The organism is Cobetia sp. cqz5-12 (assembly GCF_016495405.1).
In the GTDB taxonomy this organism is placed as follows: domain Bacteria; phylum Pseudomonadota; class Gammaproteobacteria; order Pseudomonadales; family Halomonadaceae; genus Cobetia.
In genome coordinates this window covers 2,762,829-2,820,499 of record NZ_CP044522.1, presented here as the reverse complement: position 1 = coordinate 2,820,499, position 57,671 = coordinate 2,762,829, and the positions used below count along the sequence as shown (strand labels likewise).

The following is a 57,671-nucleotide window of genomic DNA, read 5'->3' as shown; positions in this document are numbered from 1 at the left end:
GCTTTGCTATTATACGGAATTTTGGTGGCTTTATTTTCCTTGTAAAACCTGAAAGTGAGTCTGCTTGTGATATTGTTTTAGGCTTATTTGAACAAGCGGATAATGATATAGTGATAAAGTGGCTTGATAGTCAAAGCGAAAACTTGTTTGATGGGAACGATAGTTATAGTAAAAATCTGCTTGCAGGATTAGGAGCACATGAAGAAATAGCGAAATTTGTAAATATTAAAGCAATGCTTGAAAAAACAGAATTTATCCCGTTAAGGTCTTAAGAAAAATAGTAGTCGATTTCATATAAGTTAATTAGTATAAAACACCATTGTGTTTTTGGTTGGAGGTGGCAAGACTAATTTAGTGTTATGTGATTAGCCAAGCTCTTGGAATGTGTTTAACGCTAGAAGTTTAATGATAGATATAAAAGGCTAGCCAAAGAAGGCTGGTTTTCTATTCTCCACTCAGTGTCAGACACAGCCTGCGGCTGCCACCGTGGACGCGATGTTCGCCAAGCCAGATGCCTTGCCAGGTGCCGAGGGCGAGACGATTGACGCCGCGACGGGCTTCGACAGGCAGCGTGAGTTGGGTGCCGAGCAGGCTGGCGAGCACGTGGGCGGGCATGTCGTCATCGCCTTCCAGTGTGTGGCGGAAGTAGGGCAGGTTGCCAGGTACCAGGCGGCGCAGGAAGGCGTCCATGTCGTGACGCACGTCGGGGTCGGCGTTCTCGTTGAGGGTCAGCGAGGCGGAGGTATGTAGCAGCTGCACATGCAGCAGGCCGACACTGACCGGCGGCATTTCGGCCAACGCCTGCTCCACCTCGTCACTGATGAGGTGAAAACCGCGCTTGCGGGCGGAGAGGGTGAGCGTGTCGCGTTGCCACATGAGAAGCCCTGCCTGTCGTTGATTCAGTACATGCTAAACATGACAAGCCAGAACGCAAAAGGCCAGCCCCTGAGGGCTGGCCTTTTTGCGGCGTGCCGCGCTGATTCATGTCACCGCGAGGGTGAGAGTCAGCGTAGCAATACTGCCATCAACCGGTGGTGGTGGCGGCTTCGCTGACGGTGCGGCGGGCGGCCTTGGCGGTGACGCGTTCCGGCTCGGTCTTGCCGATCTCGCGGGCGAGCCAGTCGGCGAGCATGCGCACGCGGGTCGGAATCGGGCCACGCGGCAGCAGCATGCCGATCTCGACCGGCGGGATCTCGTCGCATTCCAGACGCTTGAAGGACTGGCCGTTGCGCTCGCTGAGCGTGTTGACCCAGTCAGTCGGCAGCACGGCGCGAATCAGGCCATCGGCCACGTAGTCGGTGAGGACTTCGAGGTCATCTGACTGGATGTGATTCGGGCGCGGGTCTTCCGGGTGACGCGAGAGAGAGGTGCCTGACACCAGCGGTTCCAGCTCGCCCCACGGCAGTTCTTCCGGGTTCTCGACGTGAGAGGCCGCGTAGGCCGCTTGATGCCAGTGGGTCAGCGGGCGGAAGACGTGGGTGCTGCCGGCCAGATGCGGGAAGCCGATGACTAGGTGTGGCTGGTTCTCGAGAATCTCGCGGCCGTTGTGCCACAGCTTCAGCTTGATATCGACGCCTTCGTGTTCCGACAGGAAGCTGGTCAGCGCGTGACCCAGGAAGTGACGACCCAGTGACGGCGTGGCGTGGATACGGATGGTACCGGTGAGGTCTGACTGGCGGTCTTCGATGGCGCGGTGCGCTTCATCATCGAGATTGGCCATCGAGCGTGCGTAACGGTAAAGGGTCTCGCCGGCTTCTGACAGGCGAATGCCACGATGACCACGCTCGACCAGGCGAGTGCCGAAACGGCCCTCAAGGGCGTCGAGGCGACGGCTGACGGTGGACTTGGGCAGGCGCAGACGTTCTGCTGCGCGGGAGAGGCTGCCGAGGTCTGCGACCATCAGGAAGGTGTTATAGGCGTCGATATCGCTCATCGAATAGGTCCGGTTGTTCAGAGGGTCGGGGTGTGCCGTCAGGGAAACACCCACCTTGTACGGGCCAAACGGGCCCGTTGCAGCGCCAGTCGCTGCACAACGGATTGCCTGTCGATGACCGTGCCCCTCAGGCCGCAGGGGGATGCCCCCGGGCAAAGACGCGCTCATCGATCAACAACCGTCACTGCCAGCCGAGCACCTCAGCGCGCGGCGACAGGTCTTGCATCTGCTGCAGATATCTTCAGGGCCGAGGCCATGAAGGGGCACTGTCCTGGCGTGACAGCAAGCGCCCTTAATCTGAGCACGCTAACTATATCACTCTGCCCGTAGTGTTGCATCCAAAGTCGCACACATTGCGCAAATCCGATCTCCGCAGGACGAAACCCTGCCGTGAAGCGAGAAATTTGCGTGGGCCAGCACTTGTCGAGGCATGTCGGCTAAGACGTCAGTGGCTGGCGATGGTTCCGTATCTGATGACAGACAGGTGATAAAAAAGCGAATCTGGTGGCTGCACGGGTGAAAAAATGTGCAAATCGGGCCGTTTTTGGCAGCTCAGGCACCATCTGGCGCTGCAGAAGGCGAGAAGTGACGCGCATTGATTGCAGAAATTGCAGAGCGGCGTTGCAGGGAGTGTTGATGACGCAAATGTGCAAACGCGTGCATTATCTCGTTCGCAAAAAGAATCATTATTATTATTACTCTTGGGAACTCTCCGCTCATGACCGATCGCCTCTCTCCGCGCGTGGCAGCCAGCGCTTCCCGCGCCACTGCTTTCACTCCGCGTCCGCTGGTGGCAGCCATTGCGCTGCTGTGTGCCAGTACTGCCCATGCAGAGACGCTGCAGATGGACACGTTGCAGATCGAGGACGATCGCCTCAATGCCACGGCGGTCATCGATAGTGACGAGATCGCGCTGCATCAGGCGCATGATCTCAAGGATGTGTTCCGTGATACGCCGTCCGTCACCGTCGGGGGCACTACCGCCTCTTCCGAGAAGATCTACGTGCGTGGTCTGGAAGACACCAACCTCAACATCAGCGTCGATGGTGCCAGCCAGAACGGCTACCTGTTCCACCACAGCTCCAGCTTCAATATCGAGCCGGAGCTGCTCAAGCGTGCCGAAGTCCAGGCCGGACCGGGCGCCGCCGACAATGGCCCCAACGCCCTGGGCGGCAGCATCAAGTTCGTCACCAAGGATGCCCAGGACCTGCTCAAGCCGGGCCAGACCTTCGGCGGCATGGTCAAGGGCAGCACCGAGTCCACGGCCGACGCCGTCAAGGGCACGCTCTCTGTCTACGGTGAAGTCGCGCCGAACGCGGGCCTGCTGTTCTCGACCAGCGCACGCAACAGCGATGACTACCGCACTGGTGGCGGTGATGAAGAAGAGGGCACCGGCGGCCATCAGCGCAGTTACTTCGGCAAGTTCAGCCTGCTGGATCAGGGGGCTCACAGCCTGCGCATCAGCGCCGAGCACAACGAGGACACCGGCATCTATTGCGTGCGCCCCAACATGGAGTGTCAGGAGTTCAACAATGCCAAGGTCGATACCGACCTGAGCCGTGACACCTATACCGCCAACTATGACTTTGATCCGGGCTCGCGCCTGGTCGACGTGCACACCAACGTCTTCCATACCAAGACCGAGCTGGAACGCACCACTGTCTCCACCGGCGCCGAGCTGAACGCCGATGTCGAGAGCTATGGCGGCGATCTGAACAACACCTTCCGTTTCGGCCCCGAGGACATGGACAACCGTCTGACGCTGGGTAGTGATTATGTCTACGACGAATCCAGCACCGGTGGCTTCGACGAGAAGGCGCGCAACCTCGCGCTCTACGCCCAGCACCGCATGACACTTGGCGCGGTGGACCTGTCCTTCGGCGCACGTGTCGATGACTACAAGACCGAATACGCCAATGGCGAGACGCTGGATGACACCGATGTCAGCCCGAACGCGAGCCTCAACTGGCGTGTCGGCGGCGGTGTCGAGCTGTTCACCGGCTACTCCACTGCGGTACGCGGCAACAAGGGCCGTGAAGCCATCCTGGTCGATGGTGGTGTCGGTCCCGGCGAGAGCCTGGTGGTTGAGCCGGGGCTTGAGGCCGAGACCTCACGCAGCACGGAAGTCGGCGCGCGCTGGAAGGGCAATGACCTCCTCACCCAGCGTGACCGCGCTGGCCTGGAAGTCACCTACTTCGATACCCACTTCGACAACTACATCACCGAAGAGAGTTCGGGCGGTGTGACCACTATCACCAACATGGAAGGTATCGTCACCAGCAAGGGTGTCGAGGCGCGTGCCACCTACGGCATCGGCGGCTGGGACATGACGCTGGGCTACCTGACCATGGACCTGGAAGACAATCAGGGCGAGACCGTGGTCGATGACATGGGCCTGGGCAACCAGACCGGTGATCGCTGGAGCCTGGACAACCGCTATACCTTCGCTGACCCGCAGATGACGATCGGCTGGACCGTGACCGCCTACGAGCGCCTCACCGACCTGCCGGATGATCAGAGCGAGCGCGCCGGTTACGCCACGCATGATGTCTACGCCAGCTGGGTGCCGCGTGACATGCAGGACCTGACCCTGACTGCCGGTATCTACAATCTGTTCGACAAGGAATACAGCGACCAGAACACCTACTTCCTGGAAACCAACAGCGCACGCGGCATCACGCCGGGCGCCATCACCAGTCCGGGGCGTGACGTGCGTCTGTCAGTGGCGTATCGCTTCTGATCAGAAGGCTCTGAGCCAGCAAGTTCGCAGTTGACAGGGTTTCATCGCCAGCGGTCGTGAACCAGGCTCGCAACGCAGGATGCTTCACTGGCAAGACCCTCGCAGCGCCATCGTGTTCTTCACGGTGGCGCTGTTTCGTTTTCGGGGCGCACAGAAGGGCTCTGCCAGCTCCTGCTGCCTGCGTCTCGCAGGCGCGCTGTGCTACCATCGCGACCAAATGTCGGAGAGCGTCTGCGCGACTCTTCGCACTGCACTCACGTTCCCGCCACTGGCGGGTGATCGTTCGAATAAGGAAGGATGCATGGCGCTTCTGAAGATTTTTGTCGGCACGATGTATGGCGGTTCACTGGATGTGGCCGAGCAGGTGCAACCGTTGTTCGAGCAGGCCGGCTACACGGTCGAGGTGCTCGACCAGCCGACACTGGCCGACCTGACTGACGCGCGCCCTGATCTGGCGCTGTTCGTCACTTCCACCACCGGCAGTGGCGATGTGCCGGGCAATCTGACCGGCTTCCTCAATGCGCTGTCTACCGAGTCTCCGGCGCTTGATTGGTTGCGTTATGGGCTGATTGCCCTGGGCGACAGCTCCTACGGCGAGACCTACTGCGGCGCTGGGCGTCATCTGGATGAGCGTCTGGCCGACCTGGGCGCGACGCGCCACGGCGAGCGTCTCGAGATCGACGCCATGGAAACCTTCATGGCCGATGACGCGGCACTGCCGTGGGTCGAGAGCTGGATTCCGACCCTGCCGGCCACGGCCTGATCCTGCGGCGGTGGGCTGGCCCGCCGCCTGCTTCTTCTGTTGTCCGTTCTTTCATCGAGACTGCTTCACATGCCGAAACTGAATCCTGATCATCCGCGTGCCCGCAACCTGACGCCGCAGCGCGTCTCCGTGCTGGCGGGTCTGGCGGTGGTAATGGTCGCCAATATTCCGCGTTTCCTGATCAGCGGCGAGAATACGCGGCTGATGCTGATCGTCGGCTTTGCCGTCGCCGTCAGCGCGCTGGGCATCTATATCTATCGCCAGCTGTCAGACACCGCCAAGGCCAAGGTGCCGACGATGATGCGTCGTCTGCTGGTCTGGCTGGTGGTGGGGCTGGCGGCGATGGCGGCCTTCAACTTCGCCGCGCCGATGCTCAACCGCCCTCAGGAGGGTGCGCTTGAGGTGTTGGTCGATGGTCTGACGCTGGGGCTGCTGGCGCATGTGATCAGCATGTGGATGCAGCGCCGTCGTGGTGAGGAAAGCTGAGCCTCGATTCTTGATGCCCTTGAGATTCTGTCAGCAAGATCATCCTTACCAACAAGAACGCCCCGATCAGCGATGATCGGGGCGTTCTTGTGATGGCTTGTGAAGTGACGGCACGCCTGGGCGTGCCATCAGCCGGCCATTACTTGCACAGGGTGTAGCAGGGCACGTAATCGCTGCCCGGCAGCTTCATGCGGCCCTGGGCGACGAAGGAGGTGAGCAGGGCGTCGAGACGCTCCATTAGCTCGGCCTCGGCGGTCAGGCGGAAGGGCCCGTCGCGCTCGATCTCCTCGATGCCTTCCTGCTTGACGTTGCCGGCGACGATGCCCGAGAAGGCGCGACGCAGGTTGGCCGCCAGTTCATGTACCGGCTGGTTGCGATGCAGCGCCAGGCCCGACATGTTGGCGTGGGTCGGCGCGAAGGGCTGCTGGAAGTGCGGGGCGATATGCAGGCGCCAGTTGTAGTAGAAGGCATCCTGATGCTGGCGACGGAATTCCGCCACCTCGTCGATGCCACCGCGCATGGTGCGTGCCACCTCGACCGGATTGTCGATGATGATGGTGTAGCGCGAGCGCGCTTCCTCGCCCAGGGTGTAGGCGATGAACTCGTCGATCTGCCTGAAGTACTCGGCGCTGGACGCCGGGCCGGTGAAGATGACCGGGAACGGCAGCTCGCTGTTTTCCGGGTGCAGCAGAATACCGAGCAGATAGAGAATCTCTTCGGCGGTGCCCACGCCGCCCGGGAAGACGATGATGCCATGTGCAGTGCGCACGAAGGCTTCAAGGCGCTTCTCGATGTCCGGCATGATGATCAGTTCATTGACGATCGGGTTGGGCGATTCGGCGGCGATGATGCCCGGTTCCGAGATGCCCAGATAACGGCCCTGCTTGCGACGCTGCTTGGCGTGCGCGACGTTGGCCCCCTTCATCGGGCCCTTCATGGCGCCCGGGCCACACCCGGTGCAGATGTCGAGATCACGCAGGCCGAGGTGATAACCCACGTCCTTGGTGTACTCGTATTCCTCGCGGTTGATGGAGTGACCGCCCCAGCAGGTGACCAGACTCGGCTCACGCGAGGACTTCAGCGCCCCGGCGTTGCGCAGGATATGGAACACCGCATTGGTGGTGCCTTCGGTGGTCGTGAGATCGAAACGCGGAGTGTTCTGGATCTCGTTGGCCACGTAGACGATGTCACGCAACACGCTGGAGAGATGCTCGCGAATGCCGCGAATCATCTTGCCGTCGACGAAGGCATCGCCGGGCGCATTGTCGAGCTTGAGGCGAATGCCGCGGTCCTGCTGCAGCACCTCGATCTCGAAATTCTTGTGTGCGTTGAGCACCGCGACGCTGTCATCGGTCTGGCTGCCGCAATTGAGCACGGCCAGCGCACAGCGGCGCAGGATGTCATGCAAGCCGTTGGAAGAGGTATCGCGCAGGCGATTGACCTCATCCTGGGAGAGCACTTCCAGGCTGCCTTCCGGCGAGATGATGGTCGAGACCAGCATGGAGCTGGCATCACGTGAATAGGTCGTCGCTTCGCTGGTGACAGAATTCATGACTGTCTTCCTTGTGTCAGGCGCCCACGGTGGTCTGGGCGCGTTTCCGGGCTTCTGCCCAGAGTTCAGCAATGCGCTCGCGGTCGTCCACGCTCATGCTGTCCTGGGCAAAGGCGTGCTGCATCCACTCTTCAAAGGTGGCGTCAAAGTCTTCCGCGACCACATCCTCGGGATCGTAATCGGCGTTTTCCAGCACCAGTTCCACCTGGGGAATCATGTACCCCAGCGGGAACAGGTCATTTTCGGCACACTCGCTTTCCATGGCGAGCAGCGCCTTGTGAATGGCTTCGCCGCGTGCAGCCAGAGCATCAGACATCTAGAGCATCTCGTGTTTCGGGCCAGTGCTGAGACCGGCCAGGACAGGGGTAAAGCGCCGGGCCCTGACGCGTCGCCGTGGCGTTGAACACGGCAGACGCAGCCAGGGTGGCAGCTGGCATTGTCCCTGATGCTAACACGCGAGAGTGGCGGGGCGCAGCGCTGCGCATGGCGGCCAGCTCTGGTAGAATCATGTGCTTTGCGGGTCGGTGGCACCTGTGCAGACATGGCAGTTGCGTCATGCAGGTCGTCGCCGGCAACACGATGCGCCGAGTCGCGTCCCCCGTTCGTGAGTGGTCAGTGCCTTCATGTTCAACGCCCAGTATTTTCGTACCTTCATCACACTGGTGGAGACCGGCAGCTTTACCCATACCGCGCGCAAGCTGGAGATGACCCAGCCCGGCGTCAGCCAGCATATTCGCAAGCTGGAGCAGTATCTGGGCCGCTCGCTGCTCAATCGCCAGGGACGCAAGTTCTCGCTGACCGCAGCGGGGCGTCGCTGCTATGACTACTCCATCAAGCTGTTCGCCGAGCACACCCAGTTCATGCACTCGCTGGATGATGATTCCCCGGACAGCGGCGAATGCCGCGTGGCCAGTCCCTCAAGCGTCGGGCTGATGTTCTATCCGTTCACCCTGGGCTATCAGCAGCAGCATCCGGGACTGACGGTCAGCTACAGCTTCGCCTTCAATTCCGAGATCGTGCAGGACGTGCTGGCGGGTCGCTTCGACCTGGGCATCGTCACCGAGCCGGTCAAGCATCCGGATCTCAACTTCGAGCTGTGGCATCAGGAGCCGCTGTGCCTGGTGGTGCCCGCCGACTTCGCCGGCAACAGCCTCAACGAGCTGATGGCGCTGGGCTTCATGAATTACGCCGATGGCGTCAACAATGCCAGTGCCTTGTTGCGTGAGAACTTCGCCGGTGAATTCCGCTCCATGAGCCACTTCCCGCAGCAGGGCTTCACCAACGATATCGGCATGGTGCTGGACGCCGTGGCACGTGGTCTGGGCTTTACCGTCGTCTCTCGTACGGTGCTCGAGACCTCGCCGTGGCAGCGTCAGGTGCGCGAGATGCCGCTGACCGAAGCCGTCTATGAGAATCTTTACATCGTCACGCGTGACAATGCCGAGGTGCCGCGCCGCTACGAGCAGCTGCTGGGCGAATTCCGCCTGCAGCGTCGCAACACGCTTTACGGCTACGCTGATGCGCCGGAAAGCTTCGACAACATGGACTTCGACAGCATGGTGTAACGCCTCGCGTCATCATCTGCACTTCCCGAAAGCCCGCTCCTCATGAGCGGGCTTTTTCGTGTCTCACCGTCGCCATTGGCGCCACGCGCAGCGTCGCCCTTTATGCACCGTCTGGTTCCAGCCGCTGCCGCTGCCTTGCGACCAAGGCCTGATGCGGGGGCGGCGTACTGCGTGGGATGCTGAAAGCCAACGCCTGGTTCTTGAAGACCTGGCTATTGCAAGCTTGGCTATGCTTGGTCTGGTAAGCGTCTTGCCAGTGCCTTGCTTGCTCATTTCGTGGTGTCTTGCCCTTCAGGAGGTTCTGCCGTCGTGTCTTCATCCGGTTCTCGCTCCAGTGTCACGCCTCATGCCCAGGCGGTCTTTGCAGAGCATGTGCCAGCCTCCGCAGCTGCCGAGGCATCAGCCACGCCTGCCGCAACAGCTGCATCCAGTGAGGTGTTCTCGCTGCTGGCGCGCATGGAGGTCGGCGAGCTGACCCCGGAGCAGCACGCCGAGATCGCGCGTCGCTGTCGCTGGACTGACTGGCAGTCTCGCCAGATGAGTGCCAGCCAGGCCGCCGAATTGATTCACGATGGCATGACGGTGGGCATGAGCGGCTTCACGCGGGCGGGGGAGGCCAAGGCCCTGCCGCTGGCGCTGGTCGAGAAGGCGCGTCGCGAGCCGTTCTCCATCACGCTGATGACCGGTGCCTCGCTGGGCAATGACCTCGATGGCCAGATGGCGGATGCCCACATGCTGGCGCGGCGCATGCCGTTTCAGGTCGACCCGGTGCTGCGGCGTGCCATCAACGCCGGCGAAGTGATGTTCATGGACCAGCACCTGTCCGAGACGGTGGAGCTGTTGCGCAACCACCAGCTGAGCGACATGGACATCGCGGTGATCGAGGCCAGCGCCATCACCGCCGATGGCGGTATCGTGCCGACCACCTCGGTGGGCAACTCGGCCAGCTACGCGATTCTCGCCGACAAGGTGATCATCGAGCTCAACCTCGAATCGCCGGCAGCGCTTGAAGGGCTGCACGACATCTACATTCCGCAGATGCGCCCCAGCCGGCAGCCGATTCCGGTGGTCGCGCCGGATTCGCGCATCGGCACGCCCTATATCCCGATTGACCCTGCCAGGATTGCCGCCATCGTGCTGACGCGTGGCAGTGATAGTCCCTCGACCTGTACGCCCCCCGATGACGATACCCGTCGGATGGCGGATCACCTGGTCGAGCTGCTCAAGCAGGAAGTCGCGCTGGGGCGTCTGACACCGGCATTGCTGCCGCTGCAGGCGGGCATCGGCAGCATGGCCAACGCGGTGATGAGTGGCTTGAAGGAAGGGCCCTTCGAGCACCTGACCATGTACTCGGAGGTACTGCAGGATTCCACCTTCGATCTGCTGGATGCCGGCAAGCTCGATTTCGCCTCCGGCTCCTCCATCACCGTCACCGAGGAGCGTGGCCGCACGCTGTGGAAGGACCTCGAACGCTATCGTGACCGCCTGATCCTGCGCCCGCAGGAGCTGTCCAATCATCCGGGCATCGTGCGACGGCTCGGCGTGATCGCGGTCAATACCGCGCTTGAGTTCGACATCTATGGCAACGTCAATTCCACCCACGTCTGCGGCACGCGGATGATGAACGGCATCGGCGGTTCCGGCGATTTCGCGCGCAATGCCCAGCTCTCGGTGTTCATCACCAAGTCATTGGCCAAGGGGGGGGATATCTCGAGCGTGGTGCCCTTCGCCAGCCACGTGGACCACACCGAGCACGATGTCGATATCCTGGTCACCGAGCATGGGCTGGCGGATCTGCGCGGTCTGGCGCCGCGCGAGCGGGCGGTGCAGGTGATCGAGAACTGCTCGGACCCGAGCTATCGCCCTGCGCTGCGCGCCTATTTCGAGGAGGCGTGTCAGCGTGGTGGCCACACGCCACATTGTCTGGAGCAGGCGCTGAGCTGGCATCGCGAGGTAGAGGTGAAGGGGCACATGCGCGCCATGCGCACGGCAGCCGAGCCAAGCCCAGGTCTTGCAGCAGCGGCCCCGTCGCTGCCGAACGCCACTGCCTGATAGCACATCAGCCAGGACACTCTCAATAAGGACACTCTCAATAAGAACACTTGGGAGAGACAACCCTTAGCGACAACCAGGACGAGCGCTGGCAGGCGGCCTACTGATCGAGGCCGTTTTCCAGGCGCTCGTCTTCGCATTCCGGGCTGCCCATCTCGTAATCGCGGCACAGCTGCGGGCGCCGGTCGTAGATGGTGCACATCAGCGTCTCGCGGTCGACGGCGGCACACCAGCCATCGTCGAGGCGGCGCATGACTTCGCCGCCCCATTCATCCTCGTCGATCAGGTAGTCCGGCACGCCGGTATCGGTGAGCAGGATGACCTCTAGCCGGCAGCAGCAGGCCTGGCAGTTGCTGCAGGTGATCTCGGGGTTCACAGGTATCGTATCGCCGCCATGGAACGGCGATACGTCGGTAATCGGAATATTCATCAGGTCAGGGTCAGCCACAGTGAGTCAGGCGCCAACATCGGCACGCTTCAGCCGGAAGTGAAACACACTCACGCACGGATTACTTGTAGACCTTGTCGATGCCATCCCAGTACGCCTCGGGGTCCCGATCACTGGTCATGTCATACAGCTGATAGCGGCGGTTGAGGCGTGCGCCACCATCACGGGTCAGCGGTGCCCAGGCAAAGCCGGTGCTGCCCTTGCTGGAGGTGGTGAAGAAGGCATCCAGCGGGATGCTGACGTAGAGCCCCTTGTCGAAACTACCCTCGCCGTAGTCATCGCCGGCATCGGTCATGGTCGCCCAGGCGCCGACACTGACCCCGTTGGAGAAGCTGCGCGACAGGTCCAGCGTCGCGCCGACATCGCCGGCCAGATAGCGCCCCACCGAGCCCTTGACCAGCACATCGTGCCAGCCGGACTGCCAGTAGGCAGTGGCGTGACCGGTGGTGACCGAGTAGTCACGCAGGCCGAATTGCTGGTCGAACTCGCGCTGGCGGACGCGGTTGATGTCCAGCCCCAGCGCCAGCGAGCTGTTCATCGGGCGATAGAGCAGCTCGGCGCCGACCCCGGCATACATCATCTCGAGAATGCCGCCGTAGGCCTGGGCGTACCAGTCGCGCCCGAACTGGTGGGTGCGATTGTACTGCAGGCTGGTGATGCCCAGGTCGGTTTCCTTGATGTATTCCCCGACATAGGTGCGCACGCGCGGCAGCTCGGAATCGGCGATGTACTCGTAGCTGTCGAAGTTGTCGGCGAGCTGATAGGTCGCCACGCCGGTGAACCAGCCATTGCGGTCTGTACGCCACAGGGCGTCCAGCTGCAGGTTGAGCTGATAGAGGTAGCCATCGGGGCCGCCGAAGTTCTGCTTGAGGCTCGGCGAGAAGCCCCAACTGAAGCCGAACGGCTCACGTGCCAGCTTGACGCCATCCCCTGACGCCCGGCGTGCCGCATCATCGGCACCATTGGGCGAGCTGGCATGGGGCGAAGCGGCATGGGCGGTGATGGAGTGCTCGTATTCGGCGCCGAAGCGACGGTCATTGGCGGCGGCCACGAAGGGCTGACGCGGATGCTCATCTTCGCGCAGCGCCAGTCCATTGCTGCTCAGGCGATAGCGGAAGGTGGTGATCTCGGCGGGCAGGCGGTTGTGCAGTACGCGGTTGGCGCGGCCTTCGGCCTGCAGGTCATCACGGAAGCGCGTCGCTTCTGCCTCGACGATCAAGGTGTCGCCCTCGACCCGCAACTGTGACACCTCAAGGCCGCTCTGGGCACGCAGGGTATCGGCCAGCGCGTCCCAGTCGACCTCGGCAAGACGCGGGAGCTTTTCTGCCTGGGGGCCATCAGTCGTACCCGGCTCGAGCGGGGGATCCGCGGGCGCGCCGCCGAACGAGTCGAGTGTCAGCAGACGGCCTTGTTGTTCAGTGGAGGGCTCTTGACCTACTGACGGCTCTTCATGGGCCGACGGCTCTGCCGCCACGCCTGGCGCTCTGGCAGCGCTGGCGGTGTAGGCGGAGGATGCCGTACCCGAGGAGGCGTCCGCATTGAGCGAGTGCACGCGGAAGGCCTCGGGTGTCTGGTCGTTGCGATAACGGCTGTGGGTGCTGGGGGCGACCGCTTCCGGTGTGCCGTCGTCCTTGGCCTGGGCGAGCCCGGCCAGATTGGTCGACAGCGATAGCCCCAGCATGGCGGTGTTGCCCCGCTCCCAGCCGCCATGCAGAGACAGGTTGTCATTGACCTTGACGGTCGCGCCCAGATTGACCGGCGAGTCCTGTTCGATCTCCACCGTCAGTGGCTCGTCGGAATAGTCGTTGCCTTCGTATTCCAGCATCAGGGTCAGCGGGTCCCAGGGCGTCTGGTATTCGATGCCGCCGAAGACGGCCGGGCTGCCGCTGAACATGCTGCCGAGCTGGAAGTCACCGCCGTCATCGCTGGTCGAGTCGCTGCGCGTCTCGAGGCTGCTTCTCACCACTGCCAGCGGATTGCTGAAGTCGCCGCGCGTGCCCAGATAGCCCCAGCCGAGGCCCAGACTGAAATCGAAGTCGCCGTAGCGTTTGCTGGCGACCAGATACTCGGAGCTGAACAGGCCCGTACCGCCGAGATCTCGCAGGCCCACCGCGACTTCGGGCTGATAGCGGCCTTCCTGCATCAGGCGGAACTTGGTGTCGAAGGATTTATCCAGATAGTCGCGGTCCGGGGCGGCCGCGCCATAGCTGACGGTTTCCACCGAGACATAGCGAAAGCCCAGCTCCATCCAGTCGAAGGGTGCCGCGTTGACGCTGAACCGCTTGTAGGGCTGGGTGCGGCTGTAGGTGAAGCTCAATTCGCCCTGGGGTGCAAAGCGCGCCGTGGGCGTCTGCATCAGACCCACACCACCGAAGTCGCTCTGGGATTCGCCGGTCGCCGCATGGGCGATCTGCGCGCCCAGCAATCCACCCGCCATGCCGAGTGCCAGCCAGCCATTGCGTGCCAGGGCAGGGCGCTGCTCGGGGCTTGAGTGCGTAACGTGATTGGCAGGGCGAAAAGGACTCGACATGGGCGTCTCGCATGCACGCAAGCCAGGGGCTCACGTACGTGAATAAGGGATTGGGTTCGCGGGGCAGGCGCAGTGTGCTGCGCCGGGGCATCCTCGACGGCTAGCGCGGCGGTGTCGAAAGCTTCGCGGCGTCCAGCTGCCAGCTCTGGCAGGCATGGCCCGGCAGGCGGCTGGCAAGCCAGGCCGGTAGCGCCTCGTTCACCCACTGCTGCGCGGTGTCGATGCCCGGTGTGCTGATCACCACGCTGGCGCCGGGGGCGACGGGGAGGTCGGCATCGCCGCTGGTCAGACGATTCCAGCTCGCCACCGGGCGGGTCAGTACCTGGCCCTGCGGCGTCACCAGGCTGACCTCGACGGCTGGCCCGATACCGCCGGCAGCGGCGCGCTCGTCGATCAGCGCGTCCAGACTGAGATTCGGCGTCCACTTGCGCTCGTGAACGCCGGTGGCGTCCAGAATCACCACGCTGCGCGGTGCCTGACAGGCACCGACCACCATGCCCGGAGCGATGCGGATCGCCTGCGGGCCATCGCGCATGTCGCGGCGCGGGTCGAGCTGACCCGGCAGGCGCGCCAGCACGGCGTCAGCATCAGGTGAGTGGGTGCCTGGCGCGCGGCCCTGCTCGACATAGGCCTGCCAGGCCTGCAATGCCTCGGCGTAACGCGCCTGAGAGCTATCTTCCTTCGTGCCGACGGCGTAGCGCGCCGCGATCAGTTCGAGCTCGGCGCTGACGCGGTTGGCCCGCGCGGCCATCTGCTGGCGGACCAGCGGCGTGCTGACGAAGCTGTAGCGCCAATCCAGCGCTTGGGATGGCGCGAGGCTATCCCATTGCGCCTGCAGCACCTGACTGGCCAGCGGCGTACTCGCGGCGCTGAACGGCAGCGGGGTGTCATCAGCGCTCGACAGGGGCGCGGCCAGCAGTGTGCTCAGCCCGAGTGGCAGCAGGATGGCGGCCCTGTTCAGGCGGACCAGCGATGTCAGACGGGCCAGCGATGAGAAGACGGGAATCACCATGCCTTGGCGACCTCCCAACCGAACCGCGGGCCATCGGGCCAGGCCGTCATGTCGGCCGCCCAGACGCGATTCTCGTCGCGCCACAGGTCATTGCGTGTGGTGCTGCCGTCGTCCCAGTTCAGAATCTCGCGGCAGTGCTGCAGCGGCAGTTCTGCCAGCGGCAGCGAATAGGGGGCGGCGGCCTCGCATTCGAGTCGCGCCGTGGCCTCGTGTACCTGCATCACGGCGACGTCGTCCTGGCGCTGGCTGCCGGTGGAGGCGGCATCCTGACGCTCCAGCCGGCGCGGGTAGGGGGACAGCGCACTGACACTGACCTGATAGGTCGTGCCACTGGCCATCAACCAGGCCGGACGCGCCAGAGCGCGCCCGGTAGTACTTTGCTCACGCCTGTCTGCCACATCACGCGCAAAGCCTGAAGTGGCGGACAGGACGCCATCACGCAATTCGAGGATGCCGCGGTCGCGACTCTCGAAACGCGCGATGCGCCCATTGCCTTCAAGCGTCGCCAGCACGACCAGCGCGGTGCTGTTGGCATGCTTCAGCTTGAGAGAGGCATAGGGCAGCTCGCTGGCACGTGTGGCGTCAAACTCGTCCTTGCCCATCACGTCACCGAGCGAACTCGAGACGATCTGGGCACAGCCGGAAAGCGACACCAGACACGCAAGGGTGCCGAATGCCGCCAACGACCTGCTGCGCAGGACACGAGAGACCACCGAGGTGGCCGCCGTGCCCCGCGCAGGGCTTGAGAACGTGAAGCGTTGCGTCGCACGTGCCGTCTTCATCAGCGAGTCCCGGTTGAACCAGTGGTGCCGGTTGTTCCGGTGGTACCGGTCGTGCCGGTACCGCCGCCGACGGTGCCGGTGGCCGCACCGGCAGCGACGCTGCCGCTGCTGGCGCTCGGCGTCACGCTGCCGGTGGCATTCTGGCTGGCAGTGCCGGTGCCGGCTGCGCTACCTGTCGGCACAGTACCGGTGGTGCCGGTGGTGCCAGTCGTACCAGTGGTGCCGGTAGTCCCAGTCGTGCCGGTAGTCCCAGTCGTACCGGTAGTCCCAGTCGTGCCGGTAGTCCCAGTCGTGCCGGTGGTACCAGTCGTGCCGGTGGTGCCGGTCGCACCCTGAGGTGCTTCTTCTTCCGCGATGGCATTGCCAGCGAGAAGCAGGGCACCTGTCAGGCCGATGATGGCTCCGAGATGTGTCTTGCGCATGGATAACTCTCCTTGATGAGCATTGTCGGCGGTCAGCCGACCAGGAAGGGATGTCAGACCACGACGTGATGACTCAAGGACTGAGGCATCGGCGTCGAGGCTGCCAGCAGATGCTGGCGATCATCCAACCTGCTGCTGAAGATATCGATAGAGGAGAAGAGCGCCGTCCCTGACGCCATCCCTGGCATCCTCCGTGGCGCGACCTCGTCCTGAGGTGTTCCTGTCATGACCGTATTCCCTGGTCATGTGCTTGCCGACATTCATCGTTGCGCCTTGCTGTCTGCGCCTGACAGTCCTGTCAGGTGTCAGCCACTGAGTGGTTGATGCAGGAAGTCCTTCTCCGCACAGACATGAAGCCGATGAGTCACGGCAAAGCGAGGCTCATGTTAACGAGAATATGTGAACTGTCTAGCGGGAAGCCTTGCGTATTATTCGCGTTGATCGCTTGGGGATTATTTATGTAAAAAAGAGTAATTGGGGTGTGGATGATTGGCGACGTGACTGTCGATGATCCACCGAGCGCTACGCCAGACGGGTTCCGCATGGCGACTGGAATCTTGCGCTTGAGTGTGTCGCATTGCCGACGAAATGGGGGTTGGGGTGTCTGTCATCGGCAACGCGTCTTTCGTGGAAGTGGCGACATCGAGCGTACTTGAGGCGCTACAAACCAATGTTTTTATTGGATTTTTGTAACAGAGCGCTGATTGGCGGGAGGCGTGTATCAGGTAAAATGCACGGCAGACAGGGTTTGGTCACCTTGTCAAAAACGCCACGAATGGCGTGAACCAATGCTCGGCGATACCACGGCATTGGTGTTACCGATTCATCGGCAAATCCTCTGGCAGCTCCATGGGTCGTGGGGTGTGGTCGAAAGAGGTGTGCCGAATTTCGGTAAAAAAACTACAGAAAGTTCGCTCTGCAATGGCGTTGAAGATGTCGCTCAAATGACACCAAGAGTGGCATTAAGGCCGCCATGCAGAGAGTGATGTCAGAGCCGCAAGTGGAAAGCGCATTGAATGCACACGTTCTCTGAGAATCGTGGGTTGTGGTTCAGGGGCGTACTGCGTGCCTCTGCTTCGTACGTCATGAGCAGTACGTCTATATCCTTACTGGGGATGACGGCGGGATACGACAAGCCATGTGCATGATTCATATGGTGGAAATATCGCTGTAAGCGTTGCGGATCACACTGGTGCAGCGTGGATGAGATCGCAGCAGTCAGTCGCAAATCGCCAGTCGCAAGACGCCGAGACCGCCAGGGTCCGGTATCCAAATGCACGAGGGTCCACCCTCGGCAGCCGCGTGAACGCCAGGCAAGGCCGGCGACACGCATGACGCAGCAGGAACTGAAGACGTTATCGAATCCATCCCGGCGGCCATGTGCGGCGGGGGAAGGCGCGATGATCATGGCACTGGGGTGCCGGGTCGTCGGGCCTGTCGACTCAACGGACTTCAGATGAAAAATGCACTGATAGCACGACTTCTGGGCGCCAGCTTGAGCATCGGCGCCCTCACCGGGCTCGCCGGGTGCGTCTTCGCCCCCGGTGGCAACATCGACTACGACACCAGCGCTGCGCCGGTGGACGACATCGTCGATGTGGAGCCCATCACCTTTGGCCTGATCAAGGCCCAGGCGCGCGCAGACGCCGAATCACGCCAGTCCAATGGCGATGACAGGCAGCGTCGTGAGCTTGAAAAGGCGCTGACCCAGGAGCTCAACAGCAGCACGCGCGCCAGCCTGGCACCGGACTATCAGTACCGTGTCGGCCCCGGCGACATCCTGACCATCATCGTCTATGACCATCCCGAGCTGACCTTGCCGACGGGTTCCGAGCGCAGTGCGCAGGAAGCCGGCAACGTCGTGCACGCCGATGGCACGCTGTTCTATCCCTATGTCGGTCGCGTCAAGGTCAGTGGCATGACGCTGGACCAGATTCGCCGTGATCTCGGCGAGAAGTTGCAGCCCTACCTCAATGCGCCGCAGATCGACGTCAAGGTCGCCGCCTTCCGCAGTCAGAAGGTGCGGATCACCGGCGAGGTCCAGTCTCCCGGCGTGCAACCGATCAGCGATGTGCCGCTGAGCCTGCTGGATGCCATCGCGGCGGCGGGCGGTCTGTCCGAAGACGCCGATTGGCACAACGTGGTGCTCAAGCGCAATGGCGAAGAGACCACCATCTCCCTCTATGAGCTGCTGGCCGAGCGCAATGGCGCCACCGATGAGGCGGGCAATGACCGCCTGCTCAAGGATGGCGACACCCTCTACGTGCCGGATGTCGGTACCCAGAAGGTGTTCGTGATGGGCGAGGTGGACAAGTCCATCAGCCTGCCGCTGGGCAGAAGCCCGATCTCGCTGACCGATGCCATCGCGCGTGCCGGCGGCATCAAGGAAAACTCCGCCGATGCGTCGGGCATCTTCGTCATCCGTCGTGATCGTGAAGACCCCGAGAAGCTGGCCACCGTCTATCAGCTGGATGCGCGCAATTCCACGGCGCTGATTCTGGGCGCGGACTTCGGTCTCAAGCCGCAGGACGTCGTCTATGTCACCGCCGCACCGGTCTCGCGCTGGAATCGTGTGATCACCCAGCTGCTGCCGACGGTGAGTTCCATCTACTACAGCACCGAAATCCAGGACAACCTCGATACCCTCGGCCAGTAAGGCGAGGGGTCGTCAAGGCGTCCCTGCCCGGCACCGCCGTGGCCGGGCAGGACACCAGGAGAGTGACCCAACGATGTCGAACCGCAATTCCCACACCACGCGTCAGGCCTCGGCCAGCGAGTCGTCAAGCGTGCCCGCGCGCACCAGTCTTGATCTCGGCCGCATGCTGGGCCAGCTGTATGACAGCCGTCTGACGCTGGCGCTGATCACCGGCACCTTCACCGTGCTGGCGGTGCTCTACGCGCTGCTGGCCACTCCGATCTACAAGGCCGATGCGCTGGTGCAGGTCGAGGAGGGCGGCGGCAACATGAACCCGCTGCGTGATGTCTCCAGCCTGCTGCGTGGCGAGGCGCCACCGTCCGAGTCCGAGATCCAGATCATCACCTCTCGTCTGGTGCTGGGCGAGACGGTCAAGAAGGAACAGCTGGATCTGGTGGTCAAGCCCTATCAGTACCCGCTGATCGGCACCTTCCTGCGCACCCACGAATTCGTGCGTCCGAGCTGGCTTGCCGGTTCCAGCATGGTCTGGGCTGGCGAGTCGATCGACGTGGACAGTCTCGAAGTGCCGGCGGCCTGGGACGATGTGCCGCTGACGCTCGTGTCGCTGGGAGAGGGCGGTGAGTACGAATTGCAGTACGACGGCGATGCGCTGGGCACCGGTGTGGTCGGTGAAGCCTCACGCTTTGATGGCCCGCTGGGCGAGGTGACGCTCAAGGTCAGCGCATTGGACGCGGCCAGGGGCGCTGAATTCACGCTGATGCATCAGTCGACTCTGGAAGCGACCAACGCGCTGCGTTCGCGCTTCGCGGTGGCCGAGATGGGCAAGGAAACCGGTGTGCTGGGCCTGGCGCTGGTCGGCGAAGACCCGCTGCGCACCCAGCAGACCCTGCAGCGCATCACCGATACCTACAAGCAGCAGAACATCGAGCGTCAGTCCGCCGAAGCCGAGAAGTCGCTCGAGTTTCTCAAGAAGCAGGTGCCGACGGTGCGTGAGCGCCTCGAAGTGGCCGAGAACCGTCTCAATGCCTATCGCGGCAAGAGCGATAGCGTGAATCTGGATCTCGAGACCAAGTCGGTGCTCGAGCAGCTGGTCAATATCGACAATCAGATCAACGAGACCCAGCTGGAAGAAGCGGAGCTGTCCGGCAAGTTCAATCCCAGTCACCCCAATTACGTGGCGCTGCGCAAGAAGCGTGCGGACCTGCAGCAGACCCGCAAGGAGCTGGAGAAGCAGGTCGGTGATCTGCCGGACACCCAGCAGGAAATCCTGCGTCTGGAGCGTGAAGTCGAGGTCAATCAGCAGATCTACGTGCAGCTGCTCAACAAGACCCAGGAAATGAACATCGCCCAGGCCAGCACCATCGGCAATATCCGCATTCTGGACGAGGCTGTCGCACAGCCGCATCCGATCAGCCCGCGCAAGGCGATGATCGTGGTGATCGCGACCCTGCTGGGCGGCATGCTCGGGGTGGTCTTCGTGCTGCTGCGCTCCCTGCTGCATCGCGGTATCGAGACGCCCTCGGAGCTGTCTGATCTGGGCCTCAATGTCCATGCGACCCTGCCGCTCTCCGAAGAGCAGGCACGCCTCAATCGTCGTCTGGCGCGTGGCTTCAAGCGCTTCACCGGTCGTGGTGTCGCCACAGCGTCCAATGACAATGTCGCGCCGGGGCTGCTGGCGATTCGCAATCCGGCGGATCTCTCCATCGAGGGCCTGCGCGGTCTGCGCACCAGCCTGCACTTCGCGATGATGGAAGCCCCCGACAATCGCCTGATGATCTGTGGCCCCAGCCCGGGCATCGGCAAGAGCTTCGTGTCCGCCAACCTGGCCGCCGTCTGCGCCCAGGCCGGCAATCGGGTACTGGTCATCGATGCCGACATGCGCCGTGGCCATGTCCACCAGAGCATGGCTGGCGTCCAGCACAGTGACGCCGCGCCGGGCCTGAGCGACTTCCTGCTCGGCAAGGCCGACCGTGACAGCATCGTGCGTGGCATCACCGATCCGAGTCTGGCGATGTCCGAGCCCGCCTCTGCGGCGCTTGGCGAAGGTGTGGCCGCCAATGGTGCGCCGAGCAACCTGTGCTACGTGGCGCGTGGTACCTCGCCCTCCAATCCGTCGGAGCTGCTGCTGCAGTCACGCTTCAGCGACCTGCTGTCGTGGGCCAGCGCCAACTTCGACATGGTCATCGTCGATACGCCGCCGATCCTGGCCGTCACCGATGCCGCCATCGTCGGCAAGCAGTGTGGTGTCAGCGTGATGGTGACGCGCTTCATGCATAACTCGCCCAAGGAAATCGAAGCGGCGCTGGAGCGTTTCGCCTCCAGTGGTGTGCAGGTCGATGGCGCGATTCTCAATGCGGTCGAGCGCAAGGCCACCACGACCTACAGCTATGGCTACAGCTATCACGATTATCAGTACCAGGGTGGCGCCAAGGGTTAGCAGCCACTTGCAAAAGAGCCCGCGAACCCGATGTCTGAGACTGCGTGCCTCGTTGGCAGTGGGGATCGGCAGTCGAGGCGAGAGCCGAGGCACTACGGGTGAAGCATCGGGTAGCACGCCGTCGAGCGACGGCGCCAGCGGCTCCGAGCGTGATGAACGGAACCACAACACGAACGCAAGCCAAGGGGGTAACGGCATATGAATACTACGACGAACCATGCAAGCTCCGGGCTGGAAGGGCGTCAGCGCCACTCCCGCATGTACGAGCGACTGATGTTCAACTCACTGTGTCAGGCCATCGTCGGTCTGATTCTGGCAGTGGGTGTCCCGCTGCTGCTGATCAATGGCCTGCGCCCGTGGGTCAGCGAGATGCGCATGCACAGTGTCATCGCCGCCAGCGGCGGTTTCCTGCTCGCATTGCAGGCGATTCGTCACATGTCGCGCTACCCCGGTGCCAAGGCCTTCGCCTACGTGCTGCCGGCCATCACCATCAGCTATCTGCTGGCGATGAGCGTGCTGATCGCGCTGGATCTCCGCTTCAGCCGTATCGTGCTGGGCAGCTCGTGGCTTGCCGCGATGTTGATCTGCTCCGTCGGTTTCTGGGCCGAGCAGCGCACCCGCATCCGCAAGCTGGCCGTGGTGCCCTTCGGTGACTATCGCAGCCTGTTCACCACCCGTGGGGCACGCTGGAACCTGATGCGCGCGCCGGACCTGGGCGAAGAGCGCTACAACGGCGTGGTCGCTGACCTGGAAGCCGACATGCCGGCAGAATGGCAGCGTTTCCTGGCCAACTGCGTGCTGCATCGCATTCCGGTCTATGACGCCAGCGAAGTCCGCGAGTCGCTGACCGGGCGTGTCGAGCTCGATCAGGTGCGTGAGAACAGCTTCGGTCAGCTGGCCCCCAACAGTGAATATGAGCTGTTCAAGCGTCTGTTCGACATGCTGGCCGTGCTCGCCGTGGCACCGTTCGTGCTGCCGATCTGCCTGGTGACCGCCGTGCTGATCCGTCTCGATTCGCCGGGTGGCGTGTTCTTCGTGCAGGAGCGTGTCGGCCAGGGCGGTCGTCCGTATCGCATGTTCAAGTTCCGCAGCATGTGCCACGACAGCGAGAAGACCGGCGCCCAGTTCGCCCAGGCCAATGACATGCGTGTCACGCGCATCGGTCGTGTGATCCGCAAGACCCGCATCGATGAGCTGCCGCAGTTCATCAACGTGCTCAAGGGTGAGATGAGCCTGATCGGCCCGCGTCCGGAGCAGGTCAAGTTCGTGAATGAATTCGCCGAACAGATTCCGTTCTACAACTACCGTCACGTGGTCCGTCCGGGCATCACCGGCTGGGCGCAGGTCACTCAGGGCTATGCCTCTGACGCCGATGAGACCCGCGAGAAGCTCGAGCACGACTTCTACTACATCAAGCGCTTCTCCGTGTGGCTCGACCTGCTGATCGTCGGCCGTACCATCAAGACCATGCTGACCGGCTTCGGGGCACGCTGAGCATGCTGACCGTCAGTGGCTATTACGTCGGCTTCATGGCCCTGCTGGTGGCAATCCTGCCGCTGGCCGCCAACGAGCGCACCCGCCTGGTGGGTGCCTGGTTGGCCGGTGGGCTGTGTCTGGCGTTCATGGCATTGCGTTACGACGCAGGGTACGACTACTTCTCGTACCGCCAGATGGCCACCTGGCAGGTCGACCTGAGCTTTCTCGAGCCCGCACCTGCTGCCCTGGCACGCATGGCGCGGGCCTGGGGCGAGCCGCAGCTGTTCTTCATCATCACCGCCATCCTCTACGTGTCGTGCTTCGTCTCGGCACTGGTGATGAGCCGTCGCAATCTGGCCTGGTGTCTGCTGTTCTTCGTCTGCCTGCCGCTGATCTATCTGTCGGCCTTCGGCTTCGTGAAGCAGCACGTGGCGATTGCGCTGTTCTTGCTGGCGATGGCGTGTCTGGAGCGTGGCATGCGGCTGCCCGCGCTGGTGCTGATGCTCGTCGGCACCAGCTTCCACTACACCCTGGCACTCTATCTGCCTCTGCTGGTGATCTATCCGCTGCTGCGCCGTGCCTACCCGTTCTGGCTCTACCTGGGGCTGCTGCCACTGTGTTTCGTGGCCGGGCCGCTGGCCAAGAGCATTCTCAGTGCGCTGGGCCTGTATGCGCATTATTTCGAGGATTTCTCCGGCGGTGGCGAGAAGCTCTACGTCATCTACCTGTTGATCTGCCTGGGCACCCTGGTGCTGTGGAAGCATTTCCGCCTGTCACTGGACCCCTGGGCCTTCAACCTGATGTTCATCGGCGTGGCGCTCTACACCCTGTTCATCACCTACGGTGAGCATGTGGCACGTGCCAGCTATTATTTCCTGCCGTTCGCCATCTTCGTCATCTGTGACGTCATCGAGCATTTCCGCGACAAGCTGTTGCCCAGCCTGATCAGCGGCATGCTGATGATGGCGCTGTTCTTCATGTCGCTGAAGGTGGCGGCCGGCAATCAGGACCACGATTTCTTGAACAACTACGAGTTCTATTTCCTGAGCGATGAAGCGCTGGTCGTCGGCAACGGAGGCCAGTCATGAGCGAAGCGCTGATCTTCTCGCTGTTCAATCTGATGGCGCGCGGCCTGTCCTCCGCCGCGGGCCTGCTGCTGGCGCGTGCCGTGGCACCGGAGGCCTTCGGTGAATACGCCCTGGCCCTCAACTACGCGGTATTGCTGGGCGTACTGGCGCGCATGGGTGGCAACGAGGTGTTGCTGGTCACCCGCGATGGCGCCAGTGGCGCGGCGCTGCGCCGCTGGATGGGCGTCGGTATCTCGCTGTATGCCTTGCTGGCGATCGGCTTCGCCGTCGGCATCGCGCCGCTGCTGGGCCTGTCGGCCTTCATCTTCGCCTTCTGTGCGCTGCGCGCCGCGGCGGAGCAGGTCGGTCTGCAGATGATCAACTCACGCCTGCAGCGTCAGGAACGCCTGGGTCGCGTCAATCTGATGACGGTGCTGATCTCGCTGGCGGTGGCGATCGCGGTCGCCTGCGCGGCAGGCCCGGCGCTCTATCATCAGGGCATCGCGCTTGTGACCGGCGCCGAGTTCAGCGCTGACATGACCACCCCCGCAGGCATGTTCGGCCTGGCGCCGGTGCCGACCTTCGTGATGGTCAGCGCCATCGCGCTGGTCATCGTGATGCTGCTGGGCATGTGGTTGTCACATGATGCAGCGGCAGATGCTCAGGCGGTCGATAGCGACGCCGCGAGCCAGCGTCGCCTGCCGAGCAAGGCCGATTTCGCGCGCGGTCGCGGCTTTCTCTACAACAACCTGATGTCGTTCGCCTACCTGCAGGCCTGGGTGATTCTGGCCGGGCTGGCGTTTGCGCCCGCTCAGGTGGCCAGTGTCTCGGTGGTGACCTCCATCGTGTTCGCGCTCTATGTCTTCCCCACCAGCCTGTATCGCTACTACCTGCCCAAGCTGACCCACGGCGATGCGCGCCTCAAGGAGTATCTGGTCATCGCCAGTGGCTTCGCGCTGCCGGTGGCGGGAGGGCTGGCGCTGGTCGCGCCGTGGCTGGCGGAACACTTCCTGAGCGGCGCCTACCCGCGTCTGACCCTGACGCTGCGCGCCTTCGCGCTGGTCTATCTGGTGCACGCCTTCGTCACCTGCGCCTTCACGCGTCTGGCCGCGCTGCGCCTCAACGGCAAGCGTCTGCTGTGCCAGAGCACCGGCGCCACCCTGGTGGTCGGCGGCGGCCTTGCGATCGCGGCACTCAATCACTCGCTGGGCAACGCATCCGGCGACACCGGCAGCCTTCTGGGCGTCGATCTCTACAGTCTCTTCCTGTGTGTGCCGGTTGCTGCCGAAGTGGTGATGCTGGCGATGGCGATCCTCTTCCAGCCATCACTCTCCCGCAGTGGCAAGGCACACGAAGACAACGCTGCGGCGAGTGCCTGAGCCTGACAAGGCCTCACGCGCAGCAGGAATCGGAAGGTCAGTATCTGCGCCTTCCGGTTGATGACATGACGGCGATGCCAGGCGTTTGGACACAGCCCTCAGGCATCGCGCGTTCCGAATCGCGACATTACGGACAGAAGGACGAACAGCATGGCCAAGATATGCATGACGCACGGATGGCATGACGACAACAAGGGCGACTCCGCCATCCTGATGGGCACCATCGACTTTCTCGATCAGCTGATCGATGCCGAACAGGGCCGCAGCGATGTCTCCGGTGCCGGTGTGGCCAAGGCCGAAGGCCACCGCATCGACATCCTGCCTATCGACGATCAGGTGTTCGCCACCGAGCGCGGGCCCTTCCGCCATATCCGTCGCCGCTACCGTGAACGCGTCACCGTCGGCCAGCCGCTGATGCCGCCGATGCGTGACAAGTTGCGCTTCGTGACCTCGCTGCTCGGCCTGGGCGCCAAGATGATGTTCGGCAAGCAGGGCAAGAGTGGCAACGACATCATCGACGCCGCGGACCTGGTGGTCGTCAAGGGCGGTCATATCTTCCACAACGGCAGCTTCAAGAAGACGCTGTCCTCATGGCTGGCGCTGATCGGCTATCTGGCGCCGGTGATGCTGGCCCGCAAGGCAGGCAAGCGCGTCTTGCTGCTGGGTCACTCCTTCGGCCCGTTCAAGACCCCGGCCCAGGAGCGCTTCTTCCTGCGCACCCTGAGCGATTGCCTGGTGGTCTCGCGTGAGGAGATCACCCACGCCATGACCCAGAAGGCCGACCCGAAGCTGCCACATGCGCTGCTGGGTACCGACATGGCCTTCGCCATGGCGCCGCGCCCGAGTGACGAGCACGGTGAGGTCAAGGCGCCGAATGGCGTGGCCTCGCCGTACGCCGTCATCACCCTGCGCGACTGGTGGGGCCTGGATCAGCAAGCCTTCGCCGAACGTGTCGAGGTGCTGTCACGCTCACTGCTGGAATCCCGCGAGCGTCTGGGCATCGAGCGCCTGCTGGTGGTACCGCATGTGCTGGGCCCGACCGATATCGAGAATGACCAGCGCATCTCCCAGCTGGTCTTCGATCACCTGCAGAAGGCATTGGCTGCCGCTGACGGCGGTGAAGACCTGGCCAAGCGCATCGAGCTGGTGCAGGGCGACCCGAGCCCGGATGCGCTGGTCGATCTCTACCGCGATGCCCAGTTCCTGGTCGGCACGCGCTTCCACTCCGTCATCTTCGCGCTGATGTCCGGCACGCCGGTCTACGCGCTGTCCTACTGCGGGCCCAAGGCGCCGGGCATCATGCGTGACTTCGGTCTCGGCGACAGCGTGCAGGACATCGAAAACTTCGACCCGGCGCGCATCGTGGCCGATATCGAGGCGCTGGTCGCCGACAAGGCCTTCCCGGCGCTGGCCGAGCGCGTCATCGCCGAGAAGCTGGCGATCACCGCCGACATCACGCGTGACTTCCTGCGCCGTGCACCGGGACGTGCCGGTGTCTGGGGCCAGCGTGAACTGAAGCTCAATGATGCTGCCTTCCCGACGCCGGCGGCACCCAGGTCAACCACCCCTGAGGCGGCCGATGACGCGGCGGCCGCTGCCGTGGCCGCAGATGCACCGGCCTCGGGGCACGACACGGCGGACAACGAGCCTGTCGTGCGAGGAGCCTGATATGGCACATGTCGCTCTGTTGATTCAGGACATCAGCGCCTGTGGTGGCGTCGAGAAGGTGATGCATGGTCTGGCGCGGGACCTGAGCGCCAGCCACCGGGTCACGCTGGTCTCGGTGCGCGAAGGCGAGCCCTACTGGGGGCGTCTGGAGGGTGTCGAATATCGCACCCTCGGGCTGCCGGCCACCGGCACGCGCCAGAACTTCCGCCATTGGGTGACGCATCTGCGTCGCCTGATGCTGGAGGAGCGGATCGAGGTGATGGTCAGTGGCTACTTCGCCTTCCATCTGGCGGCGCAGCTGGCGGCACGCGGTACCGGTGGCGTCGATGGTGAGGGGCGTCCGCGTCCGCGCACGCGCATCATCGCCCAGGAGCACAGCGCCTATCACCACGACCGCCGTGCCAAACGCATCGTCAAGCAGTTGGCCTATCGCCACCTCGATGTGCTGCAGGTGCTCAATGAGGTCGATGCCGAATGCTGGCGTCGCCGCGGCCTCACGCCGACGGTGATTCCCAATTATCTGGATGACCAGCGGGCGGACGAGGCACGCAGCGGCTGCGAGCATCAGGTCGATGTGGTGATGGTCGGGCGTCTGGCGCCGATCAAGCGCCTCGATCTGGCGATTCGTGCCTTCGCGGATTCCGGCTATCGTCGCGGTCGCCTGGTGGTGGTCGGTGACGGCCCGGAGCGTGAACGTCTGCTGGCGCTGTGCAACGAGCTGGGCCTGCGTGCCTTCCAGGGCGCCAACGACAGCACGGTGCCTGCCGGCACTCAGGTGCTGTTCACCGGCGCGCTCAGGGATGTCTCCCCCGAGCTGCGGCGTGCACGCCTGCTGCTGCTGACCTCGGAGCGCGAATGCCTGCCGATGAACGTGATCGAGGCCAAGCGTGAGGGACTGCCGTGCCTGTCGCGCCCGGTGCGTTCCGGCCCGCTGGCGCTGATCGAGCATGGCCGCGACGGGATGCTCAGCGCGGAAGCGGATGGCAGTGAGGATGCCGCCATCATCGGGGAGCTTGCCCACGAGCTGGCGCGCCTCGAGTTCGATGACGAGCTTCTGCTGCGCCTCTCGAACGGTGCCTGGCAGAGCTTTGACCGCTACAGCGCACACGCGGTGCTGCCGCAATATCAGCGTCTGATCTCGCGTCTCGCGCCGCCGACGCCCGGCGATGCGCTGGATAGCGAGCAGGCGCGTCAGGACTCATCCGCAGACACGCGCCCAGACACACACTCGCGTCGCGTTCAGCGACAGCCGCTTGAGGAGAAGGTCCATGGCTGATGTCTCCGTCATCATGCCCAACTACGGCTATGACCGCCGCCTGCATGCCGCCGTCGACTCGGTACTGGCCCAGAGCGAGCCGGTACGCGAGATCCTGATCAGCGACGATGCCTCGCCGGATGGTACTGCCAGTCGTCTGCGTGACGACTTCGCGGCGCTGGACACCGCTGGCGTCGAGATCCGCGTGCTGGAAACCGACACCAACGGTGGCCCGGGCCGGGCACGCAACCGTGCCATCGCCGAGGCCAAGGGCCGCTACATCGCCTTTCTGGATGCCGACGATGCCTGGCTGCCCGAGAAGATCGAACGCCAGATCGCCTTCATGCAGGACACCGGCGCCGGGCTTTCCTACACCGGCTACGAGATGGTCGATGAGCAGGGCGAGCACGTCTCGTACTTCGCGCCGCCCGAGCGCCTGACGCGTGACGACATGCTGCGCTCCAACTCCATCGGGTGTCTGACCGCCATCTATGACGCCGGTCGCTACGGGCGCTTCTACATGCCGACGATCCGCAAGCGTCAGGACCTGGCGCTGTGGCTGATCATCATCGGTCAGCTGGGCCCGGCGCAGGGCATGCCGGAACCGCTGGCGCGCTATACGCGTCGCGAGAGCAGCGTGTCGTCCAACAAGTTCAAGGCCGCCGCCTACCAGTGGCGCCTGTATCGTGAGGTGCTGGGGATGGATGTGATCAGCGCCAGTCGCAACTTTGTCCATTACGCGGTGAACGGTTATGCAAAACATCGTTGAACAGGATGTCGCGGCGTCCGCGACACCTTCCACCGAGTCCACGGCGGCTTCCCGCCACGCCGATGCAAGCGCGCAGCCGACCCTCGATTCGCGCCCGCGTGTGCTGGTCGGGGCACGCCAGGTGGATGACAGCGCGCGTCGCCAGGTGCCGGAGCTGACCTTCCTGATCTCGACGCTGGATGATGGCCTTTACAGCGTGCCGCGTCATGATGCGCTGCCCGGGGCGCGTTTCCTGATCGTGCATCAGCTGTCTGACCCCGCGCGCCGCGAGCAATATCGCGAGTACGCGCTGGCCAATTTCGATAGCCGTTTCGAGTACCTGGCGATCGACGGGCGAGGGCTGTCCAAGAGCCGCAACACGGCGCTGGCCGCCTGTGCCACGCGTTATGCCTATGTGCTGGATGACGATATCGAGCTGCATCCCCAGGCCGTCGCGCTGGTGATGGAAGCCTTCACCTGCACCGAAGCGGCCGCGATCAGCTTCCCTCACGTCAAGGCCTTCCCGCTGCATGAGCGGGACCCGGATCGGCCTGCGCCGCCGGTGTCCTTCAAGACCCACAGTCTGATGTCACTGGCGCGCGTGCGCTCGGTGGACATGGCGCTGGATCTCTGCCAGTTCCATGCACGCTTTGATGAACAGTTCGGCCTGGGCACCGATCAACCCTCCGGCGAGGAGTTCATCGTGCTGAGCGATGCGCGTCGTCAGGGCGCGCGTCTGATGCGTGCCAATCTGGGCATCGTCGCTCATGCGGGGGTCACCTCCGGCAGCGACTTCTACAGTACGCCGGCCAAGGCGCGCACCAAGGGGCGCATGTTTGCCCGCGCCACCGGCAGTCGTTTCTCGCCGTTGTCATTGGCCTTTTTCCTGCGCAAGGCGCCGGTCGCCATGAAGCATGGCCACCTGGCAACCTTCGCGAAGCATTACTTTCGCTGATGGCCGCCGCACCGCTGATGGCTCTCATCGGCTGATGGCTCTCATTGGCTGATGGCTCTCATTGGCTGATGGCTCTCATTGGCTGATGGCTCTCATCTGATGACGGCTCTAGCGCGAAGGCATGGCCATCCATGAGGTGGCCATTGCCGCTCGGGTAGTCAATTGATCGAGCGGCATATGAGGGAGGTTGCGACAGGCAAGATCAGAAAGATAAGTCACAAGTTATCTAGGGTCATGTTTTGGATCATATTGCGCCCGACAGGATGACTTTTCACGAAGTTGCTTTATAACAGAGCCACACTTCGGGCAGCGATTGCTGCCCGTCACTGACTCAAGCAGCGCGTCTTATCTCTGCGAGCTAACTGCAGTCTGCCTGCAATCACCCTGCGAGCCGCCTGGCCCGTGGGTTGGGTAACCTCGCGCCGCTGTCACGAAATATCGCGGTTCAATGGGGGTTGAGTTCCTTGCACAGGACATTGTCGGCATTTCATTTTCGGCAAAGAAAGGCGAGATATTCCGCCTGCGAAGACATCTCTTGAGAGAGAGCCGAGAGAGAGCTGAGAGAGAGCCGAGAGAGCAGGAATTGATGGCGAAATGCCATTGGAGTCCGCCTCGATTGTCGCTGGAAAGCCGTCAGATGTGCACAGGATTCAGCCGTCATTACCTCGTTTCACTTCAAGTATCACGACACGATCTGGCGACAAGGCCAGCAAGGATGACATCAATGAAGATCACGATTTTTGGAAGCGGTTATGTCGGTCTGGTCACGGGCACCTGCCTGGCCGACGTCGGCCACGACGTAGTGTGCATGGATGTGGACGCCGCCAAGATCGAGGGTCTCAAGCAGGGCGAGATTCCCATCTATGAGCCGGGCCTGGAAGGCATGTTGCTGCGCAACGTTGAAGCCGGTCGCCTGAGCTTCACCACCGACGCGCGTGAAGCCGTCGAACATGGCGTGCTGCAGTTCATCGCCGTGGGCACGCCGCCGGACGAAGACGGCAGTGCCGACCTCAAGTACGTGCTGTCCGTCGCCACCACCATCGGCGAGCACATGAATGACTACAAGGTCATCATCGACAAGTCCACCGTGCCGGTGGGCACGGCGGACCGCGTCAAGGCGCGGGTCAAGGACGTGCTCAAGGACCGTGGTGCCAGCGTCGATTTCGATGTCTGCTCCAACCCGGAATTCCTCAAGGAAGGTGCGGCACTGGACGACTTCACGCGTGGCGCGCGCATCGTGGTTGGCACCGATTCCGAAGCCGTGCGTGAGCGCATGCGTGAATGCTACGCCCCCTACAACCGCAACCATGAAAAGCTGATGTTCATGGATGTACGTGCTGCCGAGCTGACCAAGTACGCCGCCAACGCGATGCTGGCGACCAAGATCAGCTTCATGAACGAGATCTCCAATCTGGCCGAGCGCCTGGGGGCGGACATCGAGGAAGTGCGTCGCGGCATCGGCAGTGACCCGCGCATCGGCTACCACTTCATCTATCCGGGCTGTGGTTATGGTGGCTCCTGCTTCCCGAAGGATGTTCAGGCGCTGGCACGTACCGCTAGTCAGATCGGTTATGAAGCCGAGCTGCTGACCGCCGTGGAATCCGTCAACAAGCGCCAGAAGGTCACGCTGTTCGACAAGCTGTCGCGAGCCTTCGATGGCGACCTCAAGGGCAAGACCATCGCCGTCTGGGGGCTGGCCTTCAAGCCCAATACCGACGACATGCGCGATGCGCCGAGCCGCACGCTGATGGAAGCGCTGTGGGCGGCGGGTGCGACCGTGCAGGCCTATGATCCGGAAGCGATGAAGGAATGCCGCCGCATCTACGGCGAGCGCGATGAGCTGGTGCTGGTCGCGGACCGTCAGCAGGCCGTCAAGGGCGCCGATGCACTGGTGATCTGCACGGAGTGGAAGGAATTCCGCACCTTGGATGGCGAGTGGCTGAAGGCGCAGCTCGGCTTCCCGGTGGTGGTCGATGGCCGCAACCTGTTCGAGCCCGCCGCCATGAAGGCCGCTGGCCTGATGTATTACGCGGTCGGCCGCGGCGACACCCTGCTGCTGAATCAGGCTTGAGCTTGCGGCCTGGCATCACAGTCCAGGCGTCAGTGCTCAAGTGCCAGTGCTCAAGCGTCAATGCTCAGACATCAAGGCTCAAGCCGGCATTGAACGTCGCTGGAAGATTCAGCACGCGTACCTGATCTGCGTACGCACTCCCTGAAAGACATCCATTCAGTCATGCCACCCTCTCTCATGAGGGTGGCATGCAGTAGAGGAATTTCTCATGTGTGGCATCGTTGCCGGTCTGGCTCAGCGTGATATCAGCAAGATTCTCATCGAGGGGCTGCATCGCCTCGAATACCGCGGTTATGACTCCGCCGGCGTGGCGGTCATCGACCCTGCCGGTGAACTGCGTCGTGCGCGTGCCGTGGGAAAGGTGCGTGCGCTGGAAGACGAGTTGCGTGAGGCGCCGCTGTCCGGCGCCATCGGCGTGGCGCACACCCGCTGGGCGACCCACGGGCGTCCTGCCCAGCATAATGCGCACCCACATCTCTCCAGTGAGCGGGTCGCCGTCGTGCACAACGGCATCATCGAGAACCACGAAGCGCTGCGCGGCGAGCTGGAAGGCGCTGGCTATGTCTTCACGTCCGAGACGGATACCGAAGTGGTCGCGCACCTCGTCGATCGCGAACTGTGCAGCGGCCTGGCACTGCCGGAGGCCGTCAATGCGGTCACCGCGCGTCTCGATGGCGCCTTCGCGCTGGCGGTAATGGAGCAGCGCAACCCCGAACTGCTGGTTGGTGCCCGCCAGGGCAGCCCGCTGGTGGTCGGTGTCGGGATCGATGAGCACTTCATCGCCTCCGATCCGCTGGCGCTGCTGCCGGTCACCGATCGCTTCATCTATCTCGATGAAGGCGACATGGTCGCCATCAGCCCCAACGGCATCCAGGTGCTGGAACGTACCGGCGATCGTGATGAGCTGACACCGGTCACGCGTGAAGTGGTGCGTTACGAACACAGCGTCGAAGCTGCCGGCAAGGGCGAGTATCGCCACTTCATGATGAAGGAGATCATGGAGCAGCCGCGTGTGCTGTCGCGCACGCTGGCCGAGCGACTGGACCCGAAAGGCGTGCGTCTGGAGGCCTTCGATGTCTCGCGCCATTCCTTCCTCGCCGCCAGCGCTGGCAACGAGAGCGGCGCCGAGAAAGGCAAGCAGGTCGTGGATGTGGCGCGTCTGACACAGCTGTTCGCCGATGTGCGTCAGGTACAGATCATCGCCTGTGGTACCAGCTATCACGCCGGCATGGTGGCGCGTTACTGGCTGGAAGAGGTCGCCGGCATTCCGGCCCAGGTCGAGGTGGCCTCGGAATTCCGTTATCGCGAGCGCGTCGCGGCGCCGGGCACGCTGTTCCTGACGCTGTCCCAGTCCGGCGAGACCGCCGATACACTGGCGGCGCTGCGCGACATCCAGAAGCTCAACCGTGAAGGCCCGCAGGCCGGTCACTATCTGGCAAGCCTTGCCATCTGCAACGTGGCCGGAAGCTCGCTGGTGCGTGAATCCGACCTGTCACTGCTGACCCATGCAGGGCCGGAGATCGGTGTCGCCTCTACCAAGGCCTTCACCACCCAGTTGGTAGCACTCATGCTGACCACCCTGGCGCTGCGTCAGGCCAAGAGCGACGGACAGGCGGATGACCTGTTGAGCCGTCAGCTGCTGATGCGCCTCAAGGACCTGCCGCACGTGATCGAGCAATCCCTGGCGCTGGACACGGAAATCGCGCAGCTGGCGGAGAAGTTCATGCACCGTCACCATACCCTGTTCCTCGGGCGTGGCAGCCAGTATCCCATCGCCATGGAAGGGGCGCTCAAGCTCAAGGAAATCTCCTATATCCACGCCGAAGCCTACGCGGCCGGTGAGCTCAAGCACGGCCCGCTGGCGCTGATCGACGAAGACATGCCGGTGGTGGCGGTCGCGCCGATGGATGATCTGATGGAGAAGCTGAAGTCCAACCTGCAGGAAGTTCGCGCCCGCGGCGGCCAGCTGTTCGTGTTCGCCGACCCGGAAGTCAGCCTCAAGGCCGGTGAAGGGGTTCACGTCGTCACCGTGCCGGGCGTGTGCCGCTTCCTCGCACCGATCGTCTACGCGGTGCCGCTGCAGCTGCTCTCCTATCACGTCGCTGTGCTCAAGGGCACCGATGTCGATCAGCCGCGCAACCTGGCCAAGAGTGTCACGGTGGAGTGATCGACTGCGTTTGAGGCCATGAAGTAGACAACATGCAGAAGACAAAAGGGACTGCCCATGGGCAGTCCCTTTTTTGTTGCAGGCTATATCGAGAGCCTTGTCGCGAGCTTTCTCGAGAACTGGATCTCTGGAAATGCTCGTCAGCGCTTCACATGAGCCAGCAGACGCTGCCAGAAGCGCATCATCGGTGACTGGCGATGCGCGTCGGCGTCTGGTTCTGACTCTTCATCAGAGTCGTCATCAGAGGCTTCATCAGCCTCTTCATCAAGGGCTGGGCTGGAATGACGAAGTCAGAAGCGCTCCCCTGACGGTGCCATCATCCAGCGCGAGCTGCCCGCCGGGAGACGTCCCGCCTGCACATCCTCATCGAGCTTTCTGCCCGCCGCCTTGATGGCCTCAAGCGTGCTCTCTGACAGTTCGATGAAGCCTGCATCGTCCGCGGGATCAGCCGCATCCTGTGCGGGTGGAGGCTGAGACATCAGACCAGGCCCTTGATGATCAGATTGACACTCGAGACCAGCAGAATGGCATAGGCGACCTGACGCAGACGATTGTCACTCAAGGGCGGCGGGAAGCGGCGCGCCAGCTCGGTGAAGAGCATCACCACGAGGGCACCCGACAGACCCACGAGCAGCAGCTGGGGCAGGGTGTCGCCGATACGCCCCGGGGCCGCGATGCTGAGGCCCATGCGCACGATGCCGGTGACGATGAAGACACCGAACAGCGTGCAGCGTATGGCGATCAGGGTCATCGGCTGACGATAGAGCACGACCACCAGAGGCGGGCCATTGGCCGCGAATAGCCCCCCCATCAGGCCTGACAGAACACCCGCGGTATGAAAGTGCCAGCGTGGCGATGTCGTGGCACGCGGGCCCGGTTGAGCCAGCAGGGCGAGACAGGCGATCAGGATGACGATGCCCAGCAACATGCCCAGCAGCGGGGCTCTCTCGCTACCCAGCCAGACCGCCAGGAAATAGCCCACCGGCAACATTGGCAGGCTGGTGACAAGCAGGCGGCGTGCCAGACGCGGATTGATCTCTCGCCAGTGCCCACGCATGGCCATCCCGTTGTTGAACAGGCCCAGCAGGGTACACAGCAACGCGGCGCTCTCGATGGGCAGCACATCAAGGGTCGCCAGCAGGCCCATCACGATCAATCCGAAGGCAAAACCGGTCAGGGTCTGGATATAGCTGGCGAGTGCCAGACTCACCATGATGGCGACAAGTTGCCAAGGCTCCATGAAGTCTCCGTGGGCAGGGTGGGATAGAACGACAGGGCACGGCGTCTCTGGCTCCATCATGTGCGACGCCGTGGCGTTGGCAGGCAAGGAAGCTTGAGAGTAGGGCAGTGTGCGTGCGGGCAGGCCGACCAATGCCTGCCATCATAGCCTGCATCGCGCTCCGGCAGTATGACACTCGTGCAAGGTGCTCACGTTGATGTGCGTCACATAGGGGAGCGAGCATGATGGTTTTGGTCGCGCTGGCTCAATTGGCTCAGTGGGCGGGGCGTATTTCAGTAGTCACTGATTGTCAGTATCTGGCATGAGTTGCCGGAGGATTGGCGCATAAACGCTCATGATTTCGGCTTTTGGCAACAGCGCAGCTTGTTTGGGCTGGGGGGGATTATTAGTCTGTGGTCAACGGCGGGGCAGGAAGTGTCGCCATTTACTGCCACTTTCTGCCACCACCTTTCTCACGAGCGGTCATCTCTCCAGTGTCCACTCCTCAGGGCGACGTCGCTCACCTGTCATCTTCAGTGCAGGTTCAGCTTCTGTCAGATGATCGGGCATCAAGCACTAAAATATAAGAAATTGCGAATAAAAGTCAGTCGCAAGAACTGACCCACTCTTCAGTGCAGTGTGTGCTCTGCTTCGCGGGCGCTGGTCGGCTGTGCTGGTCAATGACAGTGAACAATAAAGAAGGCAGGGCATGGAACGCTATACAGGGAAGTCGCCTTACTTTTCCATCGTGACGCCAAATCACAATTCAGGGGATGGTCTTGCGCGCTGTATCAACAGCTTGCGTGACAACCAGGCATCCTATGAACATATCATCATTGATGATTGCTCGACGGATGATGGATTCCTGTGGGCTGAGCGACAGGCGCAGCAGCAAATGGAGCAGCAATCCTCAGTGTCCACGCCGCCCGGCGAGATGCCTGACATCCCCGGGCGGCTGGTGCTGCGCCGCAACTCCCGCAACATGGGGCCGGGCGGCACGCGCAATCATGGTCTGAGCCTGGTTACCGGCCGCTATGTGCTGTTCTGTGACGCCGATGATCATTTCGCGCCCGGCGCGCTGGATATTCTGCAGGCCCGCATCGAGGCGTTCGATTCGCCCGAGGCGGTGGTCTTCCGTTATTGCCTGCAGGGCCCCAAGGGCGATCATGACAGCCTGGCGTTCTGCCAGCAGGCAGAGGAACGCCCGCTGGCCCGCGCCTTTCGTGACTTCATGCATGACACCATCGTGTCGTCCCCCTGGGGCAAGGCGATCCGCGCCGATCTGGCCTGCTCGCTGAGCTTCCCTGATCTGCCCGTGTCGCAGGATGGCCTCTATAACCTGGATCTGTTCGGGCGCGCGGAGCGCGTGCTGTATCTGCCCGAGGTGCTGTATTACTTCGACAAGCGCAGCGATGGTTCTCTGACGCGCAAGCCGTTCAGCAACCTGGAGCTGGACAAGTTCCACCGCAGCTGGCGGGTCTTCGCGGAGCATTATCGTGAGCATTTCGCCGCGACGCACGGCATGGCCCTGCTGGAAATCCGCGGCCTGCGTTTCGTCGGCGTCAGCTTCATCATGCGTCAGGCGATCAACAAGACGGCGGATGATTCGCGAGTGCGCAAGGTCGTGCTCGATCAGGTGCGACAAGCGTCCTGGTCATCTCTGCGCCAGCTCTCGCTGAAGGAGCAGGCGCTGTTGATGAGCTATGCAGTGAGCCCGGCCTTGTCCCGGCAACTTGTCCGCCGGAGCCAATACGCCTCATGAGCACTCACAGACATATCCTGTTCTATACCGGTGCCCAGTCACGCACCGGCGGCACCGAGCGTGCCTGCGCCGATACCGCCAACATGCTGGCCGCCAGTGGCGATTATCAGGTCGAGATCCTCAGCGAATATGGCCCGGCGGAGAGTCCCTATCCGCTGCATGACGATATCGCGCACGAATCACTCTATCCCGAGCGCTCGCATCTGGGCGCCGTGCGTGGCCTGTGGCTGTTCCTGCGTCTGCTGTGGGTGGTGCTGCGCAAGCGCCCGGATGTGGTGGTGGTGGTCGAAAGCATCGGCTTCCTGCCCTTCCTGCTGCCGACGCTGCTCTGTCGCCGCACGCGCTACCTGTGCTGGGAGCACTTCAATGCCACCTCGGATCTCGGCGTTGCCCGCCGTGATACGGCGCGGCGTCTGGCGGCGCATCGCGCCGACCGCATCGTGGTGCTGTCGCATGAAGATCGCCAGTACTGGGAGCGGCTGCATCCAGCGGCGCGCGAGCGACTCAGCGTGGTGCCCAACCTCAATCCGCTGGAGCATGTCGCCGCCGAGCGCCAGACGTCCCAGAGTCGTGGTGGCAGTGCTGAGCAAGTGGCGAAGTCACGCGGCGCCAAATCGCCCAAGGTGGCGGTGGCCGTCGGTCGCCTCGAACCGCAGAAGGGCTTCGATCTGCTGCTCGAGGCCTGGGCGGCGTTGCCTGAGGCGACCCGTGATGGCTGGGTCTTGCGCATCGTCGGCGAGGGGGCACAGCGTGGCGCCCTGATGGCGCAGGCCGAGCGCCTGAAGATCACCCATCAGCTGCAGATGCCGGGCCAATGCCGGGACATTCAGCGCGAATACGCCGCGGCGGACCTGTTCGTGCTCTCGTCGCGCTTCGAGGGCTTTGGCCTGGTGCTGGTCGAGGCGCTGAGCTGTGGTGTGCCCTGTGTCAGCTTCGCGTGCCCGGCCGGGCCAGGCGAGATCATCAAGCATGGCGTCAATGGCTATCTGGTCGCGCAGGGCGATGTAGACGCCATGACCCGTCAGCTTGATGAGGTGCTGGGGGATGAGGCGGTGCTCGAGAGGCTGCGCGCCAATGTGGATTACGGGCTGGACCGTTTCTCCCGCAATACCGTCGAAGCCAGCTGGCGCACGGTGCTTGAGGGTCTGGAAGCCCCGGCGCTGTTGAAAGTGATCTGAGCGGCTGGCCGCCGTGTTGGCGCCTGGGTGACGGTGGCAGGCAATACCGATAGTGGACAGACAAGTGAGGGCAGCCGCCCTCACTTTTTTCATGAACGACAGCAGGAGGCTATCGCCGTGAGAATCATGCATGTCATCTCGACTCCCGCCTCTGGCGGCGCCGAGGTCTACGTCAAGGACCTGAGTCTGGCGATGGTGGCCGCTGGCCACAGTGTGCATATCACCTTTCTGGAAACCGCCGCGGAATGCGGTCGTGACCTCGAATACGAGCATCGCTTTCTGAGCCAGCTGAGTGCCGGCAATGTCAGCTACTCGTTTCTGGGCATCGAGACACGCCGCCGCCCGTGGCGAGGCGCGGCGAGGCTGCGCAGGGAAGTGACGCGCTTCGCGCCGGACGTGGTGCACTGCCACCTGTATTACGCGTTGATGTTCGCCTTTGGGTTGCCGCGTCAATTGCCGGTGATGATGACGGTGCACAGTATCGAACTGGGCGCACCGGCCTGGATGTTCCGGCTATTTGATCGTCGTGTGGCGGCCTACGTCGGTATCTGTCGCGCCTGCACCGACAAGCTGGCACCGATTGCGGCGCGTCCGGTGGTACAGATCGACAACGCCGTCTCCGGGGCGCGCCTCAAGGCCAGTGGTTGGCGGGAGGCGAATCAGCAGGCCCCGGTGCAGCTGGCGGCGATCGGACGTCTGACCGATGCCAAGCAATACCCTCTGATGCTGGAAAGCTGCGCCAGACTCAAGGCGCAGGGCCTGGCGTTCAGGCTCAGGATTGCCGGGGAGGGGCCACACAAGGCGCAGTTGGTGGCGCAGATCGAGGCGCTCGGGCTCAATGATGAGGTCAGCTTGCTGGGCAATATCTCGGATGTAGCAGGCCTTTTGGCCAGCGCCGATGCCTTCATCATGTCATCCGCCTGGGAGGGCCTGCCGATCTCGCTGCTGGAGGCGACGCTCAGTGGCCTGCCGGTACTGGTCACCGATGTCGGCGGTTGTGCCGAGGTGGTGCATCGGGTCGGCAACGGCCTGGTGGTCGACCAGCACACGCCCGTGCGCTACGCCGAGGCATTGGGCCGACTGGTGGGGGATGCTGAATTGCGGCGTGCCTTCGCCCGCAACGCGCGCCGCTATGGGGCGAGTTACCATATCGATACCGCTCTCAGTGGGCATCTGGCGCTGTATGGCAGCCACCAGCCAGCGCAGGACACCTCAGGGCTGGAGGTGACGCCCTGAATGTCCGCAGCGGACACCCAAGTGACGGAAAGGCATGTTCAGGAAAGGCATGTTCAGGAAAGCCGGCCACGTTGAGCAGGTCATGAACGCAATTGGAAAGGCCAGGGGGTGCCGCTGACACCACCCCCTGGCCTTTTCGTCTTTCAGGAGTTGATTGGGGCGTATCCGGGCACCTGCGTGGCATGTGTGAGGTGTGTGCAAAGTGAGGTTGGGGTTTCTCATTCTGCAACGATGAGTCAGATGATGAGTTGCTGCTGAATTAAAGTAGTTTGATTTCGCAATTTGCATTAGATGCGCTAAGGGTAATCTGCCGTCTGTCAGGTACCCGATTGCCAATGATGAGGATTAGGGGAAGCAGCTTAAAGTTACCACCGCCAGTACAATCGTCTCGACGACATGACAAGTCCTTGCTGTTGAAGTCAATTGATTTATTATCAGCCCTGTTGAAGAGGGGACAGTAATGTCGCTTATTGGCGAATCAAATGTCGTCGGTAAAGCGCCAAGTGCTCTTCGCTGCGACGTGCGTCATGTGCAGATCTGTCGAGGTCGTCGGACATGGCCAAGGGAGACAGCATGCGCACATACGCAAGAGTCGAGCGACACAAGGGTGACACAAGAGCAGGACGGGCCTCGCAGATGGCCAGTCAGGCGGGGTGAGGTACCTCTCCAGCGTGCGACACCGGGGTTGGCGAAATGCCTCATGAGAAGGCATCAAGTCCGGGGGGCAAGTCTGGAGTCAGGGCATTGCCGCCGAGTGGTCAGTCAGACCCGAGCTTGCCGGAAGACGTGCAGGATAGTGCGTCAGATCAGGCAGAGAATGTCAGTAAATTATTGTATTAAATGGATTTGATATATCAGGCGTGATTGACGAAGCCGTCGGTGCCTCACGCGAAAGCGGCGTGTTCCTGGCCTTTCGGGACTCTGGGCGCTCGCCTCATTCGAGGTCGCGCGCTGCCTGCCAGGTCGGGCAGGTTGCGCAGGCACATCCGGGCAATCGAGCGTTGCACCTCTATCATCGCGCCTCTCCATGGAATGCATGCGGGCATGAATTCTCATCCCGTTCTGACGCTGCCGTGGCAGCTGACTCGCCAACGAGATCGTCAGGTCTCACCTGCTTGAAGGGGCTGCACAAACCTTCAGTCGACTGTGGCCTCTGACAGGTTCAATCCACGAGGCGCTTGAACTGAAATGTCAATAAAAGTGCAAGAAACAAGTCATCAATAGTGATGGTGCGATCAAGCTTATAAGTATCGGTTAATCAAATGAGTCATATTGTCTTGATTGATGAGAAAGTCGATCAATGCAATATGTTTCGTGTGTTAGATGACTGGTAGTGAATTACTAAAATACTAATAAACGTTCCATTTCGGAGTTCGGTCATGGGCATGTGTCATGGACACATGCCTGACGTGTGTCCGTGGATATCGCAGGGGTATCGAAGGGCAGGCGTGACCACTCCATGACAGATGACATGTACGCCAACAGGGCGCCGCTATCGGCAGCAGGGGAGAACGCCAGTTCCTCAGGGCGGTAGCGTGCCGAAACAGCGCCTGGCGGTAGCGGTCAGGATCACAGGGGAAGAGACAGGATATGGATATACCGGTCAGAACGACGCTCCGGGCGTTCTCATTTGCCGCCGTGATATTGGCGATGAGCGGGTGTGCCTTCGCACCCGGTGGGCACATGGATTATGAAGCCGAGGTCGCGCCGCTGACCGACCAGGTGGAAGTCACGCCGATCACCCCCGGGCTGATCTCCAACTATCGTGCGCGCCCCGCCCGGACCGCTCCCGCGCCGCCCGAGCTGGTCGATGACATCAAGCAGTATGTCTACCGCGTGGGCGGCGGCGACATTCTGGCCATCAATCTGAGCACGCCGCTGGACCTGGCCCAGGAAAGCGGTGTGCAGCGTCAGACGGTCGAGGCGCTGACCTACATCGTCCAGCCGGATGGCACGCTGTTCTACCCCTATGTCGGGCGCATCAACATTCGCGACATGACGGTGGATGAGGTGCGCGCCGCGCTGGTCGCGGGGCTGTCCCGTTATATCACCGAGCCGCAGGTCAATGTCTCGGTGGCGCAATTCCGCTCCAAGCGCGTCTATCTGAGTGGCGCCGTGACCGAACCGGGCTTCGTGCCGGTCACGGATGTTCCGCTGACCTTGATCGATGCCATCAGTGCCAGCGGCGGCGTCACGGCACTGGCCAATACCCACAACATCACGCTGACGCGCGACGGCCAGCAGGAGCACCTGAGTCTCTATCAGCTGCTGCAGCAGGGCGACATGCGTCAGAACCGTCTGCTCAAGGATGGCGACGTGATCAATGTGCCGGTGGCGGAAGACCAGAACGTCTTCGTGCTCGGTCAGGTACTCAAGCCCGGCAACATGCCGGTGGGCAATGAACGTCTGAGCCTCACCGATGCGCTGTCGCGGGCCGGCGGGGTCGATGAGGACCGCGCCAATCCGTCAGGCGTCTTCGTGGTGCGTGAAAATTCGCCGGAGTCCGACAAGCTGGCCACGGTCTTCATTCTCGATATCTCGGATGCGACCTCGCTGATGCTGGGCGCGCGCTTCCCGCTGCAACCGCGTGATGTGGTCTATGTGACCGCCGCGCCGGTCAGCCGCTGGAACCGTGTGCTGAGTCAGCTATTGCCGTCCGTGACCAGCACCGGGGCCTTCGTCTCGGTCATCGATGACATCGAGGATTGAGGTCATGTCCCACTCCCGCATGGCAGGTCGCGTCGCGACCTGCCGTATCACCTGCCTGCCGGGCCTGAATCGTTTACTCAAGGCGGCGTCATGAATCAGTACACCTCTCCCATGCCATCCTCTTCTGCACAGCCTGGCAAGGACACCACGCGCCGACTCGATTTCAGCACCATTCTCGCCTTGCTCTGGCATCGACGCTGGTGGCTGATCGGCAGCACGCTCCTGTTCACCCTGCTGGGTATCTATCTCGTCGGTAGCCAGCAACGCATCTACCTGGCCGATTCCCTGATCCAGATCGAGGACAAGGGCGGCAGCGCCAGCCTGTTGGGGCCGCTGGCCGGTCAGGCGACCGGCAGTGATGAGAGCAGCACCAGCGATGAGCTGGAAATTCTCGCCTCACGACTGGTATTGGGCCAGGCCGTGGAACGCGAGCGCCTCAATATCGTGGTCTCTCCGGTGCGCTACCCGGTCATCGGTGACTGGCTCTCCAACCGCCATCTGCGCCTGCCGGCAAGCCTCGGCGGCCAGGATTACGCCTGGGGCGATGACACCCTCAAGGTCACCACACTTGAGCTCGGCGGCCCGTGGCAGCAGCAGACGCTGACCCTCGAGGCACTGGGCGATGAGCGCTACCGACTGCTGGATGCCGAGGGGCAGCCGATCGTCGATGGCAAGGTGGGCGAGAACGCGCTGGCGGAGGGCATCAAGGTCTTCGTGCGCGAGTTGTCAGCCGAACCCGGTGCACGCTTCACCCTGACCAGCATCTCGGACCTGAGCGCCATCAATTCGCTCAAGTCGCGCTTCACCGCCGTGCGCAATGGCACCGACACCGGGGTGGTCACGCTGAGCCTGTCCGGCAGTGACCAGGCCGCCATCGTCAATACCCTGGACACCATCACCAATGTCTTCCTGCAGCAGAACATCGAGCGGGAATCCGCCGAGGCTGACAATCAGCTGGGCTTTCTGGGCGACCAGATCCCGACACTGCGTGGCCAGCTCGATGAGGCCGAATCGGCACTCAACGACTATCGTCGACGTCGCGACTCGGTCGATCTGACCGCCGAGAGCCAGCAGGTGATGGAGAATCTCGTCGGACTGGACAATCAGCTGACCGAGATCAAGCTGCGCCTGGCCGAGCTGTCCCGTGCCTACACCAGCGAGCACCCGGCCTATCGGGCGCTGGTGGCACGCCGTGATTCGCTCAATCAGGAGAAGGCACGCGTGCAGAAACAGGCCGAGCAACTGCCGGCCGCCCAGCGCGAGGCGCTCAACCTGAATCGCAATGTCACCGTCAGCCAGGAAATCTATGTCGCGCTGCTCAACAAGCGCGAGGAAGTGCGCCTCAAGAAGGCCGGCACCGTCGGCAACGTGCGCATCCTGGATCCGGCGGTTCTGCAGCCAGTGCCCATCTCGCCGAAGACATCCCTGATGCTGGCCGTGTTCTGCATGATCGGCCTGATGCTGGGCGCGCTGGCCGCACTGCTGCGTCATGCGATGCGCAAGGGCATCGATACCGCCGAGCAGATCGAGGCACTGGACCTGCCCGTCTACGCCACGGTGCCGCTGTCACCACAGCAGCACAACATGATGCGCCGCGTGCGCCTCAAGGGCGAGAAGGGCGGTCGCGAGATCTATCAGGGGGTGCTGGCCACCTCCCAGCCGTCGGACATCAGTATCGAGGCCCTGCGCAGCCTGCGCACCAGTCTACATTTCGCTCTGCTCGACAACCGCCGCAAGTCGGTAATGTTCACCGGACCGAGCCCGGGCATCGGCAAGAGCTTCGTCAGCCTCAATCTGGCGGCGGTGAGTGCCGAGGCCGGTCAGCGCGTGCTGCTGATCGATGCCGACATGCGCCGTGGTCACCTGCATCACGCCTTCCAGCGTACCTCCGAGCAAGGCGGTCTGTCGGATGTGCTCAGCGGTGCCAGTCCGCTGGACAGCGTGCTGTATCACTCGCGCATCGACAATCTTGATTTCCTGGGCCGTGGTGTCGCACCGCCCAACCCGTCGGAGCTGTTGATGCAGCCCAATTTCGCCGAGCTGCTGGAGCAACTCGGTGAGCGTTACGACCTGATCATCATCGACACGCCACCGGTACTGGCCGTGACCGAAGCGTTGATCATCGGTCGTCACGTCGGCGCCAGTCTGATGGTGGCGCGCTTTGGCATGAACCAGGTGCGCGAACTCGAGCATGCGCGCAAGAAGCTCGAGAACAATGGCATTCACGTCAAGGGCGCCATCCTGAATGCCATCGAACCGCAAGCCGGCGACAAGCATGGCTACGGCTATTACAACTACAGCTACGCCTGACATCGTCTCGCTTGGCAGCTCTCATGACGCTTGAATCACGGAGGAGGTAAGCACGATGAGCGGTATACCCTTGTCGATGGAGCACCAGCGGCGTTACTCGCATCACTACGAGCGCTTGCTGGCCAGCAAGCGCTTGCAGCTGATCTTCGGGATGCTGGTGGTGGTCATCGCGCCGGCTCTCTACCAGGCAGGGTTGAACCAGCTGATGCAGGGTGGCACCCACTGGTGGCTGACCAGCGATGATCAGTGGCATGCCCTGCTGGGTACCGGCGTGGCGTACACCCTGTCGGTGACGGCGGTCAATCGCCTGTCCCGCCTGCCGGGCACGCGCTCCTACCTCTATGTCGTACCCGCGATCGTCATCTCCTACCTGACCTTGATGATGGTGCTGGGGGTGCTGGGGCTTGAGTATTCGCGTCACCAGGTCGGTCTGTCCTTCCTGCTCGCGGTAAGCCTGTGTACGGCCTACTACTACATCGACACCCGGGTGCGCCGGATGCGCTTCGCGGTGGTGCCCTACGGCAAGGCACCGAGTCTGTGTACCCGCCCGGGCGTCGAGTGGCTGTCGTTGCGCGGGCCGGACCTGGTCGGCCTGCCGCGTATCGATGGCGTGGTGGCGGACCTGCGCGGTGAGCTGCCCAGCGAGTGGGAGAGCTTCCTGGCCGACTGCACCATCCACCGCATTCCGGTCTATCACGCCACCCATGCCCACGAGATGATCACCGGTCGCGTGCTGCTCGATCACCTCTATGCCAACGAGTTCGGCTCGCTGACGCCGCGGGAAGACTATGAGGTCATCAAGCGCTGGATGGACTTCACCGTCGCCGCGCTCATGCTGCCGCTGCTGGCGCCTGTCATGTTGCTGACGGCGCTGGCGATACGCCTCGACAGTCCCGGACCGGTGATCTTCCGCCAGCCGCGCATGGGCTTTCACTGCCGTCCCTTCACCGTCTACAAGTTCCGCAGCATGTATGACGGCATGAAGGGCGCGGGCTTCACCCAGGAAGGCAGTGACCCGCGCATCACGCGAGTCGGGCGCTTCATCCGCAAGTGCCGTCTCGATGAGCTGCCCCAGCTGTTCAACGTGCTCAAGGGCGACATGAGCCTGATCGGCCCGCGCCCCGAGTCGATGAACCTGGCCGACTGGTATCGCAAGGACGTGCCGTTCTTCCACTACCGCCATGTCGTGCGTCCGGGCATCACCGGTTGGGCGCAGGTCGAGCAGGGCTACGCCGCTGAAGTGGAAGGCATGATCCGCAAGCTGGAATACGACTTCTTCTACATCAAGCACTTTTCCTTCTGGCTCGATCTGCTGGTGGTGATCCGCACCATCAAGATCGTGATCAGCGGCAACGGCTCGCGTTGAGCGGCCTGAACCATCTGTAGACGAGTGTCTCCGCAGGCGAGTGTGCGGCCATTCTCTGAAACGTGTACCGAGTCGCTGCCAGAGGAACCCGGCAGCGAAAGCGCTGCACCGGGCACTCGCCTGCTCTCAGAGCCAACCTTCATATGATGTACGAAAGGAGTCGATATCATGATCACGGTGACGCGTCCCTACTTCCCGGAGCGGGAGAATTTCGACCGCTATGTGGATTCCATCTTCGAGGGGCGCTGGTTGACCAACCACGGTCCGCTCGAGCAGGAGCTCACGCGGCGCCTGGAGACCTATCTGGGCGTCGAGAACCTGCTGCTGGTCAGCAATGGCACCCTGGCGCTGCAGATCGCCTATCGCGCGCTGGGCATCGCCCAGATGCCGGGCCAGTACGAATCGGCAGAGGTCATCACCACGCCCTTCACCTTCATCGCTACCGCCAGCAGCCTGAAGTGGGAGGGCATGCAGCCGGTGTTCACGGACATTGACCCTGACACCCTGTGCCTGGACCCCGCGCGCATCGCGTCGGCCATCACGCCACGCACCCGTGCCATCGTGCCGGTGCACGTGTTCGGCAATGCCTGTGATGTCGAGGCCATCGATGCGCTGGGCGAGGCGCATGATCTCAAGGTCATCTATGACGGTGCCCATGCCTTCGGCGTGACCTATCGCGGCAACAGCCTGCTGTCACATGGCGATGCCAGCACCCTGAGCTTCCACGCCACCAAGCTGTTCCACAGCATCGAAGGCGGCGCGATCATCTTCAAGCGCAAGGAAGACCTGGAGCGTGCCCGCAAGTTGATCAACTTCGGCATCACCGGCCCGGAGTGCATCGAGGAGCTGGGCATCAATGCCAAGATGAACGAATTCCAGGCGGCGATGGGGCTGTGCGTGCTGGATGAGATCGAAGGCAATCTGGAGAGCCGGGCGCTGGTCTGGCATGCCTATGCCCAGGCGCTGCGCGGCAATGTCCAGCTGCAGACCCGCCAGACCGGCGCCAGCCTGAATTACGCCTACTTCCCGATCATTCTCGAAAGCGAAAGCATGCTGCTCGAGGTGATGCAGCGCCTGCAGCAGGAAGGCTATCTGGCACGGCGTTACTTCTGCCCGTCGCTGGAATCGCTGTCCTTCCTCGGGCGGTCCGCCGCCGAATTGCAGGACGAGGGTGTCATCACCCCGCAGATCGTGCATTCCACCGATATCGCCAGTCGTATCCTGTGTCTGCCGCTCTACTCGGGGCTTGAGGTCAGCGAGATCCTCGGCGCGGTGCGCGTCATCGTCAATCGCCACGTCAAGGCCGCGTGATCATGAACATCGCGATCATGCAGCCCTATCTGTTCCCGCATATCGGCTATTTCCAGTTGATGCATGCCTGTGACGAGTTTCTCGTTTATGACGACGTCGCCTTCATTCCGCGTGGCTATATCAATCGCAACAATGTGCTGCTGGGCGGCAAGGCGCATCGCTTCACGCTGTCGGTGCCCAAGGCGTCGCCCAACCGCCTGATCAGCGAACTCGTCTTCGGCCCGACACCGGACAGCCTGCTGACCACGCTGCATCACGCCTATGCCAGGGCACCGTATTACGCAAAGGTCATGCCGCTGCTGCAGGCAGTGTTCCAGCATGAAGATCGCCGCATCGGGGCGCTGTGCAAGTACAGCTTCGAGCGGGTGTGTGACTACCTGGGGCTGGAGTGTCGCTTTCTGCTCACCAGCGAGCTTGAGCACGACCGCAGTCTCAAGGCCCAGGACCGCCTTATCGAGATGTCACTGATGCGCGGGGCCGAGGGTTACATCAACAGCATCGGCGGCCGGAAGCTCTACCAGGCGGCCCCCTTTGCGGCCAAAGGCATCACGCTGTCATTCCTCGCAAGCCAGCCGAGTGGCTATCGCCAGACTCCGCTTGATTCGCGTGGCGAGGCGGGGGCTGACATGCGCCGCTCAGGGCGTCAGGCGCAGTTCGTTGCCGGCCTGTCGATCATCGATATGCTGATGTGGTGCTCACCGGGCGAGGTGCGCGACAGACTCGCCGAGTACCAGCTGCTGCCGGAAGACCCGCAGCTGCTGCGCGCCACGGGCAATGCCACTGATGAGGTGGCCCCTGTAGCGGGGCCGCTGGCGCGCAATGTCGCGGCCTACTTGCATCAGGGGGGCCTCGCCTCGTGTCACTGAGCAACAAGACCGCCATCGGCATTCTGTGGAATTTCTCCGATCAGCTATTGCGGCGTGGCATGGCCAGTCTGGTCACGCTGCTTCTGGCGCGGCTGCTGGTGCCGGAAGATTTCGGGTTGCTGGCGATGGTGCTGGTCTTTCTGACCATCGCCTCGGCCATGATGGATTCCGGTCTTCAGCAAGCCATTCTGCGCATGCCGACCCTCGGGCCGCGTGATGCCAGCACCGCCTTCTTCAGCAATATCGCCTTCGGGGTGCTGGCCTACGGCCTGCTGTATGCCAGCGCTCCCCTGATCGCCGACTTCTATGCCGAGCCACGCCTGATCGTGCTGGTACGTATCGGCGGCATCGTGGTGCTGATCAATTCCTTCGAGGTCATTCAGGGCGCGATGCTCAACCGCGCGCTGGATTTTCGCACGCGCATGAAGGCTGGCATTCCCGGCAGCGTGGTGTCGGGCGGGGTGGCGGTGCTGCTGGGCTGGCTGGGCTTCGGGGTCTGGGCGCTGGTGGGGCAGATGTTGACGGCGGCGCTGGTCACTACCGCCCTGATGTGGTGCTGGGGCAGCTGGCGGCCGCGACTGGAATTCGATGTGGTGTCGTTCAAGGCGATGTTCCGCTTCGGCTACAAGATGTTCCTGTCACGCATGCTGGATGTGCTGTTCGTCAATCTCTATGTGCTGCTGATCGCCAAGCTGTTCTCCGCCTCGGTGGCGGGGCTGTTCTTCTTCGCCGAGCGTCTCAAGGAGCTGGTGATCAATCAGCTGGTGACGGCAGTACAGAACGTGACCTTCCCGGCGCTGGCGAGCATCCAGGAGGATCCGGTGCGCCTCAAGAGTGCCTATCGTCAGATCCTTCAGGTCATGGTCTATCTGCTGTTCCCGGCGATGCTGTTGCTGGCGGCGCTGGCCGAGCCGCTGTTCCTGACGCTGTTGCCCGAGCGGTGGCTGGCAGCGGTGCCCTATCTGCAGCTGATGTGCATCGCGGCGGTCATGTATCCCCTGAGCACGCTCAATCTCAATGTGCTCAACGTCAAGGGGCGCTCGGACCTGTTCCTCGGGCTCGAGATCATCAAGAAGGTATTGATCTGTGCGGTGCTGGCGGTGACCTGGCGCCATGGCGTGATGGCGATCCTGATCGGGCAGATCGTGGTGGCGGTGGTGTCCTACATCCCCAATGCCTGGTTCTCGCGGGAGTTGATCAACTACAGCATCCGCGAGCAGCTGGCCGACTTCCTGCCGGCTCTGCTGCTGGCCACTGCGGTGGCGGGCACGACCTGGTGGGCCGTGCCTGCACTGTTGGTCATCTGGCCGGCGCCGGTGGTGCTGGTGGTATCAGGCCTGCTGGCAGGGGCGGCCTATCTGTTGCTGTCCTGCTGGCTGCGCTTCGCGGCCTGGCAGTTCGGCGCAGGCTGGATCCAGGAGCGTCTTTCACAACGGAAAGTGGGGAATACTGCATGTTAGAACTGAGTTATGCCCGGGCACTCGCGACGCCCCTCATGGATGGCACCCCGCAGTCAGGCCCCTTGCCTGTGCCGCCGGCGCCCGCCGAGGAAGCCGCCATCATGGCCGAGTGGGAGGGCGATCTCAGCGCCCCGCGCGTCTCGGTGATGTGCTTCGCCTTCAATCATGGCGACTACATTCGCATGGCGCTGGATGGCTTTCTGATGCAGCGCACGCGTTTTCCGTTCGAGATCGTCGTGCATGACGATGTCTCGACGGATGGCACGCGGGAAATCATCGAGGAATATGCGGCCCGTTACCCGAACATCGTGCGGCCGATCCTGCAGGAGGTGAACCAGTACTCTCAGCATATCTGGCCGATCACCTTCTGCATGCCAGTGATGCGCGGCGACATCATTGCCTATTGCGAAGGTGATGATTACTGGATCAAACCCGACAAGCTGGCCCGTCAGGTTGCCTTGTTCGACGCCTATCCCGAGGCGACGGTCTGTTTCCACCCGGCGCTGGAGTTCAATGAAGCGACCGGCCAGCATTCGCTCATCTGCCGCTATGCCGATAGCGTGAAGAAGATCTCTGCCGAGGCGGTGATCGGGCTGCGCGGCGCCTCCATTCCGTCACCGGCCTTCAGCTTCCGACGCGTCGACGCCACCGTCGATGCGATGATGGCGTCCTATCGCGGCGCCCCGATCATGGACTTCTTCCTGCAGTCCTATATGGCACTGCAGGGCGAGACGCTCTATTACGAAGATGCTGCCTGCGTCTATCGCCGCAATGCCAAGGGTTCCTGGACATCGCAGCAGCAGGAAAGCGAGGCCGAACAGCGCTATCAGCGCGACATGATCTCGGCCATCGACGTCTTTCATGCCAACACCCGTCACATGCCGCATTCCGTCAGCCTGTACATCCCGCTCTATCACTATTTCAAGCAGTACGTGATGGCGCCGGCGAGCCCCATGCAGCGCCTGGCCAACTTCCGCCAGGGTGTCGCGATGCTCTCGCATATGGACCGCAGTCGGCTGCTGCGTCTCGTGCGCCAGGATGTGATGACCCGATTGATAGGGACTCGTCGCCGTCGTGTGTCATCCGACCGCGCAGTGCAGGAGCGTAAAAGCGCCTGAATGCCCCGGTGATCGAGGGTGATGAGGGCGAGAGAAGCGTTTGATGACAGGACGTCGTCAATGACATCAAAACAGCGCTGCAACACACAAAGCGCGAAGGAAATCGGCCTTGGGCCGCCGTGAGTCGCAAGGGGACCGCAACATGAATTATCGCAGTTATGCCGACCTGAGTTCGGATATCGCCAGGCAGTTGTCGCGCCTGCAGGCCGGGAATTTCGATCTGATCGTCGGGATCCCGCGCAGTGGAATGGTGCCGGCCTACATGATCAGCGCGATGCTCAATCGGGCCTGCACGGATCTCGACACCTTCATCGCCAATGGCTCGCCCGGCAAGGGTATGACGCGCAAGGTCCGGGGGGCGGCGCAGAGCGCCTGGGAAAATCAGCGTGTGCTGCTGGTCGACGACAGCTTCAACAGTGGGGCCTCGCTCAAGGCCTCCATGGCGCGTATTCCGCAAGATTGCCCCTGTGAGATCACCACCTGTGTCATCTATGCCAACCCGGCGCCGGTGGTGGGGGTGGACATGTATCTGGTCGAACTGGAGCATCCACGCGCCTTCCAGTGGAATCTGTTTCATCATCCGGCGCTGGCCGATAGCTGCCTGGATATCGATGGCGTGCTGTGCCTCGACCCGACGCCTGAACAGAATGATGACGGCCCGCGCTATCGCGACTTCCTGACCAACGCGGCGCCCCTGCATATCCCGACCTACCGTGTGCACTCGCTGGTCACCAATCGTCTGGAAAAATATCGTCCCGAGACGACCGACTGGCTGGCCCGTCACGGTGTCGAGTATGAGCATCTGATCATGCTTGACCTGCCCAGCAAGGAAGAGCGCCTGCGCCAGAATCGTCATTCGAGTCACAAGGCGGATTACTACCGTGACTCGGGCTGTCGCCTGTTCATCGAAAGTGAGGTGGGGCAGGCCACCAACATCACGCGCATGACCGGCAAGCCCGTCTATTGCGTGGATGCCCACCAGATGATGACTCCCGAGTGGGCCTCGATGTCAGCGCAGAAGAAGGGCCAGGTACTGGTGTGCACGTTCAAGCGCATGGCGCGCCGGATCGTCACCTGGTTGCCGGCACCGCTGGCTCGCCAGGCGCGCAGTGTCTATCAGCGACTGGCCTGAACGTAGAGAAGGAATTGGGGCTGACGATGACCGTCATGCGCAGATGACATGGCGGTCATCGTGAATTGTCTCGATCGAGCTTGGCTCAAGGCAAACACTGGCGAAGGAGTGGCAATGAAGACGCATCGGATGGCGCTTTTGGTCGTGGCACGACAGATGACCCTCGAGACTCGCCAGATGCTGGCGTTGGCGGCAGGGCTTACGCGTCTGGGGCATGAGGTGGATCTCATCGTGCCCCAGGCCCATGAGGAGTTGATCGAAGGTCTTGCACACGGGGTGCGGCTGGTAGAGCTGGGCGTGCACAGTGAGTTGACGGGCGTGCTGGCCCTGACGCGCTATCTGGCGCGTCATCGTCCGTGTGTCCTGATGTCCAGCGGTCTGGAAGCCAACCTCAATGCGCTCAAGGCACGCCGTCTGGATCGCTGGCGTGTGCCGGTGATTGCGCATCATGCCGTGACGCCGGCCAGTGAACTGGTGGCGGCGGGCAGCAAGGCGCGGGGCCTGAGGCGCAGAATGGCGCTCAAGTATCCGCATGCGGCACTGGTGCTGGTCGAAAGCGATGAAGCCGGCTGCCAGGCACGCCACGAGGGCGGCATCGAGGCCGCGCGCGTCGTGACGCTGCCGTTGGCCCCTGATGAGGAGACGGGCGCGCTGAGCGAGCATCAATTGATGCAGTGCCTGTCGCTGATGCTGTCGGCAGCCGAGGTCGAGGGCGCGTCACCCTTCTCGTCTCAAAGCTGGCAAGTCAACAGTGGGGAAGCTGCGGCCAGCCTCGCGCAGCCTTCGTCGTCCCTCGACACCTCTGGCGTGGTGAGTCGCCAGGCCATCAGCGCTGATACCGGCGCGTCCGCGCCCCTCATGTCATCCGCCAATCTGCAGGCCGAACTGGCCAACAGCGGCGCGCGAGAATAAGTCTTTTCATGGAACACATTCTGCTCGACCTGCCCAACCTGCTCGTCTGTCTGGTACTGGTGATGGTGGGCTTTCTGCGTGGCTGGGTGACACGCAATGTCGCGATCATCCTGAGTCTCAGCAGTGCAGTGCCGTACCTGTTGAACAATGTGCTGTTCGATGCCGAGTACATGCCGGACCAATTCCGCTACTGGGAGCAGGTATTGGCCATGCGCAGCATGGACTGGGGGGCGATGGACCACTCCCTGACCGTCTCGGTCTCGTCGGGATTTCTGGCGCTGTTGCCGCTGCCGCTGGCGGAAACCATCACCAGCCTAGGCTTCTTCAACAAGTTCCTCTATATCGGCGCGCTGATGGTGCTGATTCGTCGCGGCATCATCTCCCACGCGGTACTGCTGTTCGTGCTGTGCTACCCGAGCCTGGTGCTCTACAGCTCATTGAGCCTGCGCGACACCCTGGTGACCGGCTTCATGCTGGGCAGCTTCCTGCTGGCCATCGAGCGTCGGCCGATGTGGGCGCTGATCTTCCTGTTGCCGTTATGGATCATCAAGTTCCAGAACGCTCTGATCATGTTGATCTTCCTCGGCATCTATCTCCTCTACGACGTCAGCCGTCAGGGCCTGTCGACCAAGCGTTTCTGCTGGTTGCTGGTCGGGCTGGCCGCAAGTGTGCTGGTCATCTATCCGCTGGCGGTGGACCAGATCAACTTCTTCCGCGCGGCCATGTATCTGGAGGATGGTGGCAAGATCGAGGATGTGGAGGTCATCCAGGGCTTCGGGGACTTCGTGGTGACGGGGATACAGGGGGCGCTGTACTTCCTGATCAAACCGCTGCCCTGGGAAGCCGCCAATGCGTTGCAGCTGATCCAGTCGGGAGAGAACCTGCTGGTCGTCGCCTTCCTTGTCTGGCTGACCCTCAAGTGCTGGCAGGTCCAGCGCGAGAAGACGCTCTTCTGGCTGTTGTATCTGATCGGTGCCTTCACCATCTATGGGCTCGTCGTCTTCAACTACGGCACCGCGGTGCGCTATCGCTTCCCGTTCCTGGTCATCTATGTGGTGTGCATGGCGCATGACACAGGACTGGTGCGTCTGTGGCAGCAGCAACGCCGGCCTGCGTTGCTGGACTGAGCTGCTGGACTGAGCTGCCGGCCCGAGCCACGACGCCTCTCCTTTCGCGCTGATGTCGCTTCTCGATCGTTTCTCTTGTCGAGCGTTTCTCATATCGATGGTCTCTCTTCCGGATGCCTCCGGTCGCGCGCGCGCAAGCTCGCGCGATGTTCTTCTTCGCATGACATGCAAGGAATGCCCCATGCCAACACGTGACGCCCAGCCCTCCACGGTGGTGCTGGTCTCCAACTCGTCGTTCTTTCTCTACAACTTCCATCGCGGCATCATCGAAGGGCTGCGTGACTCGGGCTATCGCGTGGTGTGCCTTGCGCCCACCGATGCGCATAGCAAGTACCTGGTGGATGAGCTCAAGGTCGAGCATCGTGCGCTGGGCATGGAGGGCAAGGGCACTTCGCTGGTCGGGGAGGGCAAGAGCCTGCTGGCATTGTTGGGGACATTGCTGAAACTCAAGCCGCGCTATGTTCTCAACTTCACCATCAAGGCCAATGTCTATTCGGGACTGGCCTGTCGGCTGCTCAAGATTCCCTATACCAACAACGTCTCGGGGTTGGGCACCGCCTTCATACACGACAGCTGGCTGTTCCGTCGGGTACGGGCGTTGTATGGCTTCGCCAATCGTGGCGCGCGTTGCGTGTTCTTCGAGAACCGCGATGACCAACGCCTGTTCATGCGTCTCGGATTGCAGAAGTCCACGCCGTCTGTCGTGCTGCCCGGTGCCGGTATCGACCCGCAGCGCTTCGCCTTTGCGCCGCAACCACAGACACCACCACTGACCTTCGTGATGGTTGCTCGCCTGATCGGCGACAAGGGGGTGCGGGAATACGTGTCGGCGGCCGAGCGTCTGCATGAGCGTTACCCGCAGGCACGCTTCTGGTTGATCGGCCCGTCAGGAATCAGCAACCGCACCGCGATCAGCGACGAGGAAATCGCTGCCTGGCGCGAGCGCGGCGTATTGCACTACCTGGGCGAACAGCGGGATGTGCGTCCCTTCCTGGCCGAGGCCAATGTGCTGGTGCTGCCGTCGTATCGGGAGGGCATGCCGCGCACGGTACTGGAGGCGGCCTCGATGGGGCGTCCGGCGATCGTCAGTGATGTGCCGGGGTGTCGCAGCTCAGTCAAGCCTGGCGTCACTGGCTGGCTGTGCGAAGCGGCCGATGTCGAGTCCCTGGAGCAGCAGATGCAGGGCTGTCTGGACATGCCGCAAGCGGCGTTGATCGAGGCGGGGCAGGCGGCACGTATGCGTATCGAACGTGAATTCGATCAGCAGATCGTGGTGCGTGCCTATCTGGGCTGTCTGCAGCACACACTGGATATCGAGTTGCGTAAGTCAGTACTCGCTACTGCGTGAGGCAGGTCGCTAACACATTGACACCGTTGGATTTTCGTCAGGAAGATGAAGAAAATCGTTCTCGACAGTTGGGCAAATATCAGGAACTGCTGCTGGATTTAACGCGCATAATGGCCCCGCGAGTGAGAGTGACAGGCGCCTGCCTGGAGAGCTCAATCGGTCGGGACAGTGCTTCTTCTTGCCATGACACACCGTGTGTCGCTGAACAGGCCGTCTCGCTGGAACGCGATCGATCGTTATCAAAGGGAAGGATGCCCGTGAGTACCATCAACAGAGAGCAGAATGTCGTCATGAGTGGATATCGTTTCTGCGCCCAATGCGGGGGCGCCAGCGTACATCGCGTAAAACGCCATTGGTGGCAGCGACTGGCCGGCAAGGCGCCGCTCTATCACTGTGAAGACTGCGGCATCATTCATCGCGTCTCGACTGAAGCCATCACTGCCAGCCGGACGAGCAAGCAGGACGCTGAGTCGTCACACTCGATTGCTGGCCGCTGATCCTGTTGGCAGGTGCCAGCATTGAGCCAATGAGCTTATTGAGCTAATGAGCTGACAAGACGAGCCTGGCGCGCCAGCATTGGATTTACCTTTTCATCCGCCATGCCACGGCGCGCGTTACAGGCCCACCACGACTCAGTGCGAAGCGTGCCTCTCAAAAGGCGGGATGGGCAAGACACGTTGAGCTGTCATTCCGCATGACGCCTGGCAGTGTCCGTTCAGCGCTCGGGCCGCTTGTCACTTCCGCATCGCAAGATCGCTTCCCGTACCGGCTCCCCGAGCCCGGTTTCCAGGCACGCCCCTCTTGCCGTTCTGTCTTGCCGACGTATCGTCCTTCTGACGAACCGTTCTTCACAAAAGTGCCTGATGCATTTTTCTTCCTGAAGCGGTCAAGACGTGCTGCCTGGCGGTAGTCCTGCTTTCAGCAAGCTGACACGAGCGTTCTGTGCGTTCGATCTGCACTGGATCGTCCCGCTTCATGTCATACCCCCTATCTCCCGCCATCGACCCTCGTCGGTGGCGGGTTTTTTCTGTGCCGCAGTTGAGCATTCCGATCAAGCAAGGCGTTATCGCGCCTGCGGGCGGGTGCCTCGCGGCGAGCATTTCCCTGTGGAGCGCATGAGCCAATGAAGATTCTGTTTGTCGTCGGTAATCTTTCCAGCGACGGAGGCACGGAACGTGTCACATGCGAAATTGCCAGCGGACTGGCGCGCTCGGGCCATGACGTGATGATCGCGAGTCTGTTCGGGCCAGCGACCAGCTCGTTTGCCCTGGAGGACAGCATCACGACCTGTTGCCTGAATCTGAAGGAGGCCAGAGGCGGGGCCCGACGGTCGCTGGGCATCAGTTCGGCGCTACTGACCAAGGTCCGTCACCAACAGGCCGATGTAGTGGTACTGGTGGATTCGATCCTGTTCGCCTTCTGTGCGCCGTGGGCCCCGTTCCAGCGCGCGCGGATCATCTGCTGGGAGCATTTCAACCTCGCCACCGATCATGGTTCACGCCTGCGTTCGGTAGGGCGCTCGACCGCCGTGCGCCTGGCCGATGCCATCGTGGTGCTCACCGAGCGGGATGCCGAGGCCTGGCGAGCGCGCTACCGCATCCGCGACAAGGTCGGCGCGATCTGGAATCCGGTACCGCACTTCCCCAAGTCCAGCGAAGAGGGCGCAGCGTCGCGTACCGTGCTTGCTGTCGGCCGCCTGACGAAGCAGAAGGGCTTCGATGTACTGCTGAACGCCTGGCACAAGGTCGTGTCGGTCCATCCTGACTGGCGACTGCGCATCGTCGGCTGGGGAGAGGATGAAAATGACCTCAAGGCCCAGGCCTGGACGTTGGGCCTGAGTGACAGCGTCGTCTTCGTGGGCCGCACCTCACAGGTGGAAAAGGAGTATCAACGCGCGGCGCTGTACGTGATGAGCTCACGCTGGGAGGGGCTGCCGATGACCCTGCTGGAAGCGCAATCCTTCGGCTTGCCGGTGGTCTCGACAGATTGTGAGACAGGGCCGGCCGAAATCCTGGCCGGCGGCAGCGGTGTGCTGGTGGATGTCGAGGACGATGAGGCACTGGCGCGCGAGATCCGTGACCTGATCACGGATGCAGCCCGCCGTCGCGAGATGTCCTTGCTGGCGCGCGACAATGCCACGCGCTTTGATGCGGACACCCTGTGCGGCGAGTGGCAGCAGCTGCTGGAGCGCCTGATCTCCGGGCGAACCCGCATCGCGGATGCCTCGTGATATGACGCCCTGACATCAGAGCTGGAGCCTGGTATCAACATGGTATCAAAAACGAGCTGGAGAGCAGGGCGTGATCCATTCTGGTGAGCCTTTGGCTAAACATTCGCTGACCAGGCGTCCAGTCACGCCTGCCAATGTCACCCCGATATGCTGATGGCCAAAGGCATGGATCACGCGTGGCTCATTGGGCGATGGGCCGATCACCGGTATGGAGTCGGGCAGG

Annotated in this window: 44 protein-coding genes (2 of these 44 cut by a window edge); 32 read left to right on the top strand and 12 right to left on the bottom strand. The window is 62.4% G+C overall.

Going from position 1 to position 57,671, the window contains the following annotated elements:
• Window positions 1-272: the end of a P-loop NTPase fold protein gene (locus F8A90_RS11760; RefSeq protein ID WP_200017284.1), read on the top strand. It extends 3,013 nt beyond the left edge of the window; the window shows 272 of its 3,285 coding nt (coding positions 3,014-3,285); the start codon falls outside the window, past its left edge; the stop codon is at window positions 270-272.
• A gap of 172 nt (window positions 273-444) precedes the next feature.
• Here F8A90_RS11760 and F8A90_RS11755 read toward each other — a convergent pair whose 3' ends face one another.
• Together F8A90_RS11755 and F8A90_RS11750 are read right to left on the bottom strand one after the other, a co-directional pair.
• Window positions 445-876: a secondary thiamine-phosphate synthase enzyme YjbQ gene (locus F8A90_RS11755; protein ID WP_200017283.1), complete on the bottom strand. Its 432-nt coding sequence runs from the start codon at window positions 874-876 to the stop codon at window positions 445-447.
• 148 nt (window positions 877-1,024) lie between these two features.
• Window positions 1,025-1,933: a LysR family transcriptional regulator gene (locus tag F8A90_RS11750; protein ID WP_200017282.1), complete on the bottom strand. Its 909-nt coding sequence runs from the start codon at window positions 1,931-1,933 to the stop codon at window positions 1,025-1,027.
• 718 nt (window positions 1,934-2,651) lie between these two features.
• Between F8A90_RS11750 and F8A90_RS11745 the strand changes: the two genes are divergently transcribed.
• The 3 genes from F8A90_RS11745 (at window position 2,652) to F8A90_RS11735 (ending at window position 5,922) form a co-directional block, all read left to right on the top strand.
• Window positions 2,652-4,673 (top strand): TonB-dependent receptor domain-containing protein, encoded by a 2,022-nt coding sequence (locus F8A90_RS11745; RefSeq protein WP_200017281.1) that lies wholly within the window; start codon window positions 2,652-2,654, stop codon window positions 4,671-4,673.
• 301 nt (window positions 4,674-4,974) lie between these two features.
• The gene (locus F8A90_RS11740) at window positions 4,975-5,436 is read left to right on the top strand and encodes a flavodoxin domain-containing protein (RefSeq protein ID WP_200017280.1); all 462 of its coding nucleotides are present in this window, start codon (window positions 4,975-4,977) and stop codon (window positions 5,434-5,436) included.
• Between the two features lie 69 nt (window positions 5,437-5,505).
• Window positions 5,506-5,922, top strand: coding sequence for a hypothetical protein (locus F8A90_RS11735; protein ID WP_200017279.1), 417 nt, complete (start codon window positions 5,506-5,508; stop codon window positions 5,920-5,922).
• A gap of 139 nt (window positions 5,923-6,061) precedes the next feature.
• Here F8A90_RS11735 and ppnN read toward each other — a convergent pair whose 3' ends face one another.
• Together ppnN and F8A90_RS11725 are read right to left on the bottom strand one after the other, a co-directional pair.
• On the bottom strand, window positions 6,062-7,474 hold the full coding sequence (ppnN, locus tag F8A90_RS11730) for a nucleotide 5'-monophosphate nucleosidase PpnN (protein ID WP_325096917.1): 1,413 nt from the start codon (window positions 7,472-7,474) through the stop codon (window positions 6,062-6,064).
• A gap of 16 nt (window positions 7,475-7,490) precedes the next feature.
• Window positions 7,491-7,790, bottom strand: coding sequence for a hypothetical protein (locus tag F8A90_RS11725; protein WP_166018474.1), 300 nt, complete (start codon window positions 7,788-7,790; stop codon window positions 7,491-7,493).
• Between the two features lie 307 nt (window positions 7,791-8,097).
• On the opposite strand from F8A90_RS11725, the gene F8A90_RS11720 reads away from it, so the two are divergent.
• Window positions 8,098-9,039, top strand: coding sequence for a LysR family transcriptional regulator (locus F8A90_RS11720; protein ID WP_043334148.1), 942 nt, complete (start codon window positions 8,098-8,100; stop codon window positions 9,037-9,039).
• A 309-nt stretch (window positions 9,040-9,348) separates the two neighbouring features.
• Window positions 9,349-11,091, top strand: a complete 1,743-nt coding sequence (locus F8A90_RS11715) for an acetyl-CoA hydrolase/transferase family protein (RefSeq protein WP_233593304.1) — start codon at window positions 9,349-9,351, stop codon at window positions 11,089-11,091.
• Window positions 11,092-11,191: 100 nt separating this feature from the next.
• On the opposite strand, the gene F8A90_RS11710 is transcribed toward F8A90_RS11715, so the two are convergent.
• From F8A90_RS11710 to F8A90_RS11690, 5 genes are all read right to left on the bottom strand, one after another.
• A complete protein-coding gene (locus F8A90_RS11710; RefSeq protein ID WP_200017278.1) occupies window positions 11,192-11,521 on the bottom strand; it encodes a YkgJ family cysteine cluster protein in 330 nt (109 codons plus the stop codon).
• Between the two features lie 79 nt (window positions 11,522-11,600).
• Window positions 11,601-14,069 carry a YjbH domain-containing protein gene (locus tag F8A90_RS11705; RefSeq protein ID WP_200017277.1) on the bottom strand — a complete coding sequence of 823 codons (2,469 nt, stop codon included), beginning with the start codon at window positions 14,067-14,069 and terminating at the stop codon, window positions 11,601-11,603.
• Between the two features lie 100 nt (window positions 14,070-14,169).
• Window positions 14,170-15,081 carry a hypothetical protein gene (locus F8A90_RS11700; protein ID WP_200017276.1) on the bottom strand — a complete coding sequence of 304 codons (912 nt, stop codon included), beginning with the start codon at window positions 15,079-15,081 and terminating at the stop codon, window positions 14,170-14,172.
• Window positions 15,075-15,863 carry a YjbF family lipoprotein gene (locus F8A90_RS11695; protein WP_200017275.1) on the bottom strand — a complete coding sequence of 263 codons (789 nt, stop codon included), beginning with the start codon at window positions 15,861-15,863 and terminating at the stop codon, window positions 15,075-15,077. The genes F8A90_RS11700 and F8A90_RS11695 overlap by 7 nt, the downstream gene beginning before the upstream one ends.
• Window positions 15,863-16,285 carry a hypothetical protein gene (locus F8A90_RS11690; protein WP_200017274.1) on the bottom strand — a complete coding sequence of 141 codons (423 nt, stop codon included), beginning with the start codon at window positions 16,283-16,285 and terminating at the stop codon, window positions 15,863-15,865. The genes F8A90_RS11695 and F8A90_RS11690 overlap by 1 nt, the downstream gene beginning before the upstream one ends.
• Before the next feature lie 1,456 nt (window positions 16,286-17,741).
• On the opposite strand from F8A90_RS11690, the gene F8A90_RS11685 reads away from it, so the two are divergent.
• The 11 genes from F8A90_RS11685 (at window position 17,742) to glmS (ending at window position 34,164) form a co-directional block, all read left to right on the top strand.
• Window positions 17,742-18,941, top strand: coding sequence for a polysaccharide export protein (locus tag F8A90_RS11685; protein ID WP_166018459.1), 1,200 nt, complete (start codon window positions 17,742-17,744; stop codon window positions 18,939-18,941).
• Between the two features lie 73 nt (window positions 18,942-19,014).
• The gene (locus tag F8A90_RS11680; protein WP_200017273.1) at window positions 19,015-21,378 is read left to right on the top strand and encodes a GNVR domain-containing protein; all 2,364 of its coding nucleotides are present in this window, start codon (window positions 19,015-19,017) and stop codon (window positions 21,376-21,378) included.
• 198 nt (window positions 21,379-21,576) lie between these two features.
• Window positions 21,577-22,872 carry a sugar transferase gene (locus tag F8A90_RS17590; protein WP_233593303.1) on the top strand — a complete coding sequence of 432 codons (1,296 nt, stop codon included), beginning with the start codon at window positions 21,577-21,579 and terminating at the stop codon, window positions 22,870-22,872.
• Between the two features lie 2 nt (window positions 22,873-22,874).
• Window positions 22,875-23,942 carry an EpsG family protein gene (locus tag F8A90_RS11670; RefSeq protein WP_200017272.1) on the top strand — a complete coding sequence of 356 codons (1,068 nt, stop codon included), beginning with the start codon at window positions 22,875-22,877 and terminating at the stop codon, window positions 23,940-23,942.
• Entirely contained in the window at window positions 23,939-25,300 is a 1,362-nt protein-coding gene (locus tag F8A90_RS11665; RefSeq protein ID WP_200017271.1) for a hypothetical protein, read from the top strand. The genes F8A90_RS11670 and F8A90_RS11665 overlap by 4 nt, the downstream gene beginning before the upstream one ends.
• Window positions 25,301-25,450: 150 nt before the next feature.
• The gene (locus F8A90_RS11660; protein WP_200017270.1) at window positions 25,451-26,968 is read left to right on the top strand and encodes a polysaccharide pyruvyl transferase family protein; all 1,518 of its coding nucleotides are present in this window, start codon (window positions 25,451-25,453) and stop codon (window positions 26,966-26,968) included.
• Between the two features lies 1 nt (window position 26,969).
• Entirely contained in the window at window positions 26,970-28,244 is a 1,275-nt protein-coding gene (locus F8A90_RS11655; protein ID WP_200017269.1) for a glycosyltransferase, read from the top strand.
• Entirely contained in the window at window positions 28,237-28,992 is a 756-nt protein-coding gene (locus F8A90_RS11650; RefSeq protein WP_200017268.1) for a glycosyltransferase family 2 protein, read from the top strand. The genes F8A90_RS11655 and F8A90_RS11650 overlap by 8 nt, the downstream gene beginning before the upstream one ends.
• A complete protein-coding gene (locus F8A90_RS11645) occupies window positions 28,976-29,926 on the top strand; it encodes a glycosyltransferase family A protein (protein ID WP_200017267.1) in 951 nt (316 codons plus the stop codon). Before F8A90_RS11650 ends, F8A90_RS11645 begins: the two co-directional genes overlap by 17 nt.
• A 724-nt stretch (window positions 29,927-30,650) precedes the next feature.
• The gene (locus F8A90_RS11640) at window positions 30,651-31,997 is read left to right on the top strand and encodes a UDP-glucose dehydrogenase family protein (protein ID WP_200017266.1); all 1,347 of its coding nucleotides are present in this window, start codon (window positions 30,651-30,653) and stop codon (window positions 31,995-31,997) included.
• A gap of 208 nt (window positions 31,998-32,205) precedes the next feature.
• Window positions 32,206-34,164, top strand: coding sequence for a glutamine--fructose-6-phosphate transaminase (isomerizing) (gene glmS, locus F8A90_RS11635; RefSeq protein ID WP_200017265.1), 1,959 nt, complete (start codon window positions 32,206-32,208; stop codon window positions 34,162-34,164).
• A 290-nt stretch (window positions 34,165-34,454) separates the two neighbouring features.
• On the opposite strand, the gene F8A90_RS11630 is transcribed toward glmS, so the two are convergent.
• Window positions 34,455-34,643 carry a hypothetical protein gene (locus F8A90_RS11630; RefSeq protein WP_200017264.1) on the bottom strand — a complete coding sequence of 63 codons (189 nt, stop codon included), beginning with the start codon at window positions 34,641-34,643 and terminating at the stop codon, window positions 34,455-34,457.
• Window positions 34,643-35,404 (bottom strand): sulfite exporter TauE/SafE family protein, encoded by a 762-nt coding sequence (locus F8A90_RS11625; protein WP_200017263.1) that lies wholly within the window; start codon window positions 35,402-35,404, stop codon window positions 34,643-34,645. The genes F8A90_RS11630 and F8A90_RS11625 overlap by 1 nt, the downstream gene beginning before the upstream one ends.
• A gap of 688 nt (window positions 35,405-36,092) precedes the next feature.
• Between F8A90_RS11625 and F8A90_RS11620 the strand changes: the two genes are divergently transcribed.
• The 15 genes from F8A90_RS11620 (at window position 36,093) to F8A90_RS11550 (ending at window position 57,448) form a co-directional block, all read left to right on the top strand.
• Window positions 36,093-37,145, top strand: coding sequence for a glycosyltransferase family 2 protein (locus F8A90_RS11620; protein ID WP_200017262.1), 1,053 nt, complete (start codon window positions 36,093-36,095; stop codon window positions 37,143-37,145).
• Window positions 37,142-38,323: a glycosyltransferase family 4 protein gene (locus tag F8A90_RS11615; RefSeq protein ID WP_200017261.1), complete on the top strand. Its 1,182-nt coding sequence runs from the start codon at window positions 37,142-37,144 to the stop codon at window positions 38,321-38,323. Before F8A90_RS11620 ends, F8A90_RS11615 begins: the two co-directional genes overlap by 4 nt.
• Window positions 38,324-38,449: 126 nt before the next feature.
• Complete coding sequence (locus F8A90_RS11610) at window positions 38,450-39,559, top strand: glycosyltransferase (RefSeq protein WP_233593652.1); 1,110 nt, start codon at window positions 38,450-38,452, stop codon at window positions 39,557-39,559.
• Between the two features lie 1,590 nt (window positions 39,560-41,149).
• Entirely contained in the window at window positions 41,150-42,268 is a 1,119-nt protein-coding gene (locus F8A90_RS11605; RefSeq protein WP_166018430.1) for a polysaccharide export protein, read from the top strand.
• A gap of 90 nt (window positions 42,269-42,358) precedes the next feature.
• A complete protein-coding gene (locus tag F8A90_RS11600) occupies window positions 42,359-44,578 on the top strand; it encodes a polysaccharide biosynthesis tyrosine autokinase (RefSeq protein WP_166018428.1) in 2,220 nt (739 codons plus the stop codon).
• Window positions 44,579-44,633: 55 nt separating this feature from the next.
• On the top strand, window positions 44,634-45,944 hold the full coding sequence (locus F8A90_RS11595; RefSeq protein ID WP_233593302.1) for an exopolysaccharide biosynthesis polyprenyl glycosylphosphotransferase: 1,311 nt from the start codon (window positions 44,634-44,636) through the stop codon (window positions 45,942-45,944).
• A gap of 168 nt (window positions 45,945-46,112) precedes the next feature.
• Entirely contained in the window at window positions 46,113-47,255 is a 1,143-nt protein-coding gene (locus F8A90_RS11590; protein WP_200017259.1) for a DegT/DnrJ/EryC1/StrS family aminotransferase, read from the top strand.
• Window positions 47,256-47,257: 2 nt separating this feature from the next.
• Window positions 47,258-48,121: a WbqC family protein gene (locus tag F8A90_RS11585; protein WP_200017258.1), complete on the top strand. Its 864-nt coding sequence runs from the start codon at window positions 47,258-47,260 to the stop codon at window positions 48,119-48,121.
• Window positions 48,112-49,581, top strand: coding sequence for a lipopolysaccharide biosynthesis protein (locus tag F8A90_RS11580; RefSeq protein ID WP_200017257.1), 1,470 nt, complete (start codon window positions 48,112-48,114; stop codon window positions 49,579-49,581). Before F8A90_RS11585 ends, F8A90_RS11580 begins: the two co-directional genes overlap by 10 nt.
• On the top strand, window positions 49,575-50,699 hold the full coding sequence (locus F8A90_RS11575; protein WP_200017256.1) for a glycosyltransferase family 2 protein: 1,125 nt from the start codon (window positions 49,575-49,577) through the stop codon (window positions 50,697-50,699). The genes F8A90_RS11580 and F8A90_RS11575 overlap by 7 nt, the downstream gene beginning before the upstream one ends.
• A 142-nt stretch (window positions 50,700-50,841) precedes the next feature.
• Window positions 50,842-51,831 carry a phosphoribosyltransferase family protein gene (locus F8A90_RS11570; RefSeq protein ID WP_200017255.1) on the top strand — a complete coding sequence of 330 codons (990 nt, stop codon included), beginning with the start codon at window positions 50,842-50,844 and terminating at the stop codon, window positions 51,829-51,831.
• Window positions 51,832-51,945: 114 nt separating this feature from the next.
• Window positions 51,946-52,743, top strand: coding sequence for a glycosyltransferase family 4 protein (locus F8A90_RS11565; protein ID WP_200017254.1), 798 nt, complete (start codon window positions 51,946-51,948; stop codon window positions 52,741-52,743).
• Between the two features lie 8 nt (window positions 52,744-52,751).
• Window positions 52,752-53,870 (top strand): hypothetical protein, encoded by a 1,119-nt coding sequence (locus F8A90_RS11560; RefSeq protein WP_052384903.1) that lies wholly within the window; start codon window positions 52,752-52,754, stop codon window positions 53,868-53,870.
• A 181-nt stretch (window positions 53,871-54,051) separates the two neighbouring features.
• Window positions 54,052-55,218, top strand: a complete 1,167-nt coding sequence (locus F8A90_RS11555) for a glycosyltransferase family 4 protein (protein WP_200017253.1) — start codon at window positions 54,052-54,054, stop codon at window positions 55,216-55,218.
• Window positions 55,219-56,341: 1,123 nt separating this feature from the next.
• On the top strand, window positions 56,342-57,448 hold the full coding sequence (locus tag F8A90_RS11550; protein ID WP_200017252.1) for a glycosyltransferase family 4 protein: 1,107 nt from the start codon (window positions 56,342-56,344) through the stop codon (window positions 57,446-57,448).
• A 45-nt stretch (window positions 57,449-57,493) separates the two neighbouring features.
• Here F8A90_RS11550 and F8A90_RS11545 read toward each other — a convergent pair whose 3' ends face one another.
• A protein-coding gene (locus F8A90_RS11545) for an NAD(P)/FAD-dependent oxidoreductase (protein ID WP_200017251.1) crosses the window boundary here: on the bottom strand, window positions 57,494-57,671 show its final stretch. 1,079 nt of this gene lie beyond the right edge of the window; only the last 178 of its 1,257 coding nucleotides appear in the window; its start codon lies off the right edge, out of view; the stop codon is at window positions 57,494-57,496.

Coding starts and splice junctions, on each gene's coding strand:
- F8A90_RS11755 (WP_200017283.1), bottom strand. CDS start 876: ATGTGGCAACGCGACACGCTCACCCTCTCCGCCCGCAAGCGCGGTTTT.
- F8A90_RS11750 (WP_200017282.1), bottom strand. CDS start 1,933: ATGAGCGATATCGACGCCTATAACACCTTCCTGATGGTCGCAGACCTC.
- F8A90_RS11745 (WP_200017281.1), top strand. CDS start 2,652: ATGACCGATCGCCTCTCTCCGCGCGTGGCAGCCAGCGCTTCCCGCGCC.
- F8A90_RS11740 (WP_200017280.1), top strand. CDS start 4,975: ATGGCGCTTCTGAAGATTTTTGTCGGCACGATGTATGGCGGTTCACTG.
- F8A90_RS11735 (WP_200017279.1), top strand. CDS start 5,506: ATGCCGAAACTGAATCCTGATCATCCGCGTGCCCGCAACCTGACGCCG.
- ppnN (WP_325096917.1), bottom strand. CDS start 7,474: ATGAATTCTGTCACCAGCGAAGCGACGACCTATTCACGTGATGCCAGC.
- F8A90_RS11725 (WP_166018474.1), bottom strand. CDS start 7,790: ATGTCTGATGCTCTGGCTGCACGCGGCGAAGCCATTCACAAGGCGCTG.
- F8A90_RS11720 (WP_043334148.1), top strand. CDS start 8,098: ATGTTCAACGCCCAGTATTTTCGTACCTTCATCACACTGGTGGAGACC.
- F8A90_RS11710 (WP_200017278.1), bottom strand. CDS start 11,521: ATGAATATTCCGATTACCGACGTATCGCCGTTCCATGGCGGCGATACG.
- F8A90_RS11705 (WP_200017277.1), bottom strand. CDS start 14,069: ATGTCGAGTCCTTTTCGCCCTGCCAATCACGTTACGCACTCAAGCCCC.
- F8A90_RS11700 (WP_200017276.1), bottom strand. CDS start 15,081: ATGGTGATTCCCGTCTTCTCATCGCTGGCCCGTCTGACATCGCTGGTC.
- F8A90_RS11695 (WP_200017275.1), bottom strand. CDS start 15,863: ATGAAGACGGCACGTGCGACGCAACGCTTCACGTTCTCAAGCCCTGCG.
- F8A90_RS11690 (WP_200017274.1), bottom strand. CDS start 16,285: ATGCGCAAGACACATCTCGGAGCCATCATCGGCCTGACAGGTGCCCTG.
- F8A90_RS11685 (WP_166018459.1), top strand. CDS start 17,742: ATGAAAAATGCACTGATAGCACGACTTCTGGGCGCCAGCTTGAGCATC.
- F8A90_RS11680 (WP_200017273.1), top strand. CDS start 19,015: ATGTCGAACCGCAATTCCCACACCACGCGTCAGGCCTCGGCCAGCGAG.
- F8A90_RS17590 (WP_233593303.1), top strand. CDS start 21,577: ATGAATACTACGACGAACCATGCAAGCTCCGGGCTGGAAGGGCGTCAG.
- F8A90_RS11670 (WP_200017272.1), top strand. CDS start 22,875: ATGCTGACCGTCAGTGGCTATTACGTCGGCTTCATGGCCCTGCTGGTG.
- F8A90_RS11665 (WP_200017271.1), top strand. CDS start 23,939: ATGAGCGAAGCGCTGATCTTCTCGCTGTTCAATCTGATGGCGCGCGGC.
- F8A90_RS11660 (WP_200017270.1), top strand. CDS start 25,451: ATGGCCAAGATATGCATGACGCACGGATGGCATGACGACAACAAGGGC.
- F8A90_RS11655 (WP_200017269.1), top strand. CDS start 26,970: ATGGCACATGTCGCTCTGTTGATTCAGGACATCAGCGCCTGTGGTGGC.
- F8A90_RS11650 (WP_200017268.1), top strand. CDS start 28,237: ATGGCTGATGTCTCCGTCATCATGCCCAACTACGGCTATGACCGCCGC.
- F8A90_RS11645 (WP_200017267.1), top strand. CDS start 28,976: ATGCAAAACATCGTTGAACAGGATGTCGCGGCGTCCGCGACACCTTCC.
- F8A90_RS11640 (WP_200017266.1), top strand. CDS start 30,651: ATGAAGATCACGATTTTTGGAAGCGGTTATGTCGGTCTGGTCACGGGC.
- glmS (WP_200017265.1), top strand. CDS start 32,206: ATGTGTGGCATCGTTGCCGGTCTGGCTCAGCGTGATATCAGCAAGATT.
- F8A90_RS11630 (WP_200017264.1), bottom strand. CDS start 34,643: ATGTCTCAGCCTCCACCCGCACAGGATGCGGCTGATCCCGCGGACGAT.
- F8A90_RS11625 (WP_200017263.1), bottom strand. CDS start 35,404: ATGGAGCCTTGGCAACTTGTCGCCATCATGGTGAGTCTGGCACTCGCC.
- F8A90_RS11620 (WP_200017262.1), top strand. CDS start 36,093: ATGGAACGCTATACAGGGAAGTCGCCTTACTTTTCCATCGTGACGCCA.
- F8A90_RS11615 (WP_200017261.1), top strand. CDS start 37,142: ATGAGCACTCACAGACATATCCTGTTCTATACCGGTGCCCAGTCACGC.
- F8A90_RS11610 (WP_233593652.1), top strand. CDS start 38,450: ATGCATGTCATCTCGACTCCCGCCTCTGGCGGCGCCGAGGTCTACGTC.
- F8A90_RS11605 (WP_166018430.1), top strand. CDS start 41,150: ATGGATATACCGGTCAGAACGACGCTCCGGGCGTTCTCATTTGCCGCC.
- F8A90_RS11600 (WP_166018428.1), top strand. CDS start 42,359: ATGAATCAGTACACCTCTCCCATGCCATCCTCTTCTGCACAGCCTGGC.
- F8A90_RS11595 (WP_233593302.1), top strand. CDS start 44,634: ATGAGCGGTATACCCTTGTCGATGGAGCACCAGCGGCGTTACTCGCAT.
- F8A90_RS11590 (WP_200017259.1), top strand. CDS start 46,113: ATGATCACGGTGACGCGTCCCTACTTCCCGGAGCGGGAGAATTTCGAC.
- F8A90_RS11585 (WP_200017258.1), top strand. CDS start 47,258: ATGAACATCGCGATCATGCAGCCCTATCTGTTCCCGCATATCGGCTAT.
- F8A90_RS11575 (WP_200017256.1), top strand. CDS start 49,575: ATGTTAGAACTGAGTTATGCCCGGGCACTCGCGACGCCCCTCATGGAT.
- F8A90_RS11570 (WP_200017255.1), top strand. CDS start 50,842: ATGAATTATCGCAGTTATGCCGACCTGAGTTCGGATATCGCCAGGCAG.
- F8A90_RS11565 (WP_200017254.1), top strand. CDS start 51,946: ATGAAGACGCATCGGATGGCGCTTTTGGTCGTGGCACGACAGATGACC.
- F8A90_RS11560 (WP_052384903.1), top strand. CDS start 52,752: ATGGAACACATTCTGCTCGACCTGCCCAACCTGCTCGTCTGTCTGGTA.
- F8A90_RS11555 (WP_200017253.1), top strand. CDS start 54,052: ATGCCAACACGTGACGCCCAGCCCTCCACGGTGGTGCTGGTCTCCAAC.
- F8A90_RS11550 (WP_200017252.1), top strand. CDS start 56,342: ATGAAGATTCTGTTTGTCGTCGGTAATCTTTCCAGCGACGGAGGCACG.